Source organism: Pseudoalteromonas sp. 4NS20-0020 (assembly GCF_057554385.1).
Window position 1 is genome coordinate 288,357 of sequence record NZ_BAAJMI010000004.1, and the last position, 57,671, is coordinate 346,027.

The 57,671-nt window shown below is 40.0% G+C and carries 58 protein-coding genes and 1 tRNA gene (1 of these 59 only partly in view); 33 read left to right on the forward strand and 26 right to left on the reverse strand.

The genetic code is table 11. The features are described 5' to 3' along the window. The first annotated feature begins 308 nt into the window (after nt 1–308). From AC27JL_RS11900 to yacG, 7 genes are all read left to right on the forward strand, one after another. On the forward strand, nt 309–728 hold the full coding sequence (locus tag AC27JL_RS11900; RefSeq protein WP_010556624.1) for a pilin: 420 nt from the start codon (nt 309–311) through the stop codon (nt 726–728). Between the two features lie 29 nt (nt 729–757). Further along, nucleotides 758–2,131, forward strand: coding sequence for an O-antigen ligase family protein (locus tag AC27JL_RS11905; protein ID WP_487195695.1), 1,374 nt, complete (start codon nt 758–760; stop codon nt 2,129–2,131). Between the two features lie 88 nt (nt 2,132–2,219). After that, complete coding sequence (locus tag AC27JL_RS11910) at nt 2,220–3,449, forward strand: type II secretion system F family protein (RefSeq protein WP_487195696.1); 1,230 nt, start codon at nt 2,220–2,222, stop codon at nt 3,447–3,449. Between the two features lie 145 nt (nt 3,450–3,594). Beyond that, on the forward strand, nt 3,595–4,485 hold the full coding sequence (locus AC27JL_RS11915; protein WP_487195697.1) for a prepilin peptidase: 891 nt from the start codon (nt 3,595–3,597) through the stop codon (nt 4,483–4,485). Nucleotides 4,486–4,502: 17 nt separating this feature from the next. After that, nucleotides 4,503–5,135: a dephospho-CoA kinase gene (gene coaE, locus AC27JL_RS11920; protein WP_487195698.1), complete on the forward strand. Its 633-nt coding sequence runs from the start codon at nt 4,503–4,505 to the stop codon at nt 5,133–5,135. A 132-nt stretch (nt 5,136–5,267) separates the two neighbouring features. Next, nucleotides 5,268–6,944, forward strand: a complete 1,677-nt coding sequence (gene pilB, locus AC27JL_RS11925) for a type IV-A pilus assembly ATPase PilB (RefSeq protein WP_487195699.1) — start codon at nt 5,268–5,270, stop codon at nt 6,942–6,944. 67 nt (nt 6,945–7,011) lie between these two features. Beyond that, nucleotides 7,012–7,242: a DNA gyrase inhibitor YacG gene (yacG, locus tag AC27JL_RS11930; RefSeq protein WP_006794561.1), complete on the forward strand. Its 231-nt coding sequence runs from the start codon at nt 7,012–7,014 to the stop codon at nt 7,240–7,242. Between the two features lie 81 nt (nt 7,243–7,323). Here the strand turns inward: yacG and AC27JL_RS11935 are convergent, their stop codons facing one another. Continuing rightward, nucleotides 7,324–7,815: a Spy/CpxP family protein refolding chaperone gene (locus tag AC27JL_RS11935; protein ID WP_039038007.1), complete on the reverse strand. Its 492-nt coding sequence runs from the start codon at nt 7,813–7,815 to the stop codon at nt 7,324–7,326. A gap of 183 nt (nt 7,816–7,998) precedes the next feature. Here AC27JL_RS11935 and AC27JL_RS11940 point away from each other — a divergent pair, with 183 nt between their 5' ends. From AC27JL_RS11940 to AC27JL_RS11950, 3 genes are read left to right on the forward strand one after another with little or no spacing between them, the layout of a single operon-like run. Then, on the forward strand, nt 7,999–8,688 hold the full coding sequence (locus AC27JL_RS11940; RefSeq protein ID WP_203985199.1) for a response regulator: 690 nt from the start codon (nt 7,999–8,001) through the stop codon (nt 8,686–8,688). Beyond that, nucleotides 8,666–10,081 carry an ATP-binding protein gene (locus tag AC27JL_RS11945; RefSeq protein ID WP_487195700.1) on the forward strand — a complete coding sequence of 472 codons (1,416 nt, stop codon included), beginning with the start codon at nt 8,666–8,668 and terminating at the stop codon, nt 10,079–10,081. Before AC27JL_RS11940 ends, AC27JL_RS11945 begins: the two co-directional genes overlap by 23 nt. A 3-nt stretch (nt 10,082–10,084) precedes the next feature. Next, the gene (locus AC27JL_RS11950; RefSeq protein WP_487195701.1) at nt 10,085–11,032 is read left to right on the forward strand and encodes an alpha/beta fold hydrolase; all 948 of its coding nucleotides are present in this window, start codon (nt 10,085–10,087) and stop codon (nt 11,030–11,032) included. On the opposite strand, the gene AC27JL_RS11955 is transcribed toward AC27JL_RS11950, so the two are convergent. Further along, nucleotides 10,992–11,909, reverse strand: a complete 918-nt coding sequence (locus tag AC27JL_RS11955; protein ID WP_006794818.1) for a cation diffusion facilitator family transporter — start codon at nt 11,907–11,909, stop codon at nt 10,992–10,994. The genes AC27JL_RS11950 and AC27JL_RS11955 overlap by 41 nt on opposite strands. Nucleotides 11,910–12,013: 104 nt before the next feature. Between AC27JL_RS11955 and trmL the strand changes: the two genes are divergently transcribed. Further along, nucleotides 12,014–12,478: a tRNA (uridine(34)/cytosine(34)/5-carboxymethylaminomethyluridine(34)-2'-O)-methyltransferase TrmL gene (gene trmL / locus AC27JL_RS11960; RefSeq protein WP_008128796.1), complete on the forward strand. Its 465-nt coding sequence runs from the start codon at nt 12,014–12,016 to the stop codon at nt 12,476–12,478. Nucleotides 12,479–12,551: 73 nt separating this feature from the next. Here the strand turns inward: trmL and gpsA are convergent, their stop codons facing one another. From gpsA to AC27JL_RS11980, 4 genes are read right to left on the reverse strand one after another with little or no spacing between them, the layout of a single operon-like run. Next, the gene (gpsA, locus tag AC27JL_RS11965) at nt 12,552–13,559 is read right to left on the reverse strand and encodes an NAD(P)H-dependent glycerol-3-phosphate dehydrogenase (RefSeq protein WP_039038003.1); all 1,008 of its coding nucleotides are present in this window, start codon (nt 13,557–13,559) and stop codon (nt 12,552–12,554) included. 3 nt (nt 13,560–13,562) lie between these two features. Then, the gene (gene secB, locus AC27JL_RS11970) at nt 13,563–14,051 is read right to left on the reverse strand and encodes a protein-export chaperone SecB (protein ID WP_006794821.1); all 489 of its coding nucleotides are present in this window, start codon (nt 14,049–14,051) and stop codon (nt 13,563–13,565) included. Between the two features lie 34 nt (nt 14,052–14,085). After that, nucleotides 14,086–14,343, reverse strand: a complete 258-nt coding sequence (gene grxC, locus AC27JL_RS11975) for a glutaredoxin 3 (RefSeq protein WP_006794822.1) — start codon at nt 14,341–14,343, stop codon at nt 14,086–14,088. 32 nt (nt 14,344–14,375) lie between these two features. Then, entirely contained in the window at nt 14,376–14,807 is a 432-nt protein-coding gene (locus AC27JL_RS11980; RefSeq protein ID WP_006794823.1) for a rhodanese-like domain-containing protein, read from the reverse strand. Nucleotides 14,808–15,078: 271 nt separating this feature from the next. On the opposite strand from AC27JL_RS11980, the gene gpmM reads away from it, so the two are divergent. The 4 genes from gpmM (at nt 15,079) to AC27JL_RS12000 (ending at nt 19,878) form a co-directional block, all read left to right on the forward strand. Next, entirely contained in the window at nt 15,079–16,623 is a 1,545-nt protein-coding gene (gene gpmM, locus AC27JL_RS11985; protein WP_487195702.1) for a 2,3-bisphosphoglycerate-independent phosphoglycerate mutase, read from the forward strand. A 3-nt stretch (nt 16,624–16,626) separates the two neighbouring features. After that, complete coding sequence (locus tag AC27JL_RS11990; protein ID WP_487195703.1) at nt 16,627–17,766, forward strand: murein hydrolase activator EnvC family protein; 1,140 nt, start codon at nt 16,627–16,629, stop codon at nt 17,764–17,766. Between the two features lie 34 nt (nt 17,767–17,800). After that, the gene (locus AC27JL_RS11995; RefSeq protein ID WP_487195704.1) at nt 17,801–19,048 is read left to right on the forward strand and encodes a S41 family peptidase; all 1,248 of its coding nucleotides are present in this window, start codon (nt 17,801–17,803) and stop codon (nt 19,046–19,048) included. Nucleotides 19,049–19,128: 80 nt separating this feature from the next. After that, nucleotides 19,129–19,878 (forward strand): divergent polysaccharide deacetylase family protein, encoded by a 750-nt coding sequence (locus AC27JL_RS12000; protein WP_052242901.1) that lies wholly within the window; start codon nt 19,129–19,131, stop codon nt 19,876–19,878. 122 nt (nt 19,879–20,000) lie between these two features. Here AC27JL_RS12000 and rpoH read toward each other — a convergent pair whose 3' ends face one another. From rpoH to ftsY, 4 genes are all read right to left on the reverse strand, one after another. Further along, nucleotides 20,001–20,864, reverse strand: coding sequence for an RNA polymerase sigma factor RpoH (rpoH, locus tag AC27JL_RS12005; RefSeq protein ID WP_008128777.1), 864 nt, complete (start codon nt 20,862–20,864; stop codon nt 20,001–20,003). Nucleotides 20,865–21,305: 441 nt separating this feature from the next. Next, nucleotides 21,306–22,292: a permease-like cell division protein FtsX gene (gene ftsX, locus AC27JL_RS12010; RefSeq protein WP_006794807.1), complete on the reverse strand. Its 987-nt coding sequence runs from the start codon at nt 22,290–22,292 to the stop codon at nt 21,306–21,308. Continuing rightward, complete coding sequence (gene ftsE / locus AC27JL_RS12015) at nt 22,289–22,966, reverse strand: cell division ATP-binding protein FtsE (protein ID WP_006794808.1); 678 nt, start codon at nt 22,964–22,966, stop codon at nt 22,289–22,291. The genes ftsX and ftsE overlap by 4 nt, the downstream gene beginning before the upstream one ends. 85 nt (nt 22,967–23,051) lie before the next feature. Continuing rightward, complete coding sequence (gene ftsY, locus AC27JL_RS12020) at nt 23,052–24,878, reverse strand: signal recognition particle-docking protein FtsY (protein ID WP_487195705.1); 1,827 nt, start codon at nt 24,876–24,878, stop codon at nt 23,052–23,054. 206 nt (nt 24,879–25,084) lie between these two features. On the opposite strand from ftsY, the gene rsmD reads away from it, so the two are divergent. The 14 genes from rsmD to AC27JL_RS12090 all read left to right on the forward strand — a co-directional run bounded on the left by rsmD (nt 25,085) and on the right by AC27JL_RS12090 (nt 40,768). Further along, nucleotides 25,085–25,690 carry a 16S rRNA (guanine(966)-N(2))-methyltransferase RsmD gene (gene rsmD, locus AC27JL_RS12025; protein WP_006794810.1) on the forward strand — a complete coding sequence of 202 codons (606 nt, stop codon included), beginning with the start codon at nt 25,085–25,087 and terminating at the stop codon, nt 25,688–25,690. 145 nt (nt 25,691–25,835) lie between these two features. Further along, entirely contained in the window at nt 25,836–26,051 is a 216-nt protein-coding gene (gene rpsU / locus AC27JL_RS12030) for a 30S ribosomal protein S21 (protein ID WP_002957797.1), read from the forward strand. A 19-nt stretch (nt 26,052–26,070) separates the two neighbouring features. Beyond that, nucleotides 26,071–26,517: a GatB/YqeY domain-containing protein gene (locus AC27JL_RS12035; RefSeq protein ID WP_008128764.1), complete on the forward strand. Its 447-nt coding sequence runs from the start codon at nt 26,071–26,073 to the stop codon at nt 26,515–26,517. 239 nt (nt 26,518–26,756) lie between these two features. Further along, nucleotides 26,757–28,508, forward strand: a complete 1,752-nt coding sequence (gene dnaG / locus AC27JL_RS12040; RefSeq protein ID WP_008128763.1) for a DNA primase — start codon at nt 26,757–26,759, stop codon at nt 28,506–28,508. A 124-nt stretch (nt 28,509–28,632) separates the two neighbouring features. Then, nucleotides 28,633–30,477 carry an RNA polymerase sigma factor RpoD gene (rpoD, locus tag AC27JL_RS12045; RefSeq protein WP_006794813.1) on the forward strand — a complete coding sequence of 615 codons (1,845 nt, stop codon included), beginning with the start codon at nt 28,633–28,635 and terminating at the stop codon, nt 30,475–30,477. A gap of 66 nt (nt 30,478–30,543) precedes the next feature. Continuing rightward, nucleotides 30,544–31,425 (forward strand): 50S ribosomal protein L11 methyltransferase, encoded by an 882-nt coding sequence (prmA, locus tag AC27JL_RS12050; RefSeq protein WP_008128759.1) that lies wholly within the window; start codon nt 30,544–30,546, stop codon nt 31,423–31,425. A gap of 281 nt (nt 31,426–31,706) precedes the next feature. Next, nucleotides 31,707–32,678 carry a tRNA dihydrouridine synthase DusB gene (dusB, locus tag AC27JL_RS12055; RefSeq protein ID WP_487195789.1) on the forward strand — a complete coding sequence of 324 codons (972 nt, stop codon included), beginning with the start codon at nt 31,707–31,709 and terminating at the stop codon, nt 32,676–32,678. Between the two features lie 19 nt (nt 32,679–32,697). After that, nucleotides 32,698–32,988: a DNA-binding transcriptional regulator Fis gene (gene fis, locus AC27JL_RS12060; RefSeq protein ID WP_002957804.1), complete on the forward strand. Its 291-nt coding sequence runs from the start codon at nt 32,698–32,700 to the stop codon at nt 32,986–32,988. Between the two features lie 191 nt (nt 32,989–33,179). After that, a complete protein-coding gene (gene purH / locus AC27JL_RS12065; RefSeq protein ID WP_487195706.1) occupies nt 33,180–34,766 on the forward strand; it encodes a bifunctional phosphoribosylaminoimidazolecarboxamide formyltransferase/IMP cyclohydrolase in 1,587 nt (528 codons plus the stop codon). A 101-nt stretch (nt 34,767–34,867) separates the two neighbouring features. Beyond that, nucleotides 34,868–35,689, forward strand: a complete 822-nt coding sequence (locus AC27JL_RS12070) for a class I SAM-dependent methyltransferase (RefSeq protein WP_487195707.1) — start codon at nt 34,868–34,870, stop codon at nt 35,687–35,689. A gap of 16 nt (nt 35,690–35,705) precedes the next feature. Beyond that, nucleotides 35,706–36,989, forward strand: coding sequence for a phosphoribosylamine--glycine ligase (gene purD, locus AC27JL_RS12075; protein ID WP_487195708.1), 1,284 nt, complete (start codon nt 35,706–35,708; stop codon nt 36,987–36,989). Nucleotides 36,990–37,098: 109 nt separating this feature from the next. Beyond that, on the forward strand, nt 37,099–39,639 hold the full coding sequence (locus AC27JL_RS12080; RefSeq protein WP_006791166.1) for an EAL domain-containing protein: 2,541 nt from the start codon (nt 37,099–37,101) through the stop codon (nt 39,637–39,639). A 23-nt stretch (nt 39,640–39,662) separates the two neighbouring features. Further along, complete coding sequence (locus tag AC27JL_RS12085; protein ID WP_006791167.1) at nt 39,663–40,472, forward strand: DUF2797 domain-containing protein; 810 nt, start codon at nt 39,663–39,665, stop codon at nt 40,470–40,472. Nucleotides 40,473–40,474: 2 nt separating this feature from the next. Further along, nucleotides 40,475–40,768: a hypothetical protein gene (locus AC27JL_RS12090; protein WP_487195709.1), complete on the forward strand. Its 294-nt coding sequence runs from the start codon at nt 40,475–40,477 to the stop codon at nt 40,766–40,768. Nucleotides 40,769–40,783: 15 nt separating this feature from the next. Here AC27JL_RS12090 and AC27JL_RS12095 read toward each other — a convergent pair whose 3' ends face one another. From AC27JL_RS12095 to AC27JL_RS12120, 6 genes are all read right to left on the reverse strand, one after another. After that, nucleotides 40,784–41,701, reverse strand: a complete 918-nt coding sequence (locus tag AC27JL_RS12095; RefSeq protein WP_487195710.1) for a histone deacetylase family protein — start codon at nt 41,699–41,701, stop codon at nt 40,784–40,786. A 99-nt stretch (nt 41,702–41,800) separates the two neighbouring features. After that, entirely contained in the window at nt 41,801–43,342 is a 1,542-nt protein-coding gene (locus AC27JL_RS12100; protein WP_248519559.1) for a serine hydrolase, read from the reverse strand. 13 nt (nt 43,343–43,355) lie between these two features. Next, on the reverse strand, nt 43,356–43,847 hold the full coding sequence (locus AC27JL_RS12105) for a gamma-glutamylcyclotransferase family protein (protein ID WP_008128736.1): 492 nt from the start codon (nt 43,845–43,847) through the stop codon (nt 43,356–43,358). Between the two features lie 35 nt (nt 43,848–43,882). Continuing rightward, nucleotides 43,883–44,509, reverse strand: coding sequence for a LysE family translocator (locus AC27JL_RS12110; RefSeq protein ID WP_487195711.1), 627 nt, complete (start codon nt 44,507–44,509; stop codon nt 43,883–43,885). A gap of 11 nt (nt 44,510–44,520) precedes the next feature. Further along, nucleotides 44,521–45,294 carry a hypothetical protein gene (locus tag AC27JL_RS12115; protein WP_487195712.1) on the reverse strand — a complete coding sequence of 258 codons (774 nt, stop codon included), beginning with the start codon at nt 45,292–45,294 and terminating at the stop codon, nt 44,521–44,523. An 18-nt stretch (nt 45,295–45,312) separates the two neighbouring features. Next, on the reverse strand, nt 45,313–45,795 hold the full coding sequence (locus AC27JL_RS12120; protein ID WP_006791174.1) for a CreA family protein: 483 nt from the start codon (nt 45,793–45,795) through the stop codon (nt 45,313–45,315). A 206-nt stretch (nt 45,796–46,001) separates the two neighbouring features. Between AC27JL_RS12120 and AC27JL_RS12125 the strand changes: the two genes are divergently transcribed. Beyond that, nucleotides 46,002–46,331 carry a 5-carboxymethyl-2-hydroxymuconate Delta-isomerase gene (locus AC27JL_RS12125; RefSeq protein ID WP_006791175.1) on the forward strand — a complete coding sequence of 110 codons (330 nt, stop codon included), beginning with the start codon at nt 46,002–46,004 and terminating at the stop codon, nt 46,329–46,331. Between the two features lie 6 nt (nt 46,332–46,337). On the opposite strand, the gene AC27JL_RS12130 is transcribed toward AC27JL_RS12125, so the two are convergent. Further along, nucleotides 46,338–47,303, reverse strand: a complete 966-nt coding sequence (locus AC27JL_RS12130) for a LysR family transcriptional regulator (protein ID WP_487195713.1) — start codon at nt 47,301–47,303, stop codon at nt 46,338–46,340. A gap of 137 nt (nt 47,304–47,440) precedes the next feature. Here AC27JL_RS12130 and AC27JL_RS12135 point away from each other — a divergent pair, with 137 nt between their 5' ends. Continuing rightward, nucleotides 47,441–48,256, forward strand: a complete 816-nt coding sequence (locus AC27JL_RS12135; protein WP_487195714.1) for a DUF4437 domain-containing protein — start codon at nt 47,441–47,443, stop codon at nt 48,254–48,256. Nucleotides 48,257–48,320: 64 nt separating this feature from the next. On the opposite strand, the gene AC27JL_RS12140 is transcribed toward AC27JL_RS12135, so the two are convergent. The 4 genes from AC27JL_RS12140 to AC27JL_RS12155 form a co-directional block, all read right to left on the reverse strand. Beyond that, nucleotides 48,321–48,902, reverse strand: coding sequence for an outer membrane beta-barrel protein (locus AC27JL_RS12140; RefSeq protein ID WP_487195715.1), 582 nt, complete (start codon nt 48,900–48,902; stop codon nt 48,321–48,323). Nucleotides 48,903–49,089: 187 nt separating this feature from the next. Further along, nucleotides 49,090–49,166 (reverse strand) — tRNA-Ile (locus AC27JL_RS12145). 285 nt (nt 49,167–49,451) lie between these two features. Continuing rightward, on the reverse strand, nt 49,452–49,610 hold the full coding sequence (locus tag AC27JL_RS12150) for a YqaE/Pmp3 family membrane protein (protein ID WP_006791179.1): 159 nt from the start codon (nt 49,608–49,610) through the stop codon (nt 49,452–49,454). A gap of 63 nt (nt 49,611–49,673) precedes the next feature. Then, a complete protein-coding gene (locus AC27JL_RS12155; RefSeq protein ID WP_006791180.1) occupies nt 49,674–50,237 on the reverse strand; it encodes a BON domain-containing protein in 564 nt (187 codons plus the stop codon). 320 nt (nt 50,238–50,557) lie between these two features. Here AC27JL_RS12155 and AC27JL_RS12160 point away from each other — a divergent pair, with 320 nt between their 5' ends. Beyond that, nucleotides 50,558–51,214 (forward strand): LiaF domain-containing protein, encoded by a 657-nt coding sequence (locus AC27JL_RS12160; protein ID WP_243531813.1) that lies wholly within the window; start codon nt 50,558–50,560, stop codon nt 51,212–51,214. A gap of 55 nt (nt 51,215–51,269) precedes the next feature. Here AC27JL_RS12160 and AC27JL_RS12165 read toward each other — a convergent pair whose 3' ends face one another. Further along, nucleotides 51,270–51,686, reverse strand: a complete 417-nt coding sequence (locus AC27JL_RS12165; RefSeq protein ID WP_006791182.1) for a VOC family protein — start codon at nt 51,684–51,686, stop codon at nt 51,270–51,272. 247 nt (nt 51,687–51,933) lie between these two features. Between AC27JL_RS12165 and suhB the strand changes: the two genes are divergently transcribed. After that, on the forward strand, nt 51,934–52,737 hold the full coding sequence (gene suhB, locus AC27JL_RS12170; RefSeq protein ID WP_006791183.1) for an inositol-1-monophosphatase: 804 nt from the start codon (nt 51,934–51,936) through the stop codon (nt 52,735–52,737). Between the two features lie 62 nt (nt 52,738–52,799). Here suhB and AC27JL_RS12175 read toward each other — a convergent pair whose 3' ends face one another. From AC27JL_RS12175 to secD, 4 genes are all read right to left on the reverse strand, one after another. After that, nucleotides 52,800–53,609 carry a substrate-binding periplasmic protein gene (locus AC27JL_RS12175; RefSeq protein ID WP_006791184.1) on the reverse strand — a complete coding sequence of 270 codons (810 nt, stop codon included), beginning with the start codon at nt 53,607–53,609 and terminating at the stop codon, nt 52,800–52,802. 31 nt (nt 53,610–53,640) lie between these two features. Beyond that, a complete protein-coding gene (locus tag AC27JL_RS12180; protein WP_243531818.1) occupies nt 53,641–55,410 on the reverse strand; it encodes a bifunctional diguanylate cyclase/phosphodiesterase in 1,770 nt (589 codons plus the stop codon). Nucleotides 55,411–55,538: 128 nt separating this feature from the next. Continuing rightward, nucleotides 55,539–56,492 (reverse strand): protein translocase subunit SecF, encoded by a 954-nt coding sequence (gene secF, locus AC27JL_RS12185; protein WP_006791186.1) that lies wholly within the window; start codon nt 56,490–56,492, stop codon nt 55,539–55,541. Between the two features lie 9 nt (nt 56,493–56,501). Next, nucleotides 56,502–57,671 carry the 3' portion of a protein translocase subunit SecD gene (gene secD, locus AC27JL_RS12190; RefSeq protein WP_006791187.1) on the reverse strand. Its footprint extends 690 nt past the window's final position, so only the last 1,170 of its 1,860 coding nucleotides appear in the window; its start codon lies off the right edge, out of view — the gene reads right to left on this strand; it ends in the stop codon at nt 56,502–56,504.

Here is a 57,671-nt window from a genome sequence, read left to right on the forward strand (position 1 = left end):
TTTTAAGCTCATCCTAACAAGCAATCCAAGTTACTTATGACTACACTTTCTATTAGCTGCTGTTAGCACTTATTTTCAACCAGCTAATAAATAGCAAGTGATGTACAAAATATAATGAATTCACACCTAGCTTTTGTGTTTCATACCCTAAAGCTAAAGTGCAAATATAGCGCTAACTCTGCAGCAAAATGTGGATAGCGCAAAAGTTTATTTTAAGCAAAACTGTAAAGTAAATCAGTTAAATTATGTTCGGCATTTTGCCAATTAAGTGATTTAACTTACACAATCTATCCTTTAGGAGAGGAAACATGAAAACAATGACTCAAAAACAACAGGGTTTCACCCTAATTGAATTAATGATTGTAGTAGCAATCATCGGTATTCTTGCAGCAGTAGCGTTACCTGCTTATTCGAATTACCAAGCATCATCAAAATTGACTGCTGCTTTGGCTGAAATCTCAGCTGGTAGAACAGGCTTTGAAGTTGCTGCAAATGCAGGAGAAACTCCAGATAGAGCTGCAGCAGGGCTGCAAGCAAGTACTGCAAATTGTAACATAACAGTAACTTCAACAGAAATTGAGTGTGCAGTAGTTAATGCACCAACCCAAATAGGTACTAGTGCAAAAATCACTTGGACAAGAAGTGCTACTGGTGCTTGGTCATGTGCAACAACTGGCATAACAGCCGCAAATAAAGACCTAGCTCCTAAGAGCTGTCCACAATCTTAATTATTTGCTGACTAACAAAAAGCGCCTGAATGGCGCTTTTTAAGTTATCCGAAAAAATTATGGCTAAAACTAATACTGTAAAATTTTTAATAATTAGTTTATTTTTGTTAAATACATTAACACCATTAATTCCAACTATCTCTTACGATTACCACAATCATCAACGTATCATACAAATAGCTTTCTTACTCAGCCTTTGCACTTTGTTGCTTACAGTTTTATTGAAGCACAAAAAACCTACATACACAGTTTTATTTGATAAAAAAAGCGCAATGTTTTTCCTAGCTTTTATTCTCAGCGGTTTCTTGTCATCTATAGCTAGTCAGGAAAAAAGCTTCAGTTTACTTTACACATTTCACATCAGCCTGCTTTTTGGGGCAATGTTTTATATAAGTACTATAAATGATAAAAAATCTGTGTTGCTCATTATTTATACCTTATTAATAGCGCACACAAGTTTAGTTTTGGTTTGCATACTCAATATAATTTTTACACTAGCAGAACAGCAACATTTAAACCCCTATATAATCTACTCTGGCTTTATTAACATTCGCTTCTTTAATCAGGTACAGGTTTTTATTCTTCCCTTTTTAATATTACTGCTAAAACTAAAAAACATTCAACGCATTGTATTTATTGCATTATTTTTTAACCTATTACTAATTTTTATTGGTCAAGCCCGAGGGGCGCTACTCTCATTTTTTATTTTTTCAGTATTTGCTCTCACATTAAAAACAACCCTAAAAAAGCAAATTTTAACCGGGCTAGTTTGCCTTGCACTTAGCTGTATCACTTTTTATATTCTAGATTCACTGAATAAAGGTGGTGCGGATATACTTCGCACATCTTCCTCAGGCCGTGTTGATTTATGGTTAAATACACTTTCAAACTTATCATGGAAACATTTTTTGATTGGTAGTGGCCCTGGTGTATTTGAAATGTCTCTCGGGAGTTCAGCACCGTTTAGTCACCCCCACAACTCATTGATAGAAGTTTTAAATGAGTGGGGAGGAATAGCCCTTATTTGTATTTTAATCGTAATTTTTAATACATTTAGGAAATCTATAATACATCTAAAAAATCATAAAAAAGATATAATTACGGAAAGTATTTTTTACTCTTTTGCTATAGGTATTACTTATTCACTATTCTCTGGTGTACATGTGATGCCGGTTTCTCAAACCTTGTTGTTTATAATGTGGGGCTTACTTATTGGCAGGCTTAATAAAAACAAGTACAAACATATTCCTATAAATGTATACGCTAAGTTATTTTTGGCGTGTGTATTCATCCTCGCTTGGTTTTTATACTTACAAAAAGCAATAGAAATTTATAATAATATCGATCCTGATAATGGCTATATTTACGGGCCAAGGTTTTGGTCCATTGGTCAACGTGCCTGATAAACAGTATATTTCTACCAAGAATCATTCGATTAAGTTATGCTAGACAAAGAATTCTTTAATAATATTAATTCAGCTGGATCATCTCATGGCAAAAAAACAACAAGATAAAGGCCTCGATACATTTCAGTGGGTCGGTGTAAGTGCCCGAGGGAAAAAACTTGAAGGAGAGCTTACAGGGAATAGCATTGCACTTGTTAAAGCTCAGCTAAGAAAGCAAGGCATTACACCTTCAAAAGTAAAGCGTAAGCCAAAACCTTTATTTGGCATTCAAAGTGTTCAAAAAATCACCCCTAAAGATATATCGCTTGTTACACGCCAAATCGCCACCATGCTTATGGCGGGTGTACCTCTTATACAAGCCATTGAAATGATAGGCACGGGCTCAACTAATAAAAGCGTGGGTAAACTAATGGAAACCATTGGCGATGAAGTAAAGGCAGGTCAGCCTTTATCGCAAGCGCTAAGAAAACACCCTCGTTATTTTGATGACTTATATTGCGATTTAGTCGCATCGGGCGAGCAATCAGGTGCGCTTGATAAAATATTTGATCGTGTTGCATTGTACAAAGAAAAATCGGAAGCGCTTAAATCAAAAATAAAAAAAGCAATGTTTTACCCAATATCTGTATTAGTGATAGCAGGTATTGTAACTTCTATTTTGCTAATCTTCGTAGTGCCACAATTTCAGGATATATTCTCAGGCTTTGGCGCTGAACTCCCAGCATTTACTTTATTTGTAATCGGGATATCTGAGTTTATGCAAGCGTATTGGTGGATGATTTTAATTGCAATTGTTGGCTTTGGTTATGCGTTTAAAGAAGCCAAACTCAGAAGCTTAAAACTCAGAGATGCAACCGATAGAGCCATTTTAAAGCTCCCTGTGATTGGAATGATTTTAAATAAAGCAGCTGTTGCACGCTATGCCCGAACACTTTCCACCACTTTTGCAGCCGGTGTACCACTTGTTGATGCGCTTGACTCTGCTGCAGGTGCTTCGGGTAACGCTGTTTACCGTTATGCTATTTTAGATATAAAAGCTGAGGTTAGCTCGGGTAATCAAATGAACTGGGCGATGCGTAACTCTAAAATATTCCCTGATATGGTTATTCAAATGGTAGCCATTGGTGAAGAGTCTGGCTCGTTAGATGGCATGCTGGCAAAAGTAGCGACTATTTACGAGCAAGAGGTTGATGATGCCGTCGATGGCCTTTCAAGCCTGTTAGAACCACTTATTATGGCGGTACTTGGTGTGCTCGTAGGCGGCTTAATTGTTGCCATGTACTTACCTATTTTCCAATTAGGTTCTGTCATTTAATTAATAAAAAATTTTACAGAAATTAAAGAGCGTCTTATTTTTATAGTTGGCGGTTTAGTCTTCTCATTTGCTCTCTTTAGTTTCTCTTTGTGATTATTATTTCACTTAATTTTTAGACTTTTTTTAGACTAGTTTTCGGGTATATATGCAAAGTATTATTGAAGTAATGCAAAGCCAACTGTGGTTTTATTTAACTACCGTTGGCTTAGTTAGTTTATGTGTGGGTAGTTTTTTAAACGTAGTTATTTACCGTTTGCCGCTTATGATGCAGCGAGAGTGGCAAAGCGAGTGTAGGCTACTACTAGAAGATGAAGTAACAAACAAACCTACACAAGCCAATACCAGTGAGCCTTTTAACTTAGTAAAACCCAACTCTACCTGCCCTAAATGTAAAACGGCCATTAAGCCTTGGCAAAATATTCCTATCATTAGCTGGTTAATACTTAAGGGTAAATGCGCAAGTTGTAGTAACCCTATCTCTATTCGTTACCCCGCTATTGAGGCCATTACCGCTCTATTAAGCTTAGTGGTTGCTTATACCTTTGGCGCAACAGAACAAGCATTATTATACATAGTGATCACGTGGGCACTCGTGGCACTAACCTTTATTGATATAGACCACATGTTACTACCGGATCAGCTCACTTTACCGCTTGTTTGGCTGGCACTTATTGCTGCCGTTGCCGGAATTACAATTACACCAAGTGATGCCATTATGGGGGCAGCCTTTGGTTATTTAAGCTTATGGAGTGTTTTTTGGTTATTTAAATTGCTAACAGGCAAAGAAGGCATGGGCTATGGCGACTTTAAACTGTTAGCGTTATTTGGTGCTCTGCTAGGCTGGCAATCGTTACTCACTATAATACTGCTTTCAAGTGTTGTTGGCGCCATTATTGGTATCGCTTTATTAAGTATTCAAGGTAAAGATAAGGCAACGCCCATTCCATTTGGTCCTTACTTAGCAATAGCCGGGTGGATCACGTTACTGTGGGGTAACCACTTACAAAGCGTGTATTTTAATTTAATTGGGTACTAACTTGAGTGCTGACTAAAATGAGTGACACCATACATAAAACATCACCTTGGGTTCTTGGCTTAACAGGCGGTATAGGCTGTGGCAAAACAGCTGTAAGTAATATGCTTGAGCAGCTTGGCATTACAATAGTTGACGCCGACATTATTGCGCGCCAAGTCGTAAAGCCTAAAAGCGATGGTTTAAATGCCATTGTAAGAAAATTTGGGCATAGCATTTTATTGAGCGATGGCACACTAAACAGAAGCGCTTTACGTGAACGCATTTTTACTAATAGTGCCGACAAAGAGTGGCTAAATAATTTATTGCATCCACTCATTAGAAACAAAATACATAACGACCTTACTGCCGCAAAAAGTCCATATGTAGTACTTGTAGCACCACTTTTGTTTGAAAACAGCCTAGATAAACTGTGTAATCGAACGCTGCTGATTGATATACCTCAAAGTGTACAAATAGAGCGCACAGCTTCGCGTGATAATGTAAGTGTTGAGCAAGTAAAAGCGATTATTGCAGCGCAAATGTCACGCGAAGATAAACAAAAAAAAGCAGATGATATTTTAAATAACGACCGTGCAATTAGCGACGTTAACCACGACTTATTAACGCTGCATAAACGTTATCTGCAGATGGCACAAATGCAAGCAACTTAAATTGTAAAACCGAGTCAAAACAAACTAATTTCCTATATTAATTAATAAATTTAGCCTAGATTGTGAAGAGTAATGTAATCCCCTTCTTTTTTCTGATAAATTACTCTCTCTGAAGGATTAAAAAGGTGCGCAATGAATATTAACTCACCGTTATTAAGAAAGTTTCTTACGCTTGGGCGTATTGATGCCGATACGGTAAAAGCAAAGCAGCAAGAGTTTGCCTCAACCGCTGAACTGATTTCTAAATGCGGAAAAATAGACAGTAAAGAGTTAGCAGAGCAATGTATTGATTTGTTTCGTGTTCCCTATTTTGATTTAAAAGACTTTGATCCTGCGTCTATTCCTGCCGATCTTGTAAAAGAAAAACTGATCCGCAAACACCATATTTTACCCTTGGTACAAAAAGGCCGAAAAGTGTATGTGGCAGCCTCTGATCCAACCGATTACGGCGCCTTCGAAAACTTTGAATTTAGTACCGGCCTTTCATGCGAAATAGTCGTCGTTGATTACATTCAGCTCGATAATAAAATTGAGCAATTGCTAGATGCAACCGGCAGCCTAAATTTAAGCGATGATGAGTTTAAAGAATTTGCCGACCTAGACACAGAAAGCCAAAAAGAATCTGCACCTCAAGATGACGACAAAGACGATGCCCCAATTATTGTGTACATTAATAAAATTTTAATGGACGCGATAAAAAAAGGCGCATCGGATCTACATTTTGAACCTTACGAGCATAAGTACCGAATTCGTTTTCGTATTGATGGTATCTTGCACGAAGTGGCAAGCCCGCCTAATACATTAGCAACCAAGCTTTCTGCTCGTATTAAAGTAATGTCGCGACTTGATATTGCCGAAAAGCGTAAACCACAAGATGGCCGAATTAAATTAAAAATTACTGAACGAAAAAGTATCGATTTTCGTGTCAGTACGATGCCGACCCTTTGGGGCGAAAAAATAGTAATGCGTATTCTTGATTCATCAAGCGCTATGCTAGGCATTGATGTACTTGGTTACGAAGAAGAGCAGAAAAAGTTATACATGGATGCGCTTGGTCAACCACAAGGTATGATACTCGTTACAGGTCCTACCGGGTCAGGTAAAACGGTATCGCTTTATACGGGTTTAAACATATTAAACCAACCTGAGCGAAACATTAGTACCGCAGAGGATCCGGTTGAGATAAACCTTGAAGGGATAAACCAAGTACAAATTAACCCTAAAGCCGATATGACTTTTGCTAATGCATTGCGTGCGTTTTTACGTCAAGATCCCGATGTGGTTATGGTAGGTGAAATACGTGACCTTGAAACCGCAGAAATTTCAATAAAAGCGGCGCAAACGGGTCACTTGGTTTTATCTACATTACATACCAATTCAGCGCCAGAAACCATTACCCGACTATTAAATATGGGCGTACCCGCCTATAACGTAGCCAGCTCAATTAGTTTAATTATTGCACAGCGACTAGCACGCCGTTTATGCCCTAAATGTAAAACGCCAGAGCAATTGCCAAGCGAAGAGCTCTCTCGCCAAGGATTTAGCACAGCGCAAATTGAAGATATGACTCTATATGCACCTAAAGGGTGTGATGGCTGTACCGATGGTTACAAAGGCCGTGTAGGTATTTACGAAGTTATGCAAATCACACCAGAAATTGCACAAATAATCATGCGCGGCGGTAACTCACTAGAAATCGCTGAGGTATCATTAAAAGCCGGTTTTAATAATTTACGCCTATCGGGTTTACGTAAAGCCGCTGATGGTTTAACGTCACTTGCTGAAATAAACCGCGTAACTAATATGTAAAACTATTTAGCGCTTTGCTTACTTTAAATCCAGTAAGCGCTAATGAGTAATCTGTTGAGAGTAAAACATGCCTACTGTTGTAAATTGTCCAACCTGTAAAACAAATGTTGAGTGGTCTGAGCAAAGTCCTCACCGCCCATTTTGTTCTAAGCGTTGCCAACTCATTGATCTGGGTGAGTGGTCGTTTGAAAATAATAAAATTTCAGCGCCAATCACATCGGCTGATCAAATAAACCAAGACATGATTGAAGACATAGAAGCCATGATGGCTAAAAATGAAGATGACTTTTTTAAGTAATGTCATCTAGTTATTATATAAACAAAAGCCAGCTAAATGCTGGCTTTTTAGTACTCACTTAAAAGTTAACCTTAGGGTCAGTTAGCTTTTTTGCTTACGCTGCTTTTTACTTTTACGCTTTTGAATTTTAGCAAACTTTTCTTTTTGCTCTGCGTTAAGCAACTGCATTACTTGATGCTGCGTTTTTAGCTTAATTAAGGCAAACTCTTCACCTTTACTTTGGCGCTCACTTAAAAGCTCTTTTGCTGCATTTTCGTCAAATGTTGCTGCTGATAGTAGTACGTCCATTTTTGCTTTGTGCGCTTCACGCATTGCTTTACGTGCTTCTTTATCGTCGCCTCGTAAGGCTTTCATTTGTGTTTTTTGTGCTTCAAAAATAGCTTTTAGCTTAGTTTGCTGATCTTGCGTTAAATCAAGTTTTTCGGCGCCGCGTTCAGAAAGTAAAAAACGCGCTGAAGAATGCCCTTGTCGATCATGCATACCGCCTTTAGCTAGTACGCTACCTGCACCAAGTGTGGCTGTTGCTAAGCCACAAATAAGTACTAATTTTGAAAGTGTATTTACTTTAGTCATAATCATCACCTTAACTGTTGGGTTGGTTGTGGTTGGCTGTCGTGTAATTGCCTAGCCAGTGAGTTAACTATAACTAACTCAACGCAAAGTAACGCAAAGCAGTGTAAAGGTTGTGTAAAGATTCACTTTTGAGCAATTAAGGGCGTAAAATAAAGAAATGAAATATTGCCTAAGGGTTTGTAAATGAAACTATTAATGATTGACGACGATACGGGTCTTTGTGAGTTACTCAGCGAATACCTTTCAAGCCAAGGGTTTGAAATACAAAGCGTACACGACGGCGAACAAGGCCTAAAGTTAGCACAGGCAAATGACTACGCATTAATATTGCTTGATGTCATGCTACCTACGCTAGATGGCTTTGAAGTTCTAAAACAACTTAGGCAAACCAAACTCACCCCAGTTATTATGCTTACAGCTAAAGGTGAAGACTTTGATCGTATTTTTGGATTAGAGCTCGGTGCGGATGATTACATACCAAAACCATTTAATCACAGAGAGTTACTTGCCCGCGTAAAAGCGATTACACGTCGTATAGAGCATATAAACAGCTTAAATATCAACACAACTAATAAGCTGCTTGTAAATGGTGTAACTATTAACCTTGCAGCACGAGAAGCCTCTATTGATGAGAATACTCTCACGCTTACTGGCACAGAGTACGAAATACTTGCGCTTTTATGTAAAAACGCCAGCCAAGTTGTTAGTAAAGAGCAAATTAGTGAAGAAGTGCTAGGCAGGCGTTTAGCATCGTTCGACCGCTCTATTGATATGCATGTAAGTAATATCCGAAAAAAAATAGCAGAGCACATTAAAACAGAACGAATTAAAACAATGCGAGGCAGCGGTTATGTTTTCATCCAAGGTGAATAAATCAGGCGCTTTATCTTGGCTTAAGCACCCTAGGCATTATTTATTTTTTAAAATATTTGTTTGGTTTTGGCTAACCATTATTGGCACTGTTACTGCGCTTGTTTTTTTAAGTAATATCAGCGTACTGAACTTAGTAAGTAATGAACCCTTACATGGCCCGATGGAAAAAAACCTAGCTTATACCGCAAGAAGTATTGAGCGCTCTGCATATAAGCATAAGCGTTCGCTTGAGAGTATTCTTTCGCATCCACGCTTATCTAAACGTAAGCTTTTATATTTAAGCGCTGAGCAATCAGATATTTCTTTTACTAATAAAGAAACACCTATAAACATAGACCTAAGCCTTCTTAATTTTACCAAAAACATGCCACCGCAAATTGTTTTCACTGAGCAATATCAAGCCTTTGGGCCAGTTCAATTAACCGTCCCCGAAGGAGTATTTTATTTATATGAAATAGACATAAACAATCAGCCACCTCTGTTTATACGCTTAAAACTAATGCCCGGCTGGATCAAAGTATCTATTGCAATTATTGCCTCTTTAATTTTGAGCTTTTTGTTTAGTCGTAACTTAATTGCACCAATTAACAGCCTTAAAAAAGCAGCTATAAAACTATCTTCTGGCGATTTAAGCGCACGTGCTGCTATTTCAACTAATAGAAAAGATGAGCTAGGGGTACTTGGTCGAGACTTTAACAGTATGGCAAACCAGCTAGAACTATTAATAAGCTCACAAAAACGCTTGCTTGCTGACATATCCCATGAGCTACGTTCGCCACTTACCCGCTTAAAAATGGCAACAGGTCTTGCGCAAATGCAAGCAAATGAAGCAAGTCAGTCTTATTTGTTACGAATAGAAAAAGAGGCTAATCAACTCGATAAAATGATTGCTGATGTACTTCAAGTGTCTCGCTTAGAAGCAAAAAGCCAAACCCTTGCAATGCAAAAACAATCACTAAACGTTATTGTTGAACATGTTTTAAACGATGCAAAATTTGAAGCAAAACAATATGATAAGCAGTTAACAATAACAGGCGATGCAAGCGTAAACATTAGCTGCGATGAAGCCCTGATTGCCAGCGCGCTTGAAAACCTACTTCGTAATGCCATTAAATATGCAAATAACACAATAAGTATAAAACTATCGCATGCTGATACCGTGCATATTGAAATATGTGATGATGGCCCTGGCGTGCCAATTAACCAGCTTGATAAGCTATGTGAGCCTTTTTTTAGGCAGTCTGATGCAAGAGACAGAGTCAGTGGTGGAACCGGTTTAGGCTTAGCTATCGCAAAAAATGCAATTACAGCTCATAATGGCACCTTAGTTTTATCGAACAAAGATCAGGGCGGCTTGTGTGCTAATATCACACTGCCAATAATCAAAGAGTAAACCATGTTTTATAGTAGTGAGCGCAAGCTTAAAGGTAACCAATCAGCCATTAATGATTTTTATCAAAACACATTAGTTAAAGCGTATTTAAATACGCCTAATGGGCAGTTATTTTACGCGCATGCCCAGCCAGATAAAGCTCATGTTGCCATAGTTATTAGCTCAGGTAGAATCGAAGGGCTCGATAAATACAAAGAGTTGTTATGGGAACTTTATACTAATAATTTTGCTGTTTTTATTGTTGATCACCAAGGACAGGGCCGCTCTTACCGCTATTTAAAAAATAAACATAAGGGTTACGTAAATAATTTTGGTGACTACAGTGCCGACCTTAATTTATTTAACACCCAAATAGTCGACACCGTTTGGCAAGGTAAAAAGCTATTAGTGAGCCACTCGATGGGAGGTGCTATTGCATTTGATTATTTGGCAAACTATGAGCATAGTTTTAGCGGTGCGTTTTTATCAGCCCCAATGTTCGATATACACACCAAAGGTATTCCAAAGCCTTTAGCCCGAATAATTGCAAGTAATGCCGTACGTCTTGGTTTTCAATTTAGCTATGCCCTTGGACAAACCGACTACACCCCAGAAGAGTTCCCTTTAAACGTATTAACAAGTTGCGAATTACGCTACAGCCTATTTAGGCAAACATATAATGAGGAGCCTTTACTACAACTTGGCGGGGTTACTTATGGGTGGCTAAATTCAACCTTTACTTTTTTATCATCAATAGATGAGCTTACTGTTGATATTCCACTTTACATTGCAAGCGCAAAAAACGATGTAGTTGTCGATAATGAAGCGCACTATAGACTAGCTAATAAGTACGCAAATATTACCCTAGAAAGCTTTGTTGACGCCAAGCACGAACTATTCTTTGAATGTGATGATGTACGCCAGCCAGTACTTAAGAGTCTGTATAAGTTTTGTGAGTCGGTGACGGCTTAGTTAAAACAGAAAGCGGGTCGAGGTGGATTAGTATATCAACCTCAGATTCAAAACGAGCACCAATCATCGCTTCAACCTCATCAGCCACAGTATGGGCTCGTATTAGACTTAAATGGTCGTCAAGCTCTAAATGCATTTGAATAAACTTAATTTTCCCCCCCTGGCGAGTACGGATCCCGTGTACGCCATGCACATCGCTGTGCTCTTTAGCAATATCAAAAATGCTTTGCTTTTCATCGTCTGGGAGTTCTTTATCCATTAAATGATCGGCACTATCTCTTGCAATATCCCAACTGTTATAAAGTAAGTAACCTGCTACCCCTATTGCAAAAATAGGATCGGCATACATCATTCCGTAATAAGATAGAGCAATCGCAATTAAAACAGCAGCGTTTAAAATCAAATCACCTTTGTAATGCACCGAATCTGCTTTTATAGCAATCGATTCGGTATGCTTAATAACCTTAGTTTGTACAAAAACAATGACCAGAGTACATGCAATTGCAAAAGCACTTACCCATACACCTAATAATGAATGTGTAAGCTCTATAGGGTTAAATAAGCGCTCAACACCATGAAATGCCAGTAAACAGCCCGAGCCTGCAATAAATGCAGCTTGCCCAAGCCCTGCTAATGCCTCGGCTTTACCATGACCAAACCGATGATCATCATCAGCTGGGCGCAGTGCGTAACCTAAAACTAAAAAACTCATAAATGTAGCGGTAATGTCCATTAATGAGTCTGTTAAGGAGCCAAGCATTGAAGCAGAGCCTGAAGCAAGCCAGGCCCACGCCTTTGCCGCAATCATTAAACTCACCATTACCATAGTAATAATACTAGAAGCTTTAACCCAAAATTCGTAACTGCGGTTATGCACAATTTCATCCGCTAAAAAGAGTATTCAATACCTTGAGTATATCATTTTTTTTAAGGGTTTCGTGTATACTGCTTTCGTCAAATACCATTATTAAAAGGCTAATTATGCTGGATATTGTTTTATACCAACCTGAAATTCCACCAAACACAGGGAATATTATCCGCCTTTGTGCAAATACCGGCTTTTCGCTGCACTTAATTGAGCCTTTAGGGTTTGAGTGGGACGACAAACGTGTAAAGCGTGCAGGCCTTGATTACCATGAATTCAGCCATGTTCAGCGTCATGCGTCATTTGAAGCGTATCTTGAAAAATGTAAACCGAAAAAAGTGTATGCATGTACAACCAAAGGCAGCCAATTTCATCATGAAGCATGTTACGAACCCGGAGACTGTCTAGTATTTGGTCCAGAAACACGCGGGCTACCCGATGAGATGATTCAAGCTCTACCAAACGAGCAGCGCGTGCGTATCCCAATGCAACCAAATAGCCGAAGCATGAACCTATCAAACGCAGTCGCTGTATTTGTTTACGAATCATGGCGACAGCTGGGCTTTCCGAACGCGCAGTAATACGCGTATTATTAAAGCTTACAAAAAACCGACATGATGTCGGTTTTTTTAGCTTTTATCACAGTAGTAAATGCTATTCTGATCGTTGCTCTCTGCCTAACAATGCCATGGCAGCAGCTTTCATATCTTTATTTTCATAAAGTACTTTGTAAATCTGTTCTGTGATAGGCATTTCAACGCCTGCACGCTGGGCAAGTAAATACACTTCTTTGGTGTTTCTAAAGCCCTCTACTACTTGGCCTATCGACTCAATTGCAGCTTCAACACTTTCACCTTTACCCAGTGCTAAACCAAAACGACGATTGCGTGACTGGTTATCGGTACAGGTTAAAATTAAATCGCCAAGGCCTGCCATTCCCATAAAGGTTTCTGGCTTTGCGCCTAGAGCGCAACCTAACCGAGTCAGCTCTGCAAGACCTCGTGTGATCAAGGCTGTGCGAGCATTGGCTCCAAAACCTACACCATCAGAAATACCCGCGCCAATAGCAATTACGTTTTTAACCGCACCACCTAGCTGTATGCCAATAAAGTCGTCATTGTTATACACACGAAATGAACGACCACAATGCAGTAAATCAGCCAATTGTTGTGCAAACTCAGGTGAGGTAGACGAAACAGAAATAGCTGTTGGTGAACCCATTGCCATTTCTTTCGCAAATGTAGGACCCGAAAGCACCGCAAGTGCGATTTCATCACCCAGCTCTTGCTGTGCAACTTCTTGTAATAAACGCCCCGTATTTGGCTCAAGGCCTTTAGTCGCCCACGCGACTTTAGCATCGATTTGCAATGCAGGTTTTATTTGCGCAAGTGTGTCGCCAAATGCATGGCTTGGCACAACAACAAGCACAATAGCGCTACATGCAACGGCACGTTGTAAATCGGCTTCTAGTACTAGAGTGTCTGGGAAGGGTGCATCTGGTAAGTAACGTTGATTTTTCCGCTCAGCTGCAAGCGTAGCAACGTCGTCGCTATTGCGTCCCCAAAGCGTCACTTTATGACCATTTCGGGCTAAACAAATAGCAAGGGCGGTGCCATAAGACCCCGCCCCCAATACAGTAACAGCTGAAGTTGCTGTACTCATAAGTTATGCGTCTGCTGTAACCTGGTCAGCTTGCGCAGTACGTTGTTGCATATACTGTGCAAACAATGCGTCAAAGTTTACTGGCGCAAGGTTTAACTGTGGGAAAGTGCCACGGTTAACTAGGTTAGATACCGCTTCACGTGCATATGGGAACAATACGTTAGGACAAAATGCACCTAGCATATGAGCAAGCTGTACTTCTTCAACCTCAGCAATAGTAAAAATACCCGCTTGTTGAATTTCACATAAAAACGCAGTTTCTTCGCCAATTGATGCTGTCACAGTTAATGCTAAAACAACTTCAAATACACCTTCGTCTAACTTGTTAGAGCGAGTATCTAGGTCTAGCTTAACTTCTGGCGTCCATTCTTTTTGAAAAATTGCCGGAGAGTTTGGCGTTTCAAACGACACGTCTTTAGTGTAAATGCGTTGAATAGTAAATTGTGCGCCTGCGTCTTGTGCCGCTGCTGCGTTTTGAGTTTCTTCGTTCATTGTTATTCCTAACTTGTTCGTTATTATAATTAAATTAAGCGTTAAGCTTAGCGTCAAGTTTACCTTGAGCCTCAATAGCCATCATGTCGTCACAGCCACCGATATGTTCATCATTAATAAAAATTTGCGGTACAGTGCTTGCGCCACCGGCTTTAGTAATCATTTCATCGCGAAGTTCAGGTTGTACACCAATATCAAAATTAGTGAATTCAACGCCTTTGCTTTTTAAAAGCGCCATAGCGCGCTGACAAAATGGACAATATGCCTTGGTGTATAAAACAACGTTACTCATAATAAATCCTCTATCGGTTTAGCTAAACGAGATTAGCGACCTGTTATCGTTGGTAAGCTAGCAGATTGCCATGCACCCATTCCGCCCGCTAATACATAAACCTGTTCAAAACCAGCTTTATGCATTGCTGTGGCCGTGCCTTGGGCTGTCATACCTGTAGTACATACCAATATAATGGGTTTAGTCTTGTACTTTTCAAGGCCTGAAAAGTCAGATTTTTTTGCATTTTCAGGGCTTAAGTGTTCAGCCCCCGAAATACGGCCAGACGTAAACTCTTTTTGTGCGCGCATATCAACTACTTGACCATCTTCACGGTTAATAAGTAGCGTTAGTTGCTGAGGGTTTATTTGACGAATAGCTGAAAATTTACTTTTTATCCAACCACTGACAATAAGAAAAACAATACCAACCCAAGCAAGGCTTAAAATAGGGTGATTGCTTATAAATTCAATATATTGATCCATTCGACTTCCACTATAAATTACATCCTAAAACGCAATGTTTTAGACATTTTAGACTTTAGCCACGCAAGTATACCCAAACCAACTTAAAATGCGAGTTTACACAGAGTTTAAAAGTACGAAAAACGCCCCATATTAAGGTTATTAACCGCACATCAGCATCAATACAATATTCAATTAAGTGAAAAAAATTAATATGCTGTTTTGTATGCTGATTCAAGTAACAAAACACGGTATGCTAAAGCAAAACAGGTGCTAACTTTTAGGAGTGACTATGACTGAACATAAAAAACCACTGGTATTAATGATTTTAGACGGTTGGGGATATCGTGAAGACGAGCAAAGCAATGCAATACTAGCAGCGAATACCCCCGTGTTAGATAACTTATGGGCATCTCGCCCTCGCACATTAATTTCAGCATCTGGTTTTGATGTAGGTCTTCCTGATGGACAAATGGGTAATTCTGAAGTTGGGCATGTTAATTTAGGTGCAGGACGTGTTGTATACCAAGACTTTACTCGAATCACAAAAGCAATAAATGACGGTGAATTTGACTCAACCCCTGCACTTGTTGAAAACATTGATAAAGCAGTTAATGCCGGCAAAGCCGTTCATGTTATGGGGTTATTGAGCCCGGGTGGCGTTCATAGTCATGAAGATCACATTGTTGCAAGCATAGAGCTGGCTGCAAAACGCGGTGCTAAGGAAGTCTATTTTCATGCATTTTTGGATGGTCGTGATACACCACCGCGTAGTGCCAAAGAATCGATTGAACGTATAGAAGCGTTGTTTGCAAAACTTGAATGTGGTCGGCTAGCAACACTCGTTGGTCGTTATTATGCAATGGATAGAGATAACCGCTGGAATCGTGTAGAAAAAGCCTATGACGTAATGACCTCTGGCATTGGAGAGTTTAACTACAGCGATGGCGTAACCGCATTAAATGCAGCTTATGAGCGCGACGAAAACGACGAGTTTGTTGCTCCTACAACCATTACACCAGCAGGTAGAGAAGCTGCGCAAATTAATGATGGCGACACCGTTATTTTTGCAAACTTTAGGGCAGACCGGGCACGTGAAATTACACGCGCCTTTGTAGAGCCTGAATTTGATGGCTTTACCAAGAAAAAATCCCCCACTCTCAGCGCATTTGTTATGATGACAGAATATGCAGCCGATATAGACGCACCCGTTGCATTTGGCCCAACTCCTCTTACTAACGTATTAGGGGAATGGCTTGAAAAACAAGGGAAAACACAATTGCGTATTTCTGAAACAGAAAAATACGCACACGTTACCTTCTTTTTTAGCGGCGGACGTGAGGACGAATTTGAAGGTGAAACGCGTGAATTAATCCCTTCACCGCAAGTGGCTACCTACGACTTGCAACCGGAAATGAACTCAGAAATGCTAACTGATAAGCTCATAGAAGCAATTAAAAGCGGGAAATACGACGCCATTATATGTAATTACCCCAATGGCGATATGGTTGGCCACTCAGGTGTATTTGATGCCGCTGTAAAAGCTTGTGAGGCCGTTGACACCTGCATTGGCCGTGTAGTTGATGCATTGAACGAATTTGGCGGTGAAGCGTTGATCACAGCCGATCATGGTAATGCAGAACAAATGGCTAACCTTAAAACGGGCCAAGCACATACCGCGCATACAAGTGAACCGGTGCCCTTTATTTATGTTGGTCGCGATGCGACACCATCTGAAGGTAAAGCATTAAGTGATGTTGCCCCTACTATGCTGCACTTAATGGGCATGGAGCAGCCAAGTGAAATGACTGGCACACCCATCATGACGTTGAAATAACCCATGATTAAACGTGTTAACCGATACTTTAAGTGCGGCTTAATACTCGCCTCATTGGTGACTGCATCTGCAGTTGCCAATGAAGATCGCACTAAAAAAGATCTCTCACAGGTGAAAAAAGCACTTGAACAAAGCCAATCTGAGTATAATCAACAACGAAAAAAAATATCTCAACTTCAAAAAAATCTTAAAAGCCATGAGCTTGAAATAGCTAAAAACGCTAAAGCACTTAATATGGCTGAGCAATCTGTTAAAGAAACCCAACAACAGCAAAATCAACAACAAAAAAAAGCTGATGAACTCGATAAAAAACACATCGAATTTCAACGTATTTTAGGAGCGCAACTTAAAAGCGCTTACATGGCAGGTGGTGATGACTACTCTAAAATGTTGCTGAATCAAGAAAACACAGCGCAATTTGAGCGAACACTGAGCTATTATAATTACCTAAACAAAGCACGAATTGAACAAATTGAAGAATTAAAAGAACTTAAACAACAAATCGCGTTAAACCAAGTTGCACTCAATAAAACAAAAGAAAAGCTTTTAGCTTTATACGACGAGCAAAAAAGGCGTCAAACAGCCTTAGTAAATGCACAAAGTGAACGTCAAGCTAACCTTAGGAATCTTCAAGCTCAGCTTACGAGTACTAAAAGCTCTATCGATTACTTAAAAGAAAACCAACAAACCCTTGTTAATACAATTGAAGAATTAGAAAAAGAAAAAACAAAAAAAATAGAATTACTTGGCCTCAATAAAAATAAAGGCAAATTAAACTGGCCTAGTAAAGGTAAATTAAAGCACAAGTTTGGCCAGCGCAAACATGGCGGCATTGATTGGAAAGGCGTGCTAATTGGCGCTAAAGAAGGCGAAAATGTAAATAGCGTGCACAATGGACAGGTTGTATTTGCAGATTGGTTAAAAGGTTATGGTTGGGTAATTGTAGTCGATCATGGTGAAGGATTCATGAGCCTATACGGCCATGCACAAACACTACTGAGAGACGTAGGTGACATGGTACGCCAAGGCGAAACTTTAGCGTTGGTTGGCCAAAGCGGCGGACAGGCAAGTTCTGGTCTATACTTTGAAATACGACACAAAGGACGCGCAGTAAATCCCATAAAATGGTGCAGACGTATTTAATTGAATAAACCGCTGCTCCGCTGAGGAGTAGCTGATGAAAAACAACAATGTAATACCCGCATTTAAAAAAGCAGGCTATGTTTTCAGCCTGCTTTTATTCACCTTTACTTTAGTACTTAACAATGCATTTGCCAGCTCAGTAAAAAACCTTAAAAGCCAACAAATAGATGAAATTTTATTTAACATACACGCCTATTATGTTGACGATTTAGAGCTACAAAACAGCCATTATGTGCAATACAACAACAAACAGTTTGAGCGCTTATACTCAAAGCTAGACCCCTACTCTAAATACCTTAACGAACACGAGCTCGATGCCTTATTTGATAATACCAATGGCCAATATACGGGCTTAGGTATTGAAGTAAAAAAGGTCGATACTGACATAAAAATAGTTAACGTGGTAAATAACTCACCAGCGAAAGAAGCAGGTATTTTAGCTGGCGATATTATTGTTAGTGTTAATCAAAAAACGGTCAATTTGCTCAGCGTTAGCGAAGTCGCAACTTTAATAAAAGAAAATAAATTTACAAAAATTAATCTCACGGTTAAGCGAAATGAAAGCCCAGAAGTTTTGTCATTTAACGTAGCTCGTACGCAAATACAATTAGAGAGTGTAACCAGTAAAGTTTTAGAGTCCGGCATTGGCTATTTAGCTATTAATAGTTTTTCTAATCACACACTACACGAAGTTGCACTGCAAATTGCAGCGATGCAAAATAATTATGATTACCCATTATTAGGGCTTGTAATTGATTTACGTGACAACCCCGGAGGCACCCTAAAAAGTGCGATTGCGGTCTCTGATTTATTCTTAGAAAGCGGAACTATAGTAACAACGAAAGGCAGATACTTTGACGCTAACCAAGCCTTTTATGCTAAACGGGGCGACATACTCAAAGGCGCTCCGATTGTTGTGCTTATTAATGAAAATTCAGCCTCTGCGGCTGAAATTTTAGCCGGTGCCTTAAAAGACAACAACAGGGCAAAAGTGGTTGGAAGCCAATCTTTTGGAAAAGGGTCTGTGCAATCACTTATACCATTAGGTGATGGCAATACCGCTTTAAAACTCACTACCGCAAAGTATTTTACACCTTCTGGTGAATCAATAGATGGCGTTGGAATAAAGCCCGATGTGACGATTAATCAAACAACACTTCCACAAAACAATAAAGCCGTTATAATAAAAAATGAGCAAGTAAAAAATAATCAACACCAGCTTGTTAACACCTTAGCTGATTTACAGTTAGTTAAAGCAAAACAATTACTCAGTATGCAGTAATCTATTTTGTTTGAGCGTTACTGGGCATAAAAAAGATAATAAAAATTATAAACGTGAATACTATTAACAGAAAAATACGGATGTGGCTTTTTTTCAGTGTATGTATCGCTTGCTTTAGCGCTAATGCTAAACAAATAGCGATAGTTATTGATGATATAGGCTATCACCAAAGAGACTTAGATTTTTTAACCTTACCAGGGCAATTGACCTATTCAATTTTGCCCCACACACCCTATTCACAAGTTTTTGCAACACGTGCTAGCAAAGCAAATAAAGAACTGCTTTTACATGTGCCTATGCAGGCACTTAACGGCAAAGCACTAGGGCCTGGTGCGCTTACTCTTGATATGGACAAAGCTCAACTTCAACAAACGCTAGGAACAGCACTAGCAAGTTTACCGCAAGTTAGAGGTGTTAATAATCATATGGGCTCTGCATTAACTCAGCAAAGCCAAGCTATGAAATGGACAATGGAAGTCCTTAAAAAGCGCGAGTTGTACTTTTTAGATAGCCGAACAACTGGCTTAAGCCAGGCACAAAATGCTGCAAACTTTTTTGGGGTTGAAAATATTGGTCGCCATGTTTTTTTGGACAACATAACAACAGCAGATCAACTTCAGTTTAGGCTCGATGAACTTAAACAAAAAGCAACAGATCACAATTTTGCCATTGCAATTGCTCACCCTTATCCTGAGACCATTGCTTTTTTACGTAAAGCCCTGCCTGAGCTTACTCAACAAGGCTATGAGTTAGTACCTGTTTCTCAGTTAGTACAACGTAAATATATTCAGTTAGCGCAAGCTCAAGGGAAAACGATTAGCGCGCGATAATTAAATTAAACAAGGTACTTATCTCTTATGCCCTATAATATTTGTCTACATTATTAATTTTCAACAAAAAAGCCCTGCGTTTTCATGCAGGGCTTTTAAAAATATTACGCTTTTAGAAGGTATCAGCTCATAGCGCTTTGTAACTTTTTCATTGCTGTTTTTTCAAGCTGGCGAACACGCTCAGCAGATACACTGTATTTTTCAGCAAGCTCTTGTAGTGTTGCTTTGTCATCAGACAACCAGCGCGCACTTACAATGTCTTGTGAACGTTCATCTAGTGTTTTAAGTGCACTAAACAAACGAGTATGAGATTGTTCTTGCCACTGTTGCTGCTCAATGTCATCAGCTAAATCAGCAGAACCATCCGTTAAATATTGTACCGGCGAATAAGTGCTTGTTGGGGCGTCATCGTTATCATCACCCGTTAAGTCAAAGCCCATATCTTGACCGCTCATGCGAGATTCCATTTCACGCACTTCTTTTTCGCTTACACCCAGCTCACTAGCAACAGTGCTAACCTCTGCTTGGTTAAACCAGCCTAAACGCTTTTTGTTTTTACGAAGATTAAAAAACAATTTACGCTGTGCTTTTGTAGTAGCTACTTTAACTATACGCCAGTTCTTAAGAACAAATTCGTGTATTTCGGCTTTAATCCAGTGCACTGCAAACGATACTAAACGAACACCCACGCTTGGGTCGAAACGTTTAACCGCTTTCATCAGGCCTATATTGCCTTCTTGAATAAGGTCAGCTTGTGGCAAGCCGTATCCCGAGTAGCTTTTAGCTATATGCGCTACAAAGCGCAAATGCGACATAATGAGTTGCTTTGCAGCACTAAGATCGCCTTCTTCCTGAAGTTTTTTAGCAAGCTCTTGCTCTTCTTCAACTTTAAGCATAGGGATTGTGCTGACCGCTTGAAGGTAGCCATCCATGCTTGCGCTTTGTTGTCCAACTGTAAGTGCCATTGCGTATAAATCTTTACTCATTTTTCACCTCGGTGATAAACATTTGAAACCATCTTAGCACTCTTTCCTGAAGAGTGCTAACCCCAATTTAAAACTTTTTTAAAGCATAAATCAAGCGGTTTTTTAGTGTTATTGAAGTCTACTATAAGCGACTGAATAAGCGATGAATTAAGGGATTGCAGGTGATTAACGCCAGCTTTTCACTCTATTTACAATTCATGCTTGATATGGAGGGTAGTAGATAAATGTGACAGTTTTTATAGGACCTGTACAACCCAACCCAATAACATACGCGCTAAGCACTGAGTTAGTTCACTTGTATTAGCTTGCGCGAATGAGGAAGAGATCAACACGCTTATAAAGTTAAATGTACATTCAAAAATGTTTACTTTAAAGCGAATAAAGCACTAATAGCATAACCTATATAGCTCGCTTGATTAACAGCGTGCTTATAGGTGCGTATTACACTTTGTCTGGCTCTATTTCTTTAATGTATCGATTTACAGATAAGTAAGAGCCAACAAACCCCAAACTTGTAGCAAGTAAAACTAAAAAGCCAAATTCACTAAGCGTTAAACCAATGAGTAAAAAGTTAGTTTGATACACACCAGCCACACTGTTTACGGCTGAAGAAAGCCACCACATCATCAATGCAACTGATATAAAAGCAAATAATCCACCAATAACGCCATACCAAATACCAGTCCATAAAAATGGTGCGTGTATAAACGTATTTGTAGCACCTACAAGTTTCATTACTTGTATTTCTTCTTTTTTATCCATAATCGATAGGCGAATAGTATTACCTATTATGAGAGTTACAGACGTTAATAATAATAAGGTAATGGTTATTACACTTTCTTTTAGCAAGCTAAGCAATGCATTTAAGCGCTCTAACCAGGCTATATCAAGTTTGCCAAAATCAACCTCACGTTCCGCTTCTAACTTAGTCATAAGTACCTTGGCGGCATTAGGCTGGCGGTGCCGCTTAGTAGGCGTAACTAGTACAACATCGGGTAATGGGTTGCTATCTAAATATTCTAGCGCTTGCCCAAAACCTGACACCTCCTGAAACTCTTTTAGCGCTTGCTGTTTTGAAATAAACGTTACACTCTCTACTTCAGGGTATAAGGCTAGGCGCTTAACTAGCGTTGCTGTTTCTTGTTTCGTCATTGTTTGTTTTACAAATAACGATATTTCACTAGCCTCTTCAAAGCCACTACTAACTTGCTGGACATTTTTAACCACTAAGTAAAGTGTGGCAGGAAGCGTTAAGCTTAATCCAAGTACCGCAATTGTCATCATAGATGCCAGTGGTGTACGCCACATTTCACCCAGGCTATGAATCCCTTGGCGAAAAATATTAACGATAAAAAAGTAGCCATTTGAAATAAATGATTTTTTTTGTTTTTCGTTTTTGTTTTGGCGGCTTTTAAACAGTAAACTCATAATGCCCCCTGCGCTAATGGATCTTCAAGCATTCTGCCATCCTTTAACGTTAAGCTCCTATACTTCATGCGTGCAACAAGGCCTAAGTCATGGGTAGCAATAAGTACGGTTGTACCATGCTTATTAAAGTCTTCAAATAATTTAAGTATTTCCATTGAGAGTTCAGGATCTAAGTTACCCGTTGGCTCATCGGCAAGTAAAATTGGCGGAGAATTTACAATAGCGCGTGCAATACCGACTCGCTGTTGCTCACCACCCGACAACATAGATGGATGGCATTTAACTTTATCGATTAAACCCACTTTATCGAGCGCACCATGAACACGCTTTGCGATTTGATTACGATGAGTTCCTTCGATGATCAGCGGTAGCGCGACATTATCAAATACAGTGTATCGTTCTAATAATCGATGGTTTTGAAAAATAATACCAATATCTCGGCGAGCATAAGGGATTTGTCGCGAATTAACTTTATTTAAATCAACACCATTAATAAATACGTTACCAGCAGATGGACGTTCCATTAAGCTGATAAGCTTTAAAAGTGTACTTTTACCCGCACCACTATGACCGGTCAAAAAGGCTAATTCGCCAGGTTTTATATGAAAATTAACTTTTTCGAGGGCACGATGCCCCCCTGGATAGGTTTTACTTACTTGCTGAAAATTTATCATTTTTTATTATGCCAACCTCATTAAAGTGTTAATGCAATTGGTATTCCTCGCAATTAAAAAGGGAGCAAGCTCCCTTCTTGGTAAATTAAGCGTCGTCCTCATCTTGGCTAAATAATGCATCAATAAAGTCATCGCTTTTAAACGAACGCAAATCATCAATACCTTCACCAACACCAATATAACGAATTGGAATGTTAAACTTATCAGCTACAGCAAAAATAACCCCACCTTTTGCTGTACCATCAAGTTTTGACAAAGTAATACCCGTTAAACCTACACATTGGTTAAACAAGTTTACTTGGCTAATCGCATTTTGCCCTGTACCTGCATCTATAGTTAGCATCACCTCGTGCGGTGCATCAGGATCTATTTTTTTCATTACACGAGCTATTTTCTCAAGCTCTTGCATCAAATTATCTTTATTTTGCAGACGACCCGCTGTATCAGCAATTAACACATCTACGTTACGCGCTTTTGCGGCCTGAAAAGCATCAAATACCACCGATGCACTATCGGCTCCGGTATGCTGTGCTATAACTGGAATACTATTGCGCTCACCCCATACTTGAAGTTGTTCAACCGCAGCGGCTCTAAAAGTGTCACCCGCAGCAAGCATGACCGACTTACCTTCATTTTGAAATTGCTTAGCGAGCTTACCAATCGTAGTTGTTTTACCAACCCCATTTACGCCTACCATTAAAATCACAAACGGTTTTTTTTCTGCTGGTATTGTTAATGGCTGTTCAGCAGTCTTTAGCATCGCTGCCATTTCTTGCTTCATTAGCTCATATAAAGCATCACCATCCTTAAGCTGCTTTCTATTTGCACCGTCCGTTAATCTATCGATTAACTTCATGGTGGTATCTACGCCTAAATCAGCCGTCAATAATTGAGTTTCAAGCTCTTCAAAAAGGTCATCATCTATTTTTTTACCACTAAAAATAGACGAAAATCCTGCGCCAATATTAACGCGGGTTTTTAGTAATCCTTTTTTAAGACGTGAAAAAAAGCCTTCTTTCTTAGGCTTTTCTTCTTTCTTAGCTTGCTCTGCTGCAATACGCTCTTGTTCTATGCGCTGCGCCTCTGCTTGCTCTGCTGCAATACGTTCTTGTTCTAAGCGCTGCACTTCGGCTTGCTCTGCTGCAACACGTTCTTGTTCTAAGCGCTGCATTTCGGCTTGCTCTGCTGCAATACGTTCTTGTTCTAAGCGCTGCGCTTCTGCTTGCTCTGTTGCAATGCGTTCTTGCTCTAAACGCTGGGCTTCTGCTTGCTCCGCTGCAATGCGTTCTTGCTCTATGCGCTGTGCTTCTGCTTGCTCTGCTGCAGCACGTTCTAGCTCTATGCGCTGCGCTTCTGCTTGCTCTGCTGCAATGCGTTCTTGCTCTAAACGCTGTGCTTCTGCTTGCTGTGCTGCAATGCGTTCTTGCTCTAAACGCTGTGCTTCTGATTGCTCTGCTGCAATGCGTTCTTGCTCTATGCGTTGCGCTTCTGCTTGCTCCGCTGCAATGCGCTCTTGCTCTATGCGCTGCGCTTCTGCTTGCTGTGCTGCAATATGTTCTTGTTCTAAACGCTGCGCCTCTGCTTGCTGTGCTGCAATACGTTCTTGTTCTAAACGCTGCGCTTCAGCTTGCTCAGCAAGGCGATTTTGTTGCTCCACTCTCTGCTGCTCGGCTTCTGCCTGTTCTTTTGCTAGCAGCTCGGCATTTGCTCGTTCTATTGCTAATTTTTCCGCTTGCTCTGCAGCAGCGCGTTCTTGCTCGGCTTTTTCAGCGGCAACGCGTTCTTCTTCTAAGCGTTTAGCTTCTTGCTCTGCTAAAGCTTGTTGTTTATCAGCCTCTGCTTTTTGTTCGGCTTGTTTTTTATCTGACTTACCAAAGCCGAGCCAAGACATTAATTTACTTTTTTTTGCCATACTTGCTAATAACCACTTATAAAAATCTGATAAACTAAAATTTGAAAATAGCTTGGAAGAGCCAACACACTTTGCCAGCCAAACAACCATTCAAAACATAAGTGTTCAATAGTAACACTTTTAATGCGGTTGAAAAATGAAGCTATACGTAATCTACTACAATATTATCTGAGCTAGATCCCAGATACCATTTTTTAGTGAGCTAAATGAGAAATAAAACAACTAAAAATAAAGCAATTACCAAATCTACTGATGGCTTTATTAGAGTGATAAGTGGGCAATTTCGCGGCCGAAAGCTTCCAGTAAAAGACGTACAAGGTTTACGTCCTACTACAGACCGAATTAAAGAGACAGTATTTAACTGGTTAATGCAAGACACGCGTGATGCTAACGTTCTAGATTGTTTTGCAGGTTCTGGTGGGTTGGGGTTCGAAGCTCTTTCGCGTTTTGCAAGTACTGCTCTTTTTATAGAGCTTGACCCAAGTGCAGCAAAGCAACTAGCGCAAAACATAGCAACACTAAAATTACAAAATGCACAGGTAAGGCACACTAACTCTCTTTCATTTTTAGAACAAAAAAATAGTAATACGCCTTTTGATCTTGTTTTTGTTGACCCGCCTTTTCGCAAAAATTTAGCTCAAACTAGCTGTAACTTATTAGAAATAAATAATTGGCTTAGCGAAGAAGCACTAATTTACCTCGAAGTAGAGAGCGATCTAAATACGTTCAAACCACCTAGTAACTGGCTGTTAATTAAAGAAAAAAAAGCAGGCCAAGTATTTTGTAGACTCTACCAACGCCAGCTAAATTAATACTGTTTTACACTATGCGTTTCTGTTAATATTATCCTTTACATGTGGTGTTGCTTCGGATTACAATACCGCACCATTTTTGAACCACTTGATCAATGTTTGATCAACTTGAGCAACGCTCATAATTTAGGTAGGTGAATTTTTAATGCCAGTAATTAAAGTAAGAGAGAACGAACCGTTTGACGTAGCACTTCGTCGCTTCAAGCGTTCATGTGAAAAAGCAGGTATCCTTTCAGAAGTTCGTCGTCGCGAGCACTATGAAAAGCCAACAGCTGAGCGTAAGCGTAAGAAAGCTGCAGCAGTTAAGCGTCACATGAAAAAACTTTCTCGTGATAACGCTCGTCGCGTTAAATTATACTAATACATTAGGTCTTGTATAAATGAGCCTTTTAATAACGCTAAAAGATGCGCAAAAAGATGCGATGAGAGCTAAAGACAAACAACGTCTTAACCCTATTCGCATGGTACTTGCTGCAATCAAGCAACGTGAGATTGACGAGCAAATAACACTAGACGACGCAGGTATTACCTCCGTTATAGTGAAGCTTGTTAAACAACGTCGCGACTCTTACACTCAGTACAAAGATGCTGGGCGTGATGATTTAGCTGAAATTGAAGCCAATGAAATAGCAGCACTTGAAACCTTCTTACCTCAACAGTTGAGTGACGAAGAAATAATTGCTCTCATTGACGCGGCTATTGCTGATACTAACGCAGCAGGTATGCAAGACATGGGTAAAGTGATGGGTATAATCAAAAGCAAAGCTGAAGGTCGCGCCGATATGGGTAAGATCTCTGGTTTAATAAAGCAAAGATTAACTGCCTAACACTCCCTATACGTAAAGTATAATTGAAGTAAACCGAGCCTTGTGCTCGGTTTCTTTGTTTTTACGTCGCTGAAAAGTAAACGTTATGCCTATATTCAAAAATGAAATTATTTATTCTGACTCTATTTATTTAGCCGTCATTTTGATAAGTTAAGGTCCAATTATTTATACCTTACTAGTATAAATTTTAAGTTTCACTTTCGTTATTCTTCTTAATATTTCAGGACTGTATTTTACTAATGGCTGGAAAGATCCCACGAAGTTTTATAGATGATTTACTTGCCAGAACCGATATTGTCGACCTGATAGACTCTAAAGTTGGGCTTAAAAAAGCCGGTAAAGACTATCAAGCGTGTTGCCCTTTTCATAACGAAAAGTCTCCCTCGTTTACGGTATCGCAAGATAAACAGTTTTATCATTGCTTTGGCTGTGGTGCGAATGGCAACGCAATATCGTTTGTTATGGAATACGACAAACTAGAGTTTGTTGATGCCATTGAAGAACTTGCCAGCATGCTCAACTTGGACGTGCCCCGCGAACAAGGCGGTAGCTCTGCGCCAGAACGTACCGCTGCGCAAAAGCGTTCAGATTACGATTTGATGCTTCATACAGCTCGCTTTTATCAGCACCAATTAAAGCACCACGCTAACTCGGCCGCAGTCATTGACTATGTTAAAGGTCGAGGACTGAGCGGCGAAACTGTTAAAAAGTTTATGGTTGGCTACGCCCCTAGTGAATGGGATGGCTTATGTTTACAACTTGGTCGTAATAAAGAACAAAAAGAGCAACTCGTCGAATTAAAGCTCGCCTCAGAAAAAACACCCGGCAGGCAATTCGACTTTTTTCGCGACCGCTTAATGTTTCCTATTCGTGATAAACGCGGCAGGGTAGTCGCCTTTGGCGGTCGCGTTATGCAAGCTGATCAAGGGCCTAAATATTTAAACTCTCCAGAGACTCGAATTTTTCATAAAGGGTTTGAGCTTTATGGCCTTTATGAAGCTAAACAAGCACACAAAAAGTTAGAGCACATTCTTATCGTTGAAGGCTACATGGATGTTGTTGCACTTGCAGAAAAAGAGATTGAATACGCTGTTGCAGCACTGGGAACCGCCACAACAAGCGAACACATGCATACGTTATTTAGAACGACCGATAAGGTCATTTGTTGTTACGATGGCGACCGAGCTGGACGCGATGCAGCTTGGCGGGCACTTGAAAATGCGCTCCCCTACTTAAATGACGGTAAAGCATTGAACTTTGTATTTTTGCCTGATGGAGAAGATCCCGATTCATTAGTGCAAAAAGAAGGTAAAGAAGCATTCGAACAGCGTTTAAGTGAAGCCGATGACTTTACTAAAGTCATGTTTAACAAATTAAGCCAAGAAATTGATTTAACACTCGATTCGGGTAAAGCAAAATTACTCAGTGCAGCCCTACCGCTCATTGAAAAAATTCCGAGTGAATTTTACCAAGAAAATATTTTAGAGCAATTAGGCAGACTAATTGGGCGCACGCGTGAACAACTTAATAATCGATTAAAAACACCAAAGCAACAGCACTCTATTGAGCGAAAATTTAAAATAACCCCAATGCGACAGGCTATTGGTATTTTAATTCAGCATCCAAACCTAGCTAAAAGTGTTCCTTATTTGCCAGAACTTGCACAAATGAACATTGCAGGTATTGGTTTATTGCTTCGCTTGCAGCAACAAGCACTTGAAAAAGAGACTATCACTACGGCTCAGATACTCGAATTTTTTAGAGATACTGACGATTATGAGCCTCTTATTAAGCTCGCTACTTGGCAACATGAAATAAATGAAGAGCGTTTAGAGACTGTTTTTAAAAATACTTTTAAATTTATTGAAGATCAGTGTTTAAATTATCGACTAGAGACCTTATTAATAAAAGACAAGACACAAGGTTTAAATAGCGACGAAAGACTAGAATGTCATTTACTAATGACAGCGTTAAAAGCGACTAACAGCTAGTCAGATCTAGTTTTGGATGTTATACTGTGCTATTCACTGCGTCACATTGTTCTGGTTGGCATTAATGTAAACCAAGTGATGGCGCCTGTTGTATCAACTTATCAGAGTGGAAGAAACAATCTCTATGGATCCAACTCCTCAGTCACAATTAAAACTTCTGATTCAAAAAGGTAAAGAGCAAGGCTACTTAACTTTTGCAGAAGTAAATGATCACCTTCCACAAGACATAATTGACTCAGATCAAGTAGAAGATATCATAAGCATGATTAATGACATGGGTATTAAGGTTAGCGAAAACGCGCCTGATGCCGATGAACTAATGATGCAAGAAACAACGACAGACGAAGACGCAGCTGAAGCTGCCGCTGCTGCACTTGCTACGGTAGAAAAAGAAATTGGCCGCACTACCGATCCAGTTCGCATGTACATGCGCGAAATGGGCACTGTTGAACTTCTTACACGTGAAGGCGAAATTGTTATCGCTAAGCGTATTGAAGAAGGGATCAACCAAGTACAAATTTCAGTTGCTGAATACCCTGAAGCAATCACTTACCTACTAGAGCAGTGGGATAAGTTTGAAGCAGAAGAAATGCGTTTAAGCGATATCATCGTTGGTTTCATTGATCCAAACGAAGATGAAGCGCCAATTTCAGCAACTAATATCGGTTCAGAATTAAGTGAAAAACAACTTGATGACGACGATGAAGACGATGACAAAAGTGACGATGATGAAGATGAAGAAGAAGTAGATACAGGCCCAGATCCTGAAGAAGCTCGCATTCATTTTGAAAACTTACGTGATTTATATAATAAAGCACGTGATACGTTTGAAGCTAAAGGTCGTTCGCATCCTGACTCACAAGCCGCCATTTTTGAAATTGGTGAGCTTTTCAGAACCTTCAAGCTAATTCCTAAACAGTTTGATCGCATGGTTAACAACATGCGCGAAATGATGGACCGCGTTCGTGTTCAAGAACGTCTAATCATGAAACAAGCTGTACAAATAGCTAAATTACCTAAAAAAGCATTCGTTAAGCACTTTGCTAATAACGAAACAGATCCTTCGTGGGTTGATTTAGAAATTTCAAACAACGAAAAGTACTCAGCTAAACTTGAAGAAGTTAAACCTGAAATAATTCGTTGTATCAATAAGCTATCTATTATTGAGCAAACAACTGGTTTAAGCATAGAGCGTATTAAAGACATTAACCGTCGTATGAGTATTGGTGAAGCAAAAGCGCGCCGTGCGAAAAAAGAAATGGTTGAAGCTAACTTACGTCTTGTAATCTCAATTGCTAAAAAATACACAAACCGTGGTTTACAGTTCTTGGATTTAATCCAAGAAGGTAATATTGGCTTGATGAAAGCGGTAGATAAGTTTGAATACCGTCGTGGTTATAAGTTCTCTACTTATGCTACGTGGTGGATACGTCAAGCAATTACTCGCTCTATTGCCGACCAAGCAAGAACTATCCGTATCCCGGTACATATGATCGAAACGATTAATAAACTTAACCGTATCTCTCGTCAAATGTTACAAGAAATGGGTCGTGAGCCAAATCCAGAAGAATTAGCTGAACGCATGATGATGCCTGAGGATAAAATCCGTAAGGTACTTAAAATTGCTAAAGAGCCAATTTCGATGGAAACACCAATCGGTGATGATGAAGATTCGCACTTAGGTGACTTTATCGAAGACACCACCATTGATTCGCCAATCGATTCGGCAACAATGGAGTCGCTTCGTGGCGCAACTAACGACGTACTAGCGGGCTTAACAGCGCGTGAAGCTAAAGTACTTCGTATGCGCTTTGGTATCGATATGAATACCGACCACACCTTAGAAGAAGTAGGTAAACAATTTGACGTAACACGTGAGCGTATTCGTCAAATAGAAGCGAAAGCGCTGCGTAAATTACGCCACCCTTCTCGCTCAGATTTACTAAAAAGCTTTTTAGACGCTAAGTAATTTAGCGCTTTGTATAAACTAAAAAGGCCGCTGTAGCGGCCTTTTTTCTATTTCAAGGAAATAAAGATGGCTTGGATCCAAATCCGTATCAATGCCAATGCAGCAACCGCAGATGCAGTAAGTGACCTATTAATGGAAGCAGGCAGTGCGTCTGTTACCTTTATAGATGCTAAAGACACACCTATATATGAGCCAAAAATTGGCACTGTTGAATTTTGGGCTGACACCACTGTAATTGGTTTATTTGAAGCTAATCACGATATGAACGAAGTGATCGCACTATTAAAACGCCACGACGAAATAAATGAATCACTCGTTTACAAAATTGAACAGCTTGAAGATAAAGACTGGGAACGTGAATGGATGGATAACTTCCACCCGATTCAGTTTGGTGAAAAGCTATGGATTTGCCCTAGCTGGCGCGATATTCCTGATCCTGATGCTGTTAACGTTTTACTTGACCCTGGCCTTGCGTTTGGCACAGGCACACACGCAACAACAGCTCTGTGTTTAAAATGGCTAGAAAGCCAAGACCTTACCGGTAAAACCGTCGTGGATTTTGGTTGTGGTTCGGGCATTTTAGGTATCGCTGCTATTAAATTGGGTGCTGAGCGCATGATAGGGATAGACATTGACCCGCAAGCACTCGAAGCAAGTTTAGATAACGCTAACCGTAATGGCGTTGCTGATAAACTTGAAGTGTACTTACCAGAAAACCAGCCAGAGTTTACTGCAGATATTGTAGTGGCTAATATTTTAGCGCAACCTCTGCGTGAGCTTCACAGTGTGATTTTAGGATTGTTAAAGCCAGGTGGCAAAATTGCGATGTCTGGGATTTTAGAAGAACAAGCACAATCGGTTGCTGACATATACGCGCCCTTTATTGAGCTCGATGAAATTGCCATTGAAGGTGATTGGACCCGTGTTAGCGGTACAAAAAATAGCTAAGCATATACATTATAAACTTTAGAGTATTAACTCAAAAGTCGCATGTAAAGCCTGTATTTAACAGGCTTTACTATTTTTTTACAAAATAAAAAATAAACATTATTTATTATAAAAACATCATTCGTTCAAATTTCACACAAATAAACCCTTCCGTCATACGGTTATCAAATGTCAATACGAAAAGAGCAAAAAAAAGTCACTTTTGTTCAATTTATAGCCTTTGATTTTTGTCAAAAAAGCCGTAAACTTAGCGCCCCTTGAAAAGAGGCCTATTGAATACAGTGCGTATCGGTAAATACCAACTTGAGAATAATGTAATTGTTGCGCCTATGGCCGGCATTACAGACAGACCATTTAGACAACTCTGCCGTCGCTTAGGTGCCGGGCTTGCTGTGTCTGAAATGTTATCGTCAAACCCAAGGGTTTGGAAAACTGAAAAGTCGATGAATCGTATGGATCACAGCGGTGAGTCGGGTATACGCGCGGTGCAGATTGCAGGAGCTGATCCTGAGCTTATGGCGCAGGCCGCACAATTCAATGTTGCTAACGGTGCACAAATCATAGATATCAATATGGGGTGCCCAGCAAAAAAAGTGAACAAGAAACTCGCAGGCTCTGCTTTATTACAGTTTCCTGAACTCGTGGAAGAGATTATTGATGCAGTGGTTAATGCTGTTGATATACCTGTAACACTTAAAATCCGTACAGGATGGGATCCGGATAACCGTAATGGTGTAGAGATTGCGAGAATAGCTGAACGTTATGGCATTGCATCACTGGCTGTACATGGGCGTACACGCGCATGTATGTATAAAGGTGAAGCAGAGTACGCCACGATTAGGGATATAAAACGTTCAGTGTCAATTCCTGTTGTTGCAAATGGTGATATTACCTCGCCAGAAAAAGCAAAACAGGTTTTAGACTATACGGGTGCAGATGCCATTATGATTGGTCGAGCCGCCCAAGGTCGCCCTTGGATATTTAGGGAAATAGACCACTATTTGCGAACTGGTGAACACATGCAGCCACCTGCTATTGCAGAGGTGCGCAGTATTTTAATGGAGCATTTAACAAACCTCCATGCGTTTTACGGTGAGCCAATGGGCGCGAGAATTGCTCGCAAACATGTATCTTGGTATTTGCAAACCCATGACAGTGATGGTCAGTTTAGGCGAGTATTTAATGCGCTCGACAACTCAGAAGCACAGGTCGTCGCATTAGAGCAATACTTTAAAACACTAGCAGCTAACTAAGAAAGAAAGAGACTTTATAATGTTCGAACAAAACGTGACTTCTCCATTTATCACAAACCCTCATGTTCAGTCACACGAGAAACCGCAGCCATTGCGTGATGCAGTAAAAAAAGCTGTTCACCACTACTTAAAACAGCTTAACGGTCAAGATGTGCAAGACGTTTACGACCTTGTTCTTTCAGAGCTAGAAGCGCCATTACTTGAAGAAGTAATGACATACACACGTGGTAACCAAACTCGTGCAGCTATTTTACTAGGTATCAACCGTGGTACTTTACGTAAAAAGCTAAAAAAATACGGCATGAACTAATATGCTGGCTGTGATAAATCACAGCTGTTTATTAAAAAAGCACCTTAGGGTGCTTTTTTTATGCGTACAATTTAGTAGAGATGTTGCAAAATGCTCACGCTTATTGGCGCTTTATAAGTCGTTTTTTAAGTTGTAATCAGTTAAAATGCCCGCTTCTAAGCTAGCTCATTAACTGAGGAAATCAAACTACAATGGATACTCATCGTCCCATTCGTCGCGCACTTTTAAGTGTGTCTGATAAAACCGGTATTGTTGAATTCGCCCGCGCACTAGAAGCACAAGGTGTAGATATTTTATCAACTGGCGGTACGTGTAAACTCCTTGCTGATAACGGCATAAAAGTGACTGAAGTTTCAGATCACACCGGTCACCCTGAAATCATGGATGGCCGCGTAAAAACCCTTCACCCTAAAATTCACGGCGGTATTTTAGCCCGTCGCGGACAAGATGAAGATGTAATGGCAGATAACAACATTTCTGCAATCGACATAGTTGTAGTTAACTTATACCCCTTTGCGAATACTGTCGCTCAAGAAAACTGCAGCCTTGAAGATGCCATTGAAAATATTGATATTGGCGGCCCGACAATGGTTCGTGCAGCTGCTAAAAATCACAAAGACGTAACGATTGTTGTAAACGCAAGCGATTACGATCGCGTTATTAGCGAGATGCAAAATAACAATGGTTCAACTACGTATAAAACACGTTTTGACTTAGCCATTGCAGCCTATGAGCACACAGCTCAATACGATGGCATGATTGCTAATTACTTTGGCAAAATGGTTCCTGATTACACTGAAGAAGCCGTTGAAGACACTAAGTTCCCACGTACTATCAACATGCAATTCACTAAAAAGCAAGATATGCGTTACGGTGAAAACTCACATCAAGATGCTGCTTTTTACGTTGAAAACGATGTAAGTGAAGCATCAGTTGCTACTGCTACTCAGTTACAAGGTAAAGCATTGTCGTTTAATAACATTGCAGATACCGATGCAGCCCTTGAGTGCGTTAAAGAATTTGATGTACCTGCGTGTGTTATTGTTAAACACGCAAACCCGTGTGGTGTTTCAATTGGTGAAGATATTCTTAGTGCTTACGAGCGTGCATTTAAAACAGACCCAACATCAGCGTTTGGCGGCATTATTGCCTTTAACCGCGAGCTTGACGCTGCAACAGCACAAGCCATTGTTGACCGTCAATTTGTTGAAGTGATTATTGCCCCGAGCATTTCAAGTGAAGCTGCAAAAGTTGTTGAAGCTAAAAAGAACGTACGTTTATTAGCGTGCGGACAATGGAGTGGCAAAGCAACGGGCCACGATATTAAACGCGTAAACGGCGGCGTTTTAGTACAAGATCGCGACCTAGGTATGGTTACTCAAGGCGACTTAAAAGTCGTCTCTAAGCGTCAGCCTTCTGAGCAAGAACTTAAAGATTTACTGTTTTGCTGGAAAGTCGCTAAGTTTGTTAAATCAAACGCGATTGTGTATGCCCGCGACGGTATGACTATTGGTGTAGGCGCAGGCCAAATGAGCCGCGTTTACTCTGCTAAAATAGCGGGTATTAAAGCTGCTGATGAAAACCTAGAAGTACCGGGTTCTGTTATGGCATCGGATGCGTTTTTCCCATTCCGCGATGGCATAGATGCTGCTGCAGCCGCTGGTATAACAGCGGTTATTCAACCGGGTGGTTCAATGCGCGATGAAGAAGTTATCGCGGCCGCGGATGAAGCGGGCATGGCTATGGTGTTTACTGGCATGCGTCACTTCCGCCACTAATCACAAAAAGGGTTAAGCTCAACGTTTAACCCTTTTTGTTTGCAAGCAATTCACGTATTCTGATTATTCTAACTCCTAATTTTAATGTGAAGGAACAAACGATGAAATTTGCACTAAAGTCTCTACTTGTTGCTAGCCTAGCACTTACTTCAACAATGGCATTGAGCCATAACCATGAATCAAGCCTAAGCCACGCAATAAAAGCAAGCGAGCGAAGCGCTAAAAATAGTGCTCGTGATGAATATCGCCACCCTGAGCAAACATTGGCATTTTTTGGCTTTAAACCGTCAATGACCGTTGTAGAAATTGCGCCAGGTGGTGGTTGGTACAGTGAAATTTTAGCGCCAGCATTGAAAGAGCAAGGCTTATACTACGCTGCTCATTTCCCTAGCGACTCATCGGTTGGTTACTATCAACGCTCATTAGCTGCGTTTAAACAAAAAGTAGCTGAAGACGAACGCTTTAGTAATGTTAAAATTACAGAGTTTGCCCCTTTAACCCACCTAGATATTGCGCCTGCAGAATCTGCCGATATGGTACTTACCTTCCGCAATGTGCATAACTGGTATATGGGTAAAGATACAGACGGTGCATTGAGCGCATTTAAAGCGTTTTATAAAGCACTAAAACCAGGTGGTACATTGGGTGTGGTTGAGCATCGTTTAGCTGAAAACCGTGCTGATGAGGATCAAAAAACATCAGGTTATATGAAACAGAGCTACGTGGTTGACCTTGCAAAGCAAGCAGGATTTGAGCTAGCAGCAACTAGTGAAATTAATGCTAATCCAAAAGATACAGCCGATCACCCTAAAGGGGTGTGGACGCTACCACCTAGCTTAAGACTTGGCGAACAAGACGTTGAAAAATATAAAGCTATTGGTGAAAGCGACCGTATGACGCTTAAATTTAAAAAACCGCTTTAAATAGGAATAGTACGCCATGAATGTATTAGTCATTGGCAGCGGCGGCCGCGAACACGCACTTGCGTTTAAGGCCGCTCAAAACAGTAAAGTAAATACCGTGTTTGTTGCTCCAGGTAACGCAGGTACTGCACTTGAGCCTAAACTCGAAAACGTTGCAATTAACGTTGAAGATTTAGATGGCTTATTAAAATTTGCTCAGCAAAACAATGTAGAGCTCACCATTGTAGGCCCTGAAGTACCGCTCGTATTAGGTGTTGTGGATAAATTTCGTGCACATGATATGGCTATATTTGGCCCAACAGCGGGTGCTGCCCAACTTGAAGGCTCTAAGTCGTTTACGAAAGACTTTTTAGCTCGCCATGATATACCAACCGCCGATTACCAAACATTTGAGCAAATTGACCCGGCCCTTGCTTATTTAAAAGAAAAAGGTGCGCCAATTGTAATTAAAGCCGATGGTTTAGCCGCAGGTAAAGGCGTTATTGTTGCAATGACACATCAGGAAGCTGAAGACGCTATTCGCGATATGCTTGCCGGTAATGCCTTTGGTGATGCTGGTAGCCGTGTTGTTATTGAAGAGTTTTTAGAAGGCGAAGAAGCCTCTTTCATTGTAATGGTAGATGGTAAAAACATCCTTCCGTTTGCAACAAGCCAAGATCATAAGCGTGCTTATAATGGCGATGCTGGTCCAAATACTGGCGGTATGGGTGCATACTCTCCTGCGCCAGTGGTGACAAACGAAATCCACCAACGCATTATGGATGAAGTGATCACCCCGACAGTAGAAGGCATGGCAAGCGAAGGCCATCCGTACACTGGCTTCTTGTACGCAGGTTTAATGATAGATAGCTCAGGTACACCTAAAGTTATCGAGTATAACTGTCGTTTTGGCGACCCTGAAACACAACCTATGATGCTACGTTTACAATCAGATTTAGTTGAACTGATTGAAGCAGCTAACCGTGAAGAACTAGATAAAACCACCATCGAGTTTGACCCACGCGCAGCGGTAGGCGTTGTACTTGCAGCTAAAGGCTACCCGGGTGACTACCCTAAAGGCGATGCTATTTCAGGCCTTAAGGTTAACTACCCTGCTGATGAAAAAGTATTTCATGCGGGTACTAAACAAAGCGGCGATGATGTTGTTACTGCCGGCGGCCGTGTTTTGTGCGCAACGGCATTGGGTAATAGCGTAACAGAAGCACAACAACGAGCCTACGAGCTGGTTAAACAAATTAGCTGGGATGGTATGGAGTATCGAACTGATATTGCTTATCGTGCTATTGCTCGCGAGCAGTAAGCTAATAAAAATTGATTGGTATGACCAATTAATTTAACTAAAAAAGCGCAGTTCACCTGCGCTTTTTTAGTGCTACACTAATTAAAAGTTTTTAAAAAGTAAGCATACATTGGAACTTAGAACTTTACGTTATCATTCACTTGCTGTTGCCATTTTGATATTTATATTTTTTATTATCAATACATTGGCTTCAAACCTAGTAGTGCCTACTCGTTACACAATTGATAAAACATCACCAATGTACCTCAATCACGCCTACTACATTGATGAAACCAAAAACCAAACATTCGATGCAATTATCAAGCAACCTAATTTACTTACCCATGCTCCTTTTTCAGAAATTCCTTGGAGTTTTACTCAGCAAAATTATTGGTTGTTTCTTGATTTAGAAAACAAAAGCCAAGAAAGTCAAAAAGTAGTTGCTCACTTTGATAACCCAATGGCCGATCACCTCACAGTTTATCGTTTAGATAAAAACAACCATATATTAAAAACTTATAAGTTAGGTGATAGAGAAAAAAAACTGACTTTGTTTCAGTACAGCGTGCCACACATCAACTTTTTGATGGAGCAAAAATCAACCCAGCGCCTCGTTATTAAAATAGACACCGTGGGCATTAGCAAAACACCTATCAATTTATACCGCGATAAAGAATTTGTAGATTTAATGCGTTCTCAAACTGGTATTTGGGGAATATTTGCTGGCGTATTACTCATGGCTGCACTTTACAACCTAGTACTCTATTTTGGTATAAAAGACCGGGTTTACCTTGTTTATATTGGTTACATAATTAGCGCACTGATACTAATGGGTATTGTGCTTGGGTTTGGGTTTTACCTTTGGCCTTTAGAGTGGCAACTATTTTTTCATCACAAAGTCATTGTGAGTAATTACGCGGTTTCGTTTTTTACTCTCGCCTTTTGTACTATGTTTTTGCGCTACCATAAAGATAAGTGCTGGCGATACACAATGAGCAAAGCGCTGCTTTCTCTTATGTTTGTTATGGGTATAGCTAGCTTTTTTATTCCTGAAAACATCGCTGCGCCACTTTTTTTCTGCGTATTAGCGCTGCTATATGTTGCATGCACTATATTAATTTATAAAAAACTGCTTAGTGGTTTTAGATGGGCCAAATTTTACGTTTTTTCGTGGGTTCCCCTTATTTTAGGTGCTGTAATACAACCACTGGAGCTCACCGGCGTGATTGATTACAGTTTCACTTCGCGTCACGCCTTTTTGGTGGCGATTTTATGTGAAATTGTTTTAATGGCCATGGCGTTGGCTGATCGTGTACGCTATCAACGAGAGCGCGCGCTTTACCATGCAACTCACACTCAACAAACTAAGTTGCTTAATAGCTCTAAGCTCAAACAAGCATTTATGTCCCTGCAAAGCCAAAACCGTTCTACCACCTTGTGCCTAATAAAAATATGTCATTTTAATTCGCTTAATACCATCATTACATCGACTCAAGGTTACACCCTCATAAAGCACATTGCTGAGCGACTAGAGAATGAATTAATGCACGAAAGAGAGTTTGCAAACCTTGAAACCGATTTAAATAACAGTCCTCGTCTGGCTGATCTAAACAGTGGTGTATTTGCTTGTATCTCAACCAAAAACCAAAACCAAGACACACTCAAGACACTACTCACAAAAGTCATTAGTAACCTCCCCAAGCAATATGAAATTAAAGGTTTGAGTCTGCAACTCAACTACACAATTGGCATTAGTAGTGCAAACCAAAGTAATGATTTTGAATATTGGTTAAAGCGCGGTTACTTAGCCTTAAAAGATGCAAAAGGACGTGCAGATCGCGTTGCGTCGTCTGCAATTAATAACAGTTTAATAATGGATGTTGGTTTGGCGGCTCATTTGCAAAAAGCAATTAAAACAAACCAGCTTGCGCTGTATTATCAACCGCAAATAAGTTTAGTTAATAATCAAGTAATAGGCGCTGAAGCGCTACTACGCTGGCCTGATCCCACCTATAAAAACATTTCGATTGAAGAGCTTGTAATTTTGGCAGAGCATACCGGAATAATTAATGAGCTGACCTTGTGGGTTATTGAACAAGCTTGTAAAGATCTTGTAGAGCTAATTAACAGCGGCCATAAAGAGCACACAATTAGCGTTAACTTAAGCGCTAAAAACTTAGCCATTAATAACTTAGCTGAAAAAATAGAAAATATATTAATCAAACATCAAGCACCCGCTCACTTACTTAAGTTTGAATTAACTGAATCTGCCTTTGTAGAAAGCCAAGACGTGCTCATTAAATTAGTTGATGAATTATCAGCATTAGGAATAAAAGTTGTACTCGATGACTTTGGCACAGGTTACGCATCATTGAGCTACCTTGTTAACTACCACTTTAGCGAGCTTAAAATAGATAAATCATTTATTTTTGACCTCGTTAATAACCCCGCTCACCAAGTCATAGTTCAAACATCAATAGATATGGCGCACCAGCTTAACTTGTCAATTACTGTAGAAGGTGTTGAAACTCAAGAAATCCACCAGCTATTAAAACAAATGAATGCAGACCGCGCACAAGGTTATTTATATGCTAAAGCGTTGCCTTATCCTGAGTATGTTAATTTCTTAAAAAGCCAATACAGTTTAAAAATGTTAGACTCTCCTTTTTAAACATCTTTAGGGGCTATGTGAAGATGCAAGGCACACTGCGTAAATTAAAATCGAGCTTAACAGAACCCGTTCAATATCACCTTCCCGTTGGCGATGAGCTAGTTAATTTAAATGCTTTTATAGGTAAAGAACTAACGCTTACATTTAGCGGCACTATTTTGTGTTCTAACTGCGGTAAAAAAACCAAAAAAAGTTATTCTCAAGGCCATTGTTTTGTTTGTATGCGTAAGCTCGCTAGCTGCGACATGTGTATTATGAAACCAGAAACCTGCCACTACGATCAAGGTACATGTCGAGAGCCACAGTGGGGCGAAGCTAATTGTATGATCCCACATTACGTTTACTTAGCTAACACCTCGGGATTAAAAGTAGGTATTACGCGCCATACACAAATACCTACACGTTGGATTGACCAAGGCGCCACTCAAGCTTTACCTATTTTTAAAGTACAAACACGTTTGCAGTCGGGATTGGTAGAGGTTGCATTAGCAGAGTTTATTGCCGATAAAACTAATTGGCGCAATATGTTAAAAGGTCAAAACGAAGCTATAGACTTAAAAGCTGCCGCCGCTGAGCTTATTCCACAAATTAGCGATAAACTAAACGAGCTTAGTGAGCTATTTGGCGCAACAGCCATAGAACAACTTGATGAAGACGTGGTTGATTTAAACTTTCCAGTCACCGAATACCCAACCAAAATCAGCTCATTTAACTTTGATAAAAACCCCGTTGTAAGCGGTATTTTACAAGGTATTAAAGGCCAATATTTAATATTTGATAACGGCGTTATTAATATACGTAAATTTACTTCATACGAAGTAACTGTAGGCTAACCATGTTAAACAGCTTTCCACAGTTAATGGTTATTTATAATGAGCTTGAAGTAGCGCGAAACCAGCAAGAGCAAAATGAGTGCTTACACGGTGTTGCCTTAAGTGAACTAAGTAATGTGAGAGTGCTTAATAAACAAGGTGAATACCTTAACCTACAAGCTCAACCTTGCTTAGCCTTAACCGAAGAGCAGCTAGCATACCTTGTTACTGCTTACCTATTAAATGAAGGGCATTGTTGCCTAGGTAAAATTAAAACGCTAAGTACTTCACAGGCATTTGATTTACTCGGGCTTTAAACATACTTTTAATAACTATTGCTCGCTAAGCACTTTAATATGCGCTACTGCACTTCTACCCAATGCTGATAGCGCATAGCCCCCTTCCAAATACGATATAATTCCCTTACAGCCACTTTCTTTTGTTACTTTGCATAGCTGCTCAGTGAGCCAAATGTAATCGTCTTCTACAAAATTTAGGCTTGCCATGTCATCTTCTACATGTGCGTCAAAACCTGCACTTATAAATAACAGTTCAGGCTTAAAATCTTTTAATTTTGGTAACCATTGGGTGTTGAATACCTCTTTTAAATCGCCCCCATTGCTTGCAATGGGTAAAGGCGAATTAACAATATGGCTATTATTTTTAACCGCTGTATTTGGGTAAAATGGGTATTGAAATAACGAGCAAAGCAGTACCCTTTCATCATCAATAAAAATGTCTTGGGTTCCGTTACCATGGTGTACATCAAAATCGGCAATCGCAATACGTTTGATGCCTTTGCTTTGTGCATACTTAACAGCAATCGCTAAATTATTAAATACGCAAAACCCTGATGACGACTGCTTATTGGCATGATGCCCTGGCGGACGCACAGAACAAAATGCCGCGTCTAGCTTATCATTAAGTATTTCATCTACCGCTAAAACCCCGGCCCCCACCGCGCGCTCAATTGCTTTAAATGAGTCAGGGCAAAGCCATGTATCGCCATCGAGGTTATTTAAGCCCTCTTGAGGAATTAATCGCTCAACCAAATTAACCATCGCCTCATCGTGCGCTAGTAAATAATGTTCTCGATGAGCTTTAGGCGCTTGTAAATGCTTTAACCCCACGTCTACGCCACTGGCAAGTAAGCGATCAGTTATCGCATCTAAACGTTCTGGGCACTCAGGGTGGTCGTCTATCATTTTATGTTTACGGCAATGTGGATGTGAGATAACTGCAGTACGCATAAAAACTCCAAAAACCAAATAAGTGAAAACTTAATATAACAAAGCCACCCGATGGTGGCTTTGCGACTTTGGTGTATAACCATATAACTTGAGCGTTAATCATTTAGTTTTTAAATTTAAATTTCTAAAGTCAAAGCTAAAGTCGGTCACGGCTGTTGAAACTGCACGCATGTTGGCGCTATTAACACGGTTAGCTGTACTCATTTCAAAACTAATAAACGCATCGGCTTCGAGCAGCTTTTCGTCCCACTTAACAATAAACGTATTGCCTGTATAGTGCTCAAGTGTGCCTTTTAAGCGTTTTGTGTGCGTAAAATCAATTCGTAATTTACCATCAAGCTCTTCAATAATAACGTCGCCATACCAATCATCGTTTAGTGTACCAGTATAATTTATACTAGGTAGCTGTGGCTGATAATCCGCAGGGGTTGGTGGTGTCGCATTTGCGTATGCTTTTTGCTTACCTTCAAAATGCTTTTTGGCTAAATCTTCAACCCAATCTTTATCCTCTAGGTTGAGCACATCTTCAAGTACTTCGTGGGTAACTGCACTTAAAGCACTAAATGCTTGCTGATTAGACAAAATAACAATACCGATTTTTTTTTCTGGTAGTAACGTAACTTGCGACACCATCCCTAAAATACCGCCACCATGACCTAGCTTTTTAAAGCCGTGGTAATCCTCTATGCTCCAACCTAAACCATAACCTCTAAATTGTTGATGGTATGCCTCAAAGGCACTTTTAGATGCCATAGAGGTAATGTGCGGATGCCACATTTGCGCTTGTTGTTTTTCACTAAACAATTGATCGCCATTAGGCATTTTGCCGCCAGTCAATTGAGTGCGTAGCCATTGGCTCATATCCTCTACACTCGATGCAATAGCACCTGCACCTCTAAAGTCTTCAAGGTAATTAACAAAAAATGGGTGTAAGCTTCCCTCCATTGGAATATGCCCTATTGCCCAGTTTTTATTACTTTTTGGGATACGCGAAAAACCTGCGCGTGAGTTAGTCATTTTTAGCGGCTGTAAAATATGTTTTTCAACGTAATCGTTCCAGCTTATGCCAGATACACGCGCTACAACTTCACCTGCTGTTACAAACATCAGGTTGTTATAAGCGTATTTACTACGAAAACTGCTGGCTGGTTTTAAGTATTTTAAGCCTGATAAAATATCAGAAACTGATTTATCTGTGCTTGGCCAAATCATTAAGTCGCCTTGCCCAAGGCCTAAACCACTACGGTGGCTTAGTAAATCGCGCACTCGCATTTCCCGGGTTACATATGAGTCGTATAATCTAAATTCAGGTAAATGGTCGATTACGCGGTCATCCCAGCGTAATTTCCCCTCATCGACTAATTTAGCTAACGCGGCGCTGGTAAATGCCTTTGTATTTGATGCAATACCAAATAACGTATCTTTATTTACTTCAGCCTTTGTATTTAGGTTTGCAATACCAAACCCTTTAGCGAGTACAACCTCGTCATTTTCAACAATAGCAACGGCCATACCTGGCACATCAAAGCGCGCCATAGAGGTTTTAATGACCTCTTCTATTTTGTTGGTATCAACCTGTGCCCAAGTATTAAAAGTAGCACTGGCCAGCAGTGTAAAAGCCGCTAAATTAGTCAGTTTCATGTTAGTCCTTTTATTATTGATGCACTGCAAATTCAATTGCTGCGCGTTCTTTATTAGGATCGCTCTTTTGTGGGCGATTAAGTATTGCATCACTGTAAGCCTTTGGTACGCCCGCTTCAAGTGCTCCGCGATGAACATGTTTAACGTACCAATCGTAGGGTAAAACGTCCTCGTCGTGTGTATTTGCAATATAACAATGGGTATCAATTGTTTGCCCATTTAACAGCTCAACCGTTATATCTACACAATCGTAACCTGGGCCTTCTATCGCATCTAAAGTGAGTTTTTCGTCAGTGTTAACCTCATAGACCACACCGTATACTAAGGCATCTGCTTTATCAGTTTTTTGAATACTGCATTTACCCGAACCATCAGAAAAAAGCATATCAAAGGTTAGCTCATACCCTTTAAGGATTGCTGTGCCCACACGCTTTGCGTTTGGCAAACGTGCCAACAAACGATTAGACGACATGTTAGATCCAAACGAAAAATTATATAAAGGCATGTTTACTCCTGCTTGTATTACATAAATTGAACAAGTTAAATAACAACACGTACAGCCAACGCAATTAAAATAACGCCAATACCTCGGTCAAACCAGTAGCCGCGTTGCTGAAAAAAATCACGCACGCAGGTTTTAGAAAGTACCAACGAAAGCGCAGAAAACCACGCCCACGTTGCAAGCGCCATATAAATACCATAACCAATTTGCACACTCACTGGCGTTGTTTGACTTATTACCAAGGTAAATAACGACATAAAAAAGAGCGTGGCTTTTGGGTTCAGTGCGTTAGTGAAAAAACCGCGTCTAAAAGCAACCCAAATAGACTCCTCTGGAGCTGTTTGGTTATCAATATCATTGGTTGATGATGCGCCCGGCTTAGCCGCTCTTAGTGCTTGTATTCCAAGATAAGCCAAATAAGCGCCTGCTACATATTTAAGTGCCATAAACAAACTAGGCGATTGAGACAAAATAAGCGCCACACCCATTACACAATAAGCTATGTGCAACAAAATAGCGCCGCCAACGCCTGCACTTGTCCACAATGCGTTTCGCCTACCTTGTTGCACACTTTGCTTTAGCACAACAGCAAAGTCAGGACCTGGGCTTGCTACTGCAAAGAAGTGAGCAATAATAATTAATAAAAATTCATCTAAATAGTCCACACTTATCCTTGCTAGTTAGGTACATACGCCAGTAATAACGGGTTTGCCGATTCACTCACCAGCGCTTTAATTTCTTTTTGCGCTTTTTTGAATTGGCTTCTTAAATGGGGCTTTAAATGTTTTTTAGATACGTTGTCTTTTTTGAAGTAGCAAACCAGTGCATGCATAAATACCGTATGTGTTTCGCTCAATTGTGCTTCACGGTTAGCGTACGGGTTGTAACATGAGCCGCACCCGCCTTTAAACTGATACACCGTATTGCTCATCATGACACCAAAACCTAAAAAACAGGCAAGCGCATCAGCAGCTTGGGGTAAAAAGTCCTTCCCCCCTGGAGGCAATACACCCACATGATGAATCATAATAGTAGCCAGTGTTCCGGCAAAACTGGCAACTAAATCTTGGGGCTGATTTATTTGATTTGGGTTAAATGAAATATTAATAACATGGCTCGGCGGCACAATTAACTCACAGCGCTCACCACGTATTACACTACTAAACTCAAAACGAGGAAACACTTGTGGCTGTAATTGCTGAGGCGCAACTAATTGAATTGGCCATGCACTCATTCCCGCATACGTAGTTACTCGCTTAAATACGCTGGTGGCCATTTGCTCAATACTTGATACCGAATCAGGAAAATATTGCCCTGTAGGCAATATTATTTGCGTGTGTTTAGTAAAAAACTCAGCATCAAAATTTTCTACAGCCCAAATAAAAGTATCAATAAGCCATTGCTGCTCTTGTTGCTCTAACAAAGGCGCTGATTTAAATAACGCTAACATAGTGTACTCTTAATTTAATTATTCTTGCTCTTGTGCCCACTGCCATGCTTTCGTGTTATATAAAGGCACAGTAGATAATGCATGGTGATGACTGCCGCTCGACTCTTTTGTTGAATACGACAAATATAATAATGTGCGAGTTTTAGCGTCGTATATTCGGCGCACCTTTAACGATTTAAATAAAATGCTCTTTGATGACTTAAACACCACCTCACCAGACTTACTACGATCAATTTCTTGTAATTGCTCCGCGGTGATTGGCCCTGTTTGACGACACGCAATCGACATGTCTGACGGGTCAGAAAAGTCTAAATCGGCCTCAACATGACTAATATGACACGTCACTCCTTTAATGATCGGATCTTGTTGTGAGTTCACCACCACATCTTTTGTAGTAAACAAACCTAAACTCACCGACGCCACATCATCAGAGCAGGCACTTAACGTAATTACTGCGCCCATTAGCACGGCTAAATGTTTTATTTTTTGCTGAAATTTCATACTCATCCTTAATATAAGCTAGGTCTTTTTACACGCTTATTTTAATAAGCTTGGGTTCACCTGTGTGTTTTTATACTAACATCAAAAATCAGCACAACTAAATTACTTTAAAACAAACATTTTAGCCGTATGGGGTTTAGCGAGCCGTCGTGTATTTGTTACAATTAACGACACGCTTAATGCCGTAACCAACAGGAACCACCCGCATGCCGCACATTATTATTGAGCACTCAGAAGACCTCCCTGTATTACCTCAAGTACTGGTAGAAAAAATCCATAAATGCACATTCGAAAGCGGTTTATTTGATTTAGAAACTATAAAAACTCGCGCAGTTGCATATCAGCAGTATCAATTGGGTGTGGGTAAAGAAGGGTTTATACATGTGCAAGCACACATTATGGCAGGGCGAACAGTAGAGCAAAAGCAAACTCTGAGTGAGCACTTACTTGCGTGTTTAAAAACCTATTGCAGGGAGTCTGACAGTTTAAGCGTTAATATTTACGACATGGACCACGAGATATATCGTAAAAATTAACACAATTCAGGCCTTGTGCTCATCATCACAAGGCCACTCGTCTTCAGTCAAAATATGCTTTGCCAATAGCGATGCCCTAAGAGCCATTATTTTACTTTTTAACTCATCACGTATCAGCCTTATTGCAGGCGAAATAAACTGCCGACTCGGAAGCACTAACCACATTTCTGTTAAGGGTATTTTATAATCGGGTATTATTCGTTTGAGCTTACCGCTAAGCAAATCATCTGCTACATCAATGGCTGACTTTTTTGCAATCCCAGCACCATCGACACACCAGCGTCTAACAATATCACCATCGTTTACAGCTCTATCGCTGTTCATTTTAACTTTGTATTGCTGTGTATTATCATAAAACTCCCAATCCGCATGCACTACTTCGTAAAGTTTGTAGAGTAATGCGTTGTGCTCGCTCAAATCGTTCGGCACTAACGGCTCGCCATTCAGTTTTAAGTAACTAGGTGAAGCGCACACCACGTGTGGAATATTACAAATTTTAAATCCATATAAATTAAGCTCCTCAGCTACACCTTTTTTCATCGCTCTTAATGCAACATCAATTCCATCACGATAAAAATCAGCACGGCTATCACTTGCATGTAACCTCAAAGTTATAGAACTATGAAGATCCATAAGCTCATTAAGCAAAACACGCATTAAATTACGTCCCATTTCAGACGACACCGCCATTCGCACTTCGCCTGTAATACACTCCTGCTTTTCATTAATAACCGCTTGCCCTTGCATTAGTAGCCCAAGCGCCTGTTCGCATAATGGTAAGTAACGCTCACCTTCAGCGGTCAGTCTTATCTTTCTAGTAGTGCGAACAAATAGTTGTGTACCAAGAGCTTGCTCTATTCGTTTAATAGAGACACTCGCTGCCGACGAGCTCATATCCAACTGATGCGCAGCCGCTGTTATTGATTGAAGCTGTGCAACTTTTAGTAATACGCGTAAATCTGCAATTTTCATAACCGCCCCTTTATAAAACTATTCGTTGATGCTGCCAATTATCCACGTTTTAACGAAACTGTATTAAACATTAGCCTGTTTATGGAATGAAAAATACTCGCTATTGTGTTTCTATCCCAACGCAAAGGAAAATATTTATGAAATGTAGAATTGTCCTATCAGCTTTAATACTCACAACTTCGCTTATATCTGTACCTACTTTTGCAGACGAGCACGAATCAAAAGTAATACCTGCAAACAAAGTCAAATGGGGCTATTTAAACCCATTAAGAGGCGATCAAAGTCCCGGTGCAGCCGATTTATGGGGCGATCGTACCGTAGATACCGCAACAGGTATGCTAGTACGCTTTAAAAAAGGGTTCGAGTCCCCGCCGCATATTCATAACATTACTTACCGAGGTATCGTAATTGAAGGCCAAATGCACAATGACGACCCCACAGCTGAAAAAATGTGGATGCCTGCAGGATCATTTTGGACACAACCTGCCGGTGAAAACCATACTACTGCAGCCAATGGCACTACAAATCTAATTTACCTAGAAATAGACTCAGGCCCTTATTTAGTAAAACCAACAAACAAACAGTTTGATAATGGTGAACGCCCATTAAACGTACATAAAGACAACCTTGTTTGGCTAGACAAAAACGACGTAAGCAATATTAATGCTAAAGGTGTACAAACAACCTACCTTTGGGGAGACACCGAGACAATGTACGGCTCAATGATAAAACTACCAGCCGGGTTTAAGGGGGAAATTAGCACAGATGCGGATGAGTTTCGTGCAGTGATAATTGCAGGCAACGTGCAATACAGCTCAAAAAGTAACTCACAAAACTTAAGTGCAGGTAGCTTTGTAGAATCTGGGGGTAAATTCATTCACTCGCTTGAGAACACAAGCGATATACCAGCAACTATTTACATTCGCTGCAATGGCTTATACCACGTAAATTAGCGTGTTATAGCTACGTAAAAACTAAAAAGCGCACTAATAAGTGCGCTCATTTAACTGCTTGTGATCAAAAGCTGTAACGTGCAGTTAAGCTAATATAATCTAAATCATCTATTGTGGTGTAGCTAGTACCTACAGATAAATTTGTATTCACATAGTAACGAGCACCTAAAGTGATAGCTGTTTCACTGTCATCAGCAATATCAATGTAACTTAAGCGGCCATCAATTTCGATGCTATCAGTTAGCATTGATCTAACCCCAACAGATAATCCATAGCCATTTTCATCATCCGACAAATCAGTACCGCTGAACGATACTTCAGTTTCAATGTTTTCGTACGTTACTAAACCATAAAAGTCAGTGCTTTCACTAATTGCAGTACGGTAACCCACGCCTGCGCTCAACCAATTTAGATCTACATCCAAACCATCTTCTGAGTCGCCTACAGTCTTATATTGACCAGACACAAAAAAGTTATCGCCCAGTAATTTACTACCATCAAGCGTCCAACCGTTTAAATCATCGCCATCAAGATCTGCATTTAAATAACCGCCAGACACATAATTAAAGTTAGGTGTTTCTGCAAATACAGCAGGGGTGACAAAAACTGAGCTTAATAATAAGAGTGCGACTTTATTCATTTTCATGGTACTTCCTTTTAGATATATTTTAACAACATATTGTTGTACCCAATAAAATACACAGCTATATATTTGATTGCAATTAGAAATTTTATAGATTAATTAAAAATCAATATATCAACCAATAAAGGATAATAATGTAGAGCTTTGGATTTTAAGTGCGTAAAAATTTAATAGGGATCTACTTGGAAAGTGGTGGCCCCTCCCAGACTCGAACTGGGGACCTAACGATTATGAGTCGTGTGCTCTAACCAACTGAGCTAAGGGGCCAACTTTATATAACTGCAAGGCAGTTAATTTTTGAAGCGTTCAGCCACAGAGCGACTAAAGCGGGTTGCAGTATAAAAACTTTTTTAGGGCTTGTCACTACCAAAAACCTTTATTTTAACAATCAATAAGCTAACTGCTTAAATTGTAATCTTTTAAAGAGTGTGAATGGGTAAATTTGGGGAGTTTTAGGAAAATAAAGTAAAAATGATTAAAAATAATATTTATTAATAGAATGCGCTGAGCAATATTTACCTACAACTGCCGTAAACATAGCTCAGCTGCGCATTATTTTTTAGCAATAATATAAATTGCATGTATTAACCCAGGGAAGTAACCCAATAGCGTTAATAAAATATTAATCCAAAAATGCATACCTAAGCCCACTTGTAAAAAAACACCTAGTGGTGGTAGCAAAACAGACAGTATTATGCGAATGATATCCATTATTTAGCTCCTTCAAACAGTTAAAAACAAAAAGCCCAGCAATGCTGGGCTTTGAGTATAACGTTATTCAGCTACGATAGATAAGTTATCTACCACATCACGTACGTCTTCAGCATTTTTTGCAATTTCGATTGCTAATTGCTTTTCCGCTGATGATTCAACTGAGCCGTTTAATGTAACAACACCATTATCGGTATCTACATCAATATCGGTTCCACCTACTTCAGAATCAAATAGGAAACGTGTTGTAATAACGGTGGTGATTTTAGCGTCCGTTAGGTCGTTATCATCATCCATCATTTTAGAATCTGTGTGTTTAGCGCTCATGTTTTTAACAACGGTTAGGCTGTTTTCAACGTCCATGACGCCATCTAGACTAAGTACAAGCTCTTCTGCTAGCTCTTTCTCTACTTCGCTATCAACTTTACCTGTAAGTACTACCTTGCCATTTGTTACATCAGTGTTTATGTCAAAGTTGTTTAGGTCTGTGTTCATAAGAAGCACAGTTTCTGCCTTGCCATCAATCCAAGCATCTTTACTTTCGTTTTCCCAGCTGTTTGCTTGTGCACCCATTGCTGTTGTACCAAGAACTAACGCGGCGATAATAGATTTGTTAAATGTTTTCATAATCTTTCTCCTTTTGATTAAAGACACTTTAACTAATGCGAACATCAAGCCAACTTTATTTACCATTCAAAATCATAAACTTAACGAAAAACATAGACTCTTATAGGTTTAACGCATTTCCCCTATTTACAGGCAAGTGAGTAAAACTTTCTCAAAGTGTGAAAATTACTAGATTATTGCTATTTTGGTTAATGTATCGTTAATATAACAACTAAACAAAAAGCCTTTAAAAATTAAACTATTGATAATAAACAAAATTAATTTTGGTATACGGTTTGCTAACTAATTAACTAATTGCAAATACAATTAAGGAATGCCCCATGTCTGTAAAAGTTGAAGACCGCCCAATAGAGCAAGTACGCGAACAAGTGATTGATCAGTTAATTTATAACTATAGCCATGGCGTTATATCGGTTGAGGCATTTGAAAGACGATTAGACAAAGCAATGGATGCAAAAGACAATTCTGTGCTGCTTACGTTAGTAGAAGACTTAACACTTAATACCGACAAGCAATACAAAGCTGAAAAGCAATCGCAGTTTACGCCTAATTACAGTGCTCAACAAAATAGCGATGACGACATTACACTGCGCAGTATTTTGGGTTCTAACGAGCGAAGCGGACAATGGGTGGTCCCTAAAAATATTTACCTAAATAATTATATGGGCTCTGTGGTGCTTGATTTCACCGACGCCATTTTCACGCATCAAAACGTGACAATTCATGTTAATTGTATTTTTGGTAGCGACGAAATTTACGTACCCGAGCATGTTAATGTTGTGTCCAAAATGTTTTGTATTTTAAGCACGCTAGAAAACAAATCAGTAACGTTAAATAAGCGTCAAGGTCCTACCATTCATATTGAAGGCAAAGCGATACTAGGGTCGGTTGAAGTAAAGATAAAACGTACCATAAAAGAAAAGTTCATGAGCTTTGCAAACGATTTAAAGTCACAGCTAGGGGTAAGCAGTAAATAAGTGCAACTGTATTTGCTTTAATATGGCTGCTTTTAGCAGCCATATAGTGGTGGGCTTAAAGATCATTATTTCGTTCTGCAGGTATATCCGACAAGTACTCTACAAACTCAACTTCAAAGCCCGAAGGGTCTCTGAAGTAGATATTTTTTCTAAATGGGTTTTCATTGCCTTGCTTATGAACTGAAAAACCCGCTTTATTTAAACGAGACACCGTATTATCTAAATTAGCCGTCACGTAAGCAAAATGAGCAAACCCAACTTGATGCCCTGAAAGCGCTCTATTTTCACCCTCACCATGATCGCTCATTGCTATGTATTGCGTGTCGTCACCAAAGTGGACCCAACGCCTTGGTTTTCCATACCATTCACCCCGCCCTTCACTTCGTATTACCCAGTGGGGAAAAATGGCTTGGTAAAAGCGAATCATGGTATCAATGTTTTTAACAACTAAATTTACGTGTTCTAAATACATACTGTTTCCTTGTGAGTTAATTTAAACACACAATAAAACCTCAAGTTAACTTTAGGTAAAGCGCTTTTTTAAATTTTTAGTGGGTCATTAAAAATACACTTTTGTTTTAATTAAATGTGCAACACTTTCAAGGCTGTACAAAAAACACCCACAAGTATTTAGGGTTTATTGTTTACTTTATGTCAAAAGTCGCTAAAATACGCCGGCTGAAAATACAAACGTTCTTTTACAACCCAAAGGTAACTCCATGCATCCAATGTTAAACATTGCGGTTCGCGCTGCGCGCAACGCAGGCAAAATTTTACTTCGCGCTGGCGAAGATTTATCAAAAGTTGAAGTGCAACAAAAAGGCGCTAACGACTTAGTAACTAATATTGATAAAGAAGCCGAAGCCGTAATCCGTGACACTATTTTACAGTCTTACCCTACTCACTCTGTTGTGGGCGAAGAACTAGGTGAACACAAAGGCAAGGATGATGATTACCAATGGATTGTAGATCCTATCGATGGAACAACAAACTTCATCAAAGGTATTCCACATTACGCAATCTCTATTGCACTTAAAGTTAAAGGTCGTTTAGACCAAGCCGTTATTTATGATCCGATTCGTGGTGAGCTTTTCACTGCATCTAAAGGTCAAGGCGCACAACTTAACAGCAAGCGTTTACGCGTGAGTAAAACAACTGTTCTTGCTGGTACAGTTTTAGCAACGGGCTTTCCTTTTAAGCATAAACAACATACAGATGCATACACTGAAGCGTTTAAAGCGTTATTTGTTCACACTGCAGATATTCGTCGCGCAGGCTGTTCTGCATTAGACATGGCGTACGTTGCTGCTGGCCGTGTTGATGGCTTTTTTGAAATTGGCTTAAAACCTTGGCACTCTGCTGCAGGCGAGCTTATGGTTAAAGAAGCGGGTGGTATGGTTGTCGATTTTGCTGGTGGTAATAACTACAACCACAGTGGAAATATCATCTGTGGCGCGCCAAAACTGACTCAAGCTATTATTCGTGAAATTCGTCCAGTGTTAACTGAGTCGTTACTTCGCTAATAAATTGCTTTTACCAATATAATTGGTACAACAAAAAAGGAGCCTAGGCTCCTTTTTTGTTGTTAAAAATATGGGTTTATTAGCTTAATCTCTATAGTTTCCCCTTTTGTATAAGGAAGGGAATTTAAATCTGTAGCAAAGTATTCATAAAATAACGCATCAAACTCGCCGTTTTGCTGCATTATTTTAATTCCCTGCTCAAGCGCTTTAGCCAACTCAGGCTTATCCTTAGACACAAAATAATATAGCGCTGTTGGGTAGCTAATATATAAATTAGGCACAATACGTAAATTTTTGTGATCTCGCTCTAAAAGCTCAGAATTGACTTCAATAAATGATCGCGGAAAGTAATCTATGCGGCCTTGGCTAGTAAGCGCAAACATGGCTTTTAAGTTTGATAATGGTCTCACGTTTAAACCGTTATTAACCAATATGCGCGTATCAGGCCAATCATGCCCCTGTACCGAGCTCAGTTTTGATAATTGCTCAAGCGTTTTTATATCTTTAAATTTATCTAAATTCTGTTTATTTGTAACTAACGCTCTTTTGCCTATATACCCTTTGAACAATGGAATTTTAATGGCCGTGGCTAATGACTCTCGTTCAGGGCTGCTCATACTCCAAAATAAATCAAGCGAGCTATCATCAAGTGACATTAAATTGCGTTGCTGATGCGGGTGTACAGCAACACGTTCTATTTCGACAGGATACTGGGCTCTTATCAATGCCTTGGTTAGCATGTCATTGAGGTAATCATCACGGGCAAAATGCGCATGTTGATCTTTCGGAATTTTTACAATATTAACTTCGCTTGCTACAACACTTCCAATAAACAAGCTCACTACACATACGATACACTTTAATGGCAACATCATGATCACCTATAAGTAAATTACCTTTTTACTATTTGCTAATCGCTACTACTGGAGGCGCAGGGCGCCTTCGCTTGCATGTAAAAAGATAGCTATGACGAAATCGTTTGGCTTCTTTTTTCGCATCCGTTGCTAATGCTGCAACCTGATGGCTATTTTTGCACTGCTGTAAATCGGGTTCAACTAATCCTATTGATAAGGTAAGTAAAGGTACAAACTGCTTTTCACCTTCACGATTTGTAGCCCAATACCCTTTGCTAGCTATGTGATTGGGCGTAAAAAAAGCACGAGAACGATGTTCAAACTGTTCAATAATACGGTTACAAATACTTACCGCATCGCTTTGGTCAAAAACAACCATAAAGTCGTCACCACCAATGTGTCCTACAAAGTTAGCACTATTTGTACAGGCTTGCACTGTTACATCAGCCAATAATTTAATGACACTATCACCACTCGCGTAGCCATAAAGATCGTTAAACTGTTTAAAGTGATTCAGGTCAATATAAGCAAGATGAAATTTATTTTTATTACGTAACCTATGCTCTATAGCTTCGTTAATTGCAACATTGCCTGGCAACATTGTTAGCGGATTTGCATGTTGTGCGTGGCGAATTTTTTCTTCTGTTATATGTTTTAAAATGTCTCTTAGTGGCGCAAGCCCTAAATAATTGCCGCCTCTAGTAATAACAATATGGCGCCTAATATCGAAGTCTTGCTCAGTTATTTGCTTACTCACCGTATCTAGCTTTTGGTCTTCATCAACAATTAGGGGTTGTTTATCCATTAACTCTATAACAGGGCGCTTATCATAAAGAGCATGACCATAGGGTGCTGCAAATACCTCGGTAAGTTGGTCTTTATGTAGTAGGCCCACTGGCTGACCCTGTTGATTAATTACAGGTATGCTAATAATGGCTTTGTCTTGCTCAAAGAGTAAATGAGCGTCTTTGCATCGGGTATCACTTGCTATGGCCTTTTGTGGTTGGCTTAGCGCGCCAATCGCCATTGACTGGTCAAACTGATCACATAATTTAAATGTAAGTGCTTGTATTTGAGCAGAGCTAAAATCACGACTTGGTTGCAAGTTCGGTCGTTCAAATAAAAAACCTTGTACATTATTAATGCCTAAACTTTCAACCAGAGCGAGTTCCTCAGAGCGCTCAATGCCTTCTGCAATCACTAAGGTGTTTGTTGCTTTAGCTAAAACAATAATTGATTTTAAAAACTCCTTTTTAACCTCACTCTGATCGCAATGATCGATAAAATAACGATCTATTTTTACATAGTCAGGACGCAGTGCAGACCACTGCTTTAAGCCAGAGTACCCAGCTCCTAAATCATCAATTGCAATGGTAAAACCGAGCTCTCGGTAATGCGCAATGGTTTTAAGTAATAAGTCGTCGTTATCTACTTTGTCTTGCTCTGTTACTTCTATAACAACACGATTAGTCGCTAAACCAAACTGCTCGGTTAGGTGGCGTGTTTCGCCTTTTGGGTGGCAAGGGTCTAGTAGCGTTTTTGGACTCACATTTAAAAAAAGCTTACCTTGTAAATTTAGCTTAACAAAGTTTTCTATTGCCTTTGAGCGGCATAGTAGCTCTAGCTCAGAAATAAGGCCCTCTTGATGCGCAGCTTTAAAGAGCATATTGGGCATTTCTAATAAGCTCTTTTGTGGACCTCGACTAAGCGCCTCGTAACCAAGAATGAGCTGACCAGATATATCTAAAATAGGCTGAAATAACGTGGTTACTTCCCCGCTATCTAAAATAGCCTCTAAGGCTTGTCGTTGAAGGGTCACTACTGGCTCAATTATTATTTCAATTAGAGCAATAAAATAGCAATTCTGTATGACATATTTATTTCAAACTCCTATGTTATAGGCAATAAAAAACCGCTCATAGAGCGGTCTTTTTAATGCATTTAAGATTATGGCATTGCCATCGGATCTTGATCTGCACCTTCTTTTTCTATCACTTCTGGTATTAAATCTTCTTTACTTACTCCCATTGCAAGTGCAACCGAGCTTGCAACATATACAGAAGAATATGTACCAATAAATACACCAAACAATAATGCAGTAGCAAAACCATGAATGGTTTGTCCACCCCATACAAACAATGCAATCAATACCAAAATTGTGGTGATTGATGTAACAAGTGTACGGTTAAGTGTTTGCGTAAGTGAAATATCAATAATTTCAACGGTATCGTCGATGCGTACTTTTCGGAAGTTTTCACGAATACGGTCAGATACAACAATAGTATCGTTGAGTGAGTAACCGATTACCGCCAATATTGCCGCTAATATAGTTAAATCAAACTCTAAACCCAGTACTGAAAACAAACCTAAAGTGATAATTACATCGTGTAATAGTGCGCCTACAGCACCCACAGCAAAACGCCATTCAAAACGAAATGCAACGTAAATTAAGATACAAATAAGTGCAGTTAACATGGCTAGGCCACCCTGCTCTTTCAAGTCTTCACCGACACTTGGGCCAACAAACTCAATACGACGCATGACTACGCTGTCGTCCGCTTTTTTCAGTGCATCAATTACTTGGTTACCAATTACTTCAGCTTTAACATCGCTACCACGTGGAGCTAAGCGCACTAATATATCTTGGCTCGAACCAAACAGCTGCACTGATGCATCAGCAAAGCCATTTTCACCAAGTACATTACGCACTTTTTTAAGATCAGCCGGTTGAGAAAAACCCACTTCTACCGCGGTGCCGCCGGTAAAATCAAGACCAAAATTTAAGCCCTTCGTAAACATTGATACTATCGACGCTACAATTAATAGCGTAGAAAAGCCCATTGCCACTTTTCGAAGAGACATGAAACGAAGGGTTCTGCTACCCAAACTTAAAATTTGCATGTCTGCTCCTTAAATAGAAAGTTTATCAATGCGTTTACCACCAATAAATAAGTTGATCACCGCTCGGGTACCAACAATGGCTGTAAACATTGAAGTTAAAATACCAATAGCTAATGTAACGGCAAAGCCTGCAATTGGGCCTGTGCCCACAGCAAACAATATAACTGCCGCAATTAACGTAGTGATATTGGCATCAAATATAGTGCTGAATGCGCTATCGTAACCAAAATGAACGGCTTGTTGCGGGCTACGACCATCGGCCAGCTCTTCACGAATACGTTCAAAAATAAGTACGTTAGCATCAACCGCCATACCAACTGTCAGTACAATACCTGCAATACCCGGCAAGGTTAACGTAGCGCCTGGAATAAGTGACATTATGCCAACAATAAGCACCAAGTTGGCAGCAAGCGCTAAGTTAGCCACTAAGCCAAACCCTTTGTAATAAATAAGCATAAAGGCAAGTACAAACGCAAAACCAAGTGCAACCGCAGTCATACCTGCTTCAATGTTTTCTTGGCCTAAGCTTGGCCCCACTGTACGCTCTTCAACAATTTGAATTGGCGCAACAAGTGCACCTGCGCGAAGCAGTAAACTTAAGTTATGTGCTTCAGCTGGGTTATCAATACCTGTAATACGAAAAGAGCGGTCTAAACGAGCTTGAATTGTTGCCACGTTAATAACCTCTTCTACCTTAATAGGTGGAAGTGCTTTACCGTTTTCGTCTTTTTTACCTGATGGTTTATATTCAATAAATACCGTTGCCATGCGTTTGCCAATTGCACGCTTAGTAAAGGCATTCATTTTTGAACCGCCTTTGCTGTCGAGTGAAATGCTTACTTGTGGGCGTTGGTATTCATCTGCGCCAGATTGCGCGCCAGTGATATGGCTACCTTCAAGAATGATGCGTTTTTTAAGTACCACAGGGTAACCGTCGCGGCTCATGATCATTTCAGTGCCGGCAGGGATACGGCCTTGAGCGGCAGCGCTTGGATCGGCGTTTTCGTCTACTTCACGAAATTCAAGCGTTGCTGTCGCACCTAAAATTTCTTTAGCACGAGCGGTATCTTGCACACCGGGTAATTGCACAATAATACGTTCAGCACCCTGGCGCTGTACGTTTGGCTCTGCAACACCAATTTGGTTGATTCGATTACGAATGATTGTTTCGTTTTGCTT

What these genes read in the sequence shown, in the direction of transcription:
- AC27JL_RS11940 (WP_203985199.1), top strand. Translation starts at nt 7,999, where the DNA reads ATGAAACTATTAATGATTGACGACGATACGGGTCTTTGTGAGTTACTC.
- suhB (WP_006791183.1), top strand. Translation starts at nt 51,934, where the DNA reads ATGCATCCAATGTTAAACATTGCGGTTCGCGCTGCGCGCAACGCAGGC.
- AC27JL_RS12130 (WP_487195713.1), bottom strand. Translation starts at nt 47,303, where the DNA reads ATGAAAATTGCAGATTTACGCGTATTACTAAAAGTTGCACAGCTTCAA.
- prmA (WP_008128759.1), top strand. Translation starts at nt 30,544, where the DNA reads ATGGCTTGGATCCAAATCCGTATCAATGCCAATGCAGCAACCGCAGAT.
- AC27JL_RS11900 (WP_010556624.1), top strand. Translation starts at nt 309, where the DNA reads ATGAAAACAATGACTCAAAAACAACAGGGTTTCACCCTAATTGAATTA.
- AC27JL_RS12115 (WP_487195712.1), bottom strand. Translation starts at nt 45,294, where the DNA reads ATGTTAGCGTTATTTAAATCAGCGCCTTTGTTAGAGCAACAAGAGCAG.
- AC27JL_RS12100 (WP_248519559.1), bottom strand. Translation starts at nt 43,342, where the DNA reads ATGAAACTGACTAATTTAGCGGCTTTTACACTGCTGGCCAGTGCTACT.
- AC27JL_RS11905 (WP_487195695.1), top strand. Translation starts at nt 758, where the DNA reads ATGGCGCTTTTTAAGTTATCCGAAAAAATTATGGCTAAAACTAATACT.
- AC27JL_RS12000 (WP_052242901.1), top strand. Translation starts at nt 19,129, where the DNA reads ATGTGGCTTTTTTTCAGTGTATGTATCGCTTGCTTTAGCGCTAATGCT.
- secF (WP_006791186.1), bottom strand. Translation starts at nt 56,492, where the DNA reads ATGCAAATTTTAAGTTTGGGTAGCAGAACCCTTCGTTTCATGTCTCTT.
- AC27JL_RS12085 (WP_006791167.1), top strand. Translation starts at nt 39,663, where the DNA reads ATGCAAGGCACACTGCGTAAATTAAAATCGAGCTTAACAGAACCCGTT.
- AC27JL_RS12090 (WP_487195709.1), top strand. Translation starts at nt 40,475, where the DNA reads ATGTTAAACAGCTTTCCACAGTTAATGGTTATTTATAATGAGCTTGAA.
- grxC (WP_006794822.1), bottom strand. Translation starts at nt 14,343, where the DNA reads ATGAGTAACGTTGTTTTATACACCAAGGCATATTGTCCATTTTGTCAG.
- trmL (WP_008128796.1), top strand. Translation starts at nt 12,014, where the DNA reads ATGCTGGATATTGTTTTATACCAACCTGAAATTCCACCAAACACAGGG.
- rpoH (WP_008128777.1), bottom strand. Translation starts at nt 20,864, where the DNA reads ATGAGTAAAGATTTATACGCAATGGCACTTACAGTTGGACAACAAAGC.
- dnaG (WP_008128763.1), top strand. Translation starts at nt 26,757, where the DNA reads ATGGCTGGAAAGATCCCACGAAGTTTTATAGATGATTTACTTGCCAGA.
- AC27JL_RS12165 (WP_006791182.1), bottom strand. Translation starts at nt 51,686, where the DNA reads ATGTATTTAGAACACGTAAATTTAGTTGTTAAAAACATTGATACCATG.
- ftsY (WP_487195705.1), bottom strand. Translation starts at nt 24,878, where the DNA reads ATGGCAAAAAAAAGTAAATTAATGTCTTGGCTCGGCTTTGGTAAGTCA.
- rpsU (WP_002957797.1), top strand. Translation starts at nt 25,836, where the DNA reads ATGCCAGTAATTAAAGTAAGAGAGAACGAACCGTTTGACGTAGCACTT.
- AC27JL_RS12135 (WP_487195714.1), top strand. Translation starts at nt 47,441, where the DNA reads ATGAAATGTAGAATTGTCCTATCAGCTTTAATACTCACAACTTCGCTT.
- AC27JL_RS11910 (WP_487195696.1), top strand. Translation starts at nt 2,220, where the DNA reads ATGGCAAAAAAACAACAAGATAAAGGCCTCGATACATTTCAGTGGGTC.
- AC27JL_RS12160 (WP_243531813.1), top strand. Translation starts at nt 50,558, where the DNA reads ATGTCTGTAAAAGTTGAAGACCGCCCAATAGAGCAAGTACGCGAACAA.
- purH (WP_487195706.1), top strand. Translation starts at nt 33,180, where the DNA reads ATGGATACTCATCGTCCCATTCGTCGCGCACTTTTAAGTGTGTCTGAT.
- AC27JL_RS12140 (WP_487195715.1), bottom strand. Translation starts at nt 48,902, where the DNA reads ATGAAAATGAATAAAGTCGCACTCTTATTATTAAGCTCAGTTTTTGTC.
- ftsX (WP_006794807.1), bottom strand. Translation starts at nt 22,292, where the DNA reads ATGAGTTTACTGTTTAAAAGCCGCCAAAACAAAAACGAAAAACAAAAA.
- fis (WP_002957804.1), top strand. Translation starts at nt 32,698, where the DNA reads ATGTTCGAACAAAACGTGACTTCTCCATTTATCACAAACCCTCATGTT.
- pilB (WP_487195699.1), top strand. Translation starts at nt 5,268, where the DNA reads ATGAATATTAACTCACCGTTATTAAGAAAGTTTCTTACGCTTGGGCGT.
- yacG (WP_006794561.1), top strand. Translation starts at nt 7,012, where the DNA reads ATGCCTACTGTTGTAAATTGTCCAACCTGTAAAACAAATGTTGAGTGG.
- AC27JL_RS11945 (WP_487195700.1), top strand. Translation starts at nt 8,666, where the DNA reads ATGTTTTCATCCAAGGTGAATAAATCAGGCGCTTTATCTTGGCTTAAG.
- AC27JL_RS12070 (WP_487195707.1), top strand. Translation starts at nt 34,868, where the DNA reads ATGAAATTTGCACTAAAGTCTCTACTTGTTGCTAGCCTAGCACTTACT.
- gpsA (WP_039038003.1), bottom strand. Translation starts at nt 13,559, where the DNA reads ATGAGTACAGCAACTTCAGCTGTTACTGTATTGGGGGCGGGGTCTTAT.
- AC27JL_RS11995 (WP_487195704.1), top strand. Translation starts at nt 17,801, where the DNA reads ATGAAAAACAACAATGTAATACCCGCATTTAAAAAAGCAGGCTATGTT.
- AC27JL_RS11980 (WP_006794823.1), bottom strand. Translation starts at nt 14,807, where the DNA reads ATGGATCAATATATTGAATTTATAAGCAATCACCCTATTTTAAGCCTT.
- AC27JL_RS12105 (WP_008128736.1), bottom strand. Translation starts at nt 43,847, where the DNA reads ATGCCTTTATATAATTTTTCGTTTGGATCTAACATGTCGTCTAATCGT.
- AC27JL_RS12155 (WP_006791180.1), bottom strand. Translation starts at nt 50,237, where the DNA reads ATGAAAACATTTAACAAATCTATTATCGCCGCGTTAGTTCTTGGTACA.
- AC27JL_RS12175 (WP_006791184.1), bottom strand. Translation starts at nt 53,609, where the DNA reads ATGTTGCCATTAAAGTGTATCGTATGTGTAGTGAGCTTGTTTATTGGA.
- AC27JL_RS12150 (WP_006791179.1), bottom strand. Translation starts at nt 49,610, where the DNA reads ATGGATATCATTCGCATAATACTGTCTGTTTTGCTACCACCACTAGGT.
- secB (WP_006794821.1), bottom strand. Translation starts at nt 14,051, where the DNA reads ATGAACGAAGAAACTCAAAACGCAGCAGCGGCACAAGACGCAGGCGCA.
- AC27JL_RS12035 (WP_008128764.1), top strand. Translation starts at nt 26,071, where the DNA reads ATGAGCCTTTTAATAACGCTAAAAGATGCGCAAAAAGATGCGATGAGA.
- rpoD (WP_006794813.1), top strand. Translation starts at nt 28,633, where the DNA reads ATGGATCCAACTCCTCAGTCACAATTAAAACTTCTGATTCAAAAAGGT.
- gpmM (WP_487195702.1), top strand. Translation starts at nt 15,079, where the DNA reads ATGACTGAACATAAAAAACCACTGGTATTAATGATTTTAGACGGTTGG.
- AC27JL_RS11990 (WP_487195703.1), top strand. Translation starts at nt 16,627, where the DNA reads ATGATTAAACGTGTTAACCGATACTTTAAGTGCGGCTTAATACTCGCC.
- AC27JL_RS11950 (WP_487195701.1), top strand. Translation starts at nt 10,085, where the DNA reads ATGTTTTATAGTAGTGAGCGCAAGCTTAAAGGTAACCAATCAGCCATT.
- ftsE (WP_006794808.1), bottom strand. Translation starts at nt 22,966, where the DNA reads ATGATAAATTTTCAGCAAGTAAGTAAAACCTATCCAGGGGGGCATCGT.
- AC27JL_RS11915 (WP_487195697.1), top strand. Translation starts at nt 3,595, where the DNA reads ATGCAAAGTATTATTGAAGTAATGCAAAGCCAACTGTGGTTTTATTTA.
- purD (WP_487195708.1), top strand. Translation starts at nt 35,706, where the DNA reads ATGAATGTATTAGTCATTGGCAGCGGCGGCCGCGAACACGCACTTGCG.
- AC27JL_RS11935 (WP_039038007.1), bottom strand. Translation starts at nt 7,815, where the DNA reads ATGACTAAAGTAAATACACTTTCAAAATTAGTACTTATTTGTGGCTTA.
- rsmD (WP_006794810.1), top strand. Translation starts at nt 25,085, where the DNA reads ATGAGAAATAAAACAACTAAAAATAAAGCAATTACCAAATCTACTGAT.
- AC27JL_RS12095 (WP_487195710.1), bottom strand. Translation starts at nt 41,701, where the DNA reads ATGCGTACTGCAGTTATCTCACATCCACATTGCCGTAAACATAAAATG.
- coaE (WP_487195698.1), top strand. Translation starts at nt 4,503, where the DNA reads ATGAGTGACACCATACATAAAACATCACCTTGGGTTCTTGGCTTAACA.
- AC27JL_RS12125 (WP_006791175.1), top strand. Translation starts at nt 46,002, where the DNA reads ATGCCGCACATTATTATTGAGCACTCAGAAGACCTCCCTGTATTACCT.
- AC27JL_RS12120 (WP_006791174.1), bottom strand. Translation starts at nt 45,795, where the DNA reads ATGAAATTTCAGCAAAAAATAAAACATTTAGCCGTGCTAATGGGCGCA.